At 62.5% G+C, this 56700-nt stretch carries 53 protein-coding genes and 1 pseudogene (2 of these 54 cut by a window edge); 26 read left to right on the top strand and 28 right to left on the bottom strand.

All coding sequences use genetic code 11. From position 1 onward, the window contains the following. On the bottom strand, nucleotides 1-458 hold the 5' portion of the coding sequence (locus tag HWV67_RS08585) for a sigma-70 family RNA polymerase sigma factor (protein ID WP_175651003.1). It extends 28 nt beyond the left edge of the window; only the first 458 of its 486 coding nucleotides appear in the window; it begins with the start codon at nucleotides 456-458; the stop codon falls past the left edge of the window. Nucleotides 459-670: 212 nt separating this feature from the next. Here HWV67_RS08585 and HWV67_RS08580 point away from each other — a divergent pair, with 212 nt between their 5' ends. The 5 genes from HWV67_RS08580 (at nucleotide 671) to HWV67_RS08560 (ending at nucleotide 7497) form a co-directional block, all read left to right on the top strand. Continuing rightward, complete coding sequence (locus HWV67_RS08580) at nucleotides 671-1177, top strand: RNA polymerase sigma factor (protein ID WP_225422444.1); 507 nt, start codon at nucleotides 671-673, stop codon at nucleotides 1175-1177. 5 nt (nucleotides 1178-1182) lie between these two features. After that, nucleotides 1183-2100: a FecR family protein gene (locus HWV67_RS08575; RefSeq protein ID WP_175650813.1), complete on the top strand. Its 918-nt coding sequence runs from the start codon at nucleotides 1183-1185 to the stop codon at nucleotides 2098-2100. Nucleotides 2101-2970: 870 nt separating this feature from the next. Continuing rightward, nucleotides 2971-5361 (top strand): TonB-dependent siderophore receptor, encoded by a 2391-nt coding sequence (locus HWV67_RS08570; protein WP_175650812.1) that lies wholly within the window; start codon nucleotides 2971-2973, stop codon nucleotides 5359-5361. A gap of 135 nt (nucleotides 5362-5496) precedes the next feature. Beyond that, nucleotides 5497-7260, top strand: coding sequence for a glycoside hydrolase family 15 protein (locus HWV67_RS08565; RefSeq protein ID WP_175651002.1), 1764 nt, complete (start codon nucleotides 5497-5499; stop codon nucleotides 7258-7260). Nucleotides 7261-7305: 45 nt separating this feature from the next. Continuing rightward, nucleotides 7306-7497 (top strand): DUF1737 domain-containing protein, encoded by a 192-nt coding sequence (locus tag HWV67_RS08560; RefSeq protein WP_175650811.1) that lies wholly within the window; start codon nucleotides 7306-7308, stop codon nucleotides 7495-7497. A 187-nt stretch (nucleotides 7498-7684) separates the two neighbouring features. Here HWV67_RS08560 and HWV67_RS08555 read toward each other — a convergent pair whose 3' ends face one another. Then, nucleotides 7685-8863, bottom strand: coding sequence for a hypothetical protein (locus HWV67_RS08555; protein ID WP_175650810.1), 1179 nt, complete (start codon nucleotides 8861-8863; stop codon nucleotides 7685-7687). Nucleotides 8864-9058: 195 nt separating this feature from the next. On the opposite strand from HWV67_RS08555, the gene HWV67_RS08550 reads away from it, so the two are divergent. The 9 genes from HWV67_RS08550 to HWV67_RS08510 all read left to right on the top strand — a co-directional run bounded on the left by HWV67_RS08550 (nucleotide 9059) and on the right by HWV67_RS08510 (nucleotide 18881). After that, nucleotides 9059-9991, top strand: coding sequence for a LysR substrate-binding domain-containing protein (locus tag HWV67_RS08550; RefSeq protein ID WP_175650809.1), 933 nt, complete (start codon nucleotides 9059-9061; stop codon nucleotides 9989-9991). A 183-nt stretch (nucleotides 9992-10174) separates the two neighbouring features. Further along, entirely contained in the window at nucleotides 10175-11599 is a 1425-nt protein-coding gene (gene aldA / locus HWV67_RS08545) for an aldehyde dehydrogenase (protein ID WP_175650808.1), read from the top strand. Nucleotides 11600-11725: 126 nt separating this feature from the next. Next, complete coding sequence (locus tag HWV67_RS08540) at nucleotides 11726-13045, top strand: MFS transporter (protein ID WP_175650807.1); 1320 nt, start codon at nucleotides 11726-11728, stop codon at nucleotides 13043-13045. Between the two features lies 1 nt (nucleotide 13046). Beyond that, the gene (locus tag HWV67_RS08535; RefSeq protein ID WP_175650806.1) at nucleotides 13047-14264 is read left to right on the top strand and encodes a mandelate racemase/muconate lactonizing enzyme family protein; all 1218 of its coding nucleotides are present in this window, start codon (nucleotides 13047-13049) and stop codon (nucleotides 14262-14264) included. Nucleotides 14265-14318: 54 nt separating this feature from the next. Continuing rightward, on the top strand, nucleotides 14319-15926 hold the full coding sequence (locus tag HWV67_RS08530) for a GMC family oxidoreductase (RefSeq protein ID WP_175650805.1): 1608 nt from the start codon (nucleotides 14319-14321) through the stop codon (nucleotides 15924-15926). A 164-nt stretch (nucleotides 15927-16090) separates the two neighbouring features. Then, a complete protein-coding gene (locus HWV67_RS08525; protein ID WP_175650804.1) occupies nucleotides 16091-16639 on the top strand; it encodes a chalcone isomerase family protein in 549 nt (182 codons plus the stop codon). Between the two features lies 1 nt (nucleotide 16640). Continuing rightward, complete coding sequence (locus tag HWV67_RS08520; protein WP_175650803.1) at nucleotides 16641-17183, top strand: DUF3833 domain-containing protein; 543 nt, start codon at nucleotides 16641-16643, stop codon at nucleotides 17181-17183. Beyond that, nucleotides 17176-18714: a cryptochrome/photolyase family protein gene (locus HWV67_RS08515; RefSeq protein WP_175650802.1), complete on the top strand. Its 1539-nt coding sequence runs from the start codon at nucleotides 17176-17178 to the stop codon at nucleotides 18712-18714. Before HWV67_RS08520 ends, HWV67_RS08515 begins: the two co-directional genes overlap by 8 nt. Beyond that, complete coding sequence (locus HWV67_RS08510; RefSeq protein ID WP_175650801.1) at nucleotides 18711-18881, top strand: DUF2256 domain-containing protein; 171 nt, start codon at nucleotides 18711-18713, stop codon at nucleotides 18879-18881. Before HWV67_RS08515 ends, HWV67_RS08510 begins: the two co-directional genes overlap by 4 nt. On the opposite strand, the gene HWV67_RS08505 is transcribed toward HWV67_RS08510, so the two are convergent. The 10 genes from HWV67_RS08505 to HWV67_RS08460 all read right to left on the bottom strand — a co-directional run bounded on the left by HWV67_RS08505 (nucleotide 18831) and on the right by HWV67_RS08460 (nucleotide 26268). After that, nucleotides 18831-19319, bottom strand: coding sequence for a DUF2878 domain-containing protein (locus HWV67_RS08505; RefSeq protein WP_175650800.1), 489 nt, complete (start codon nucleotides 19317-19319; stop codon nucleotides 18831-18833). The genes HWV67_RS08510 and HWV67_RS08505 overlap by 51 nt on opposite strands. A 1-nt stretch (nucleotide 19320) precedes the next feature. Then, the gene (locus HWV67_RS08500; RefSeq protein WP_175650799.1) at nucleotides 19321-20580 is read right to left on the bottom strand and encodes an SAM-dependent methyltransferase; all 1260 of its coding nucleotides are present in this window, start codon (nucleotides 20578-20580) and stop codon (nucleotides 19321-19323) included. Further along, nucleotides 20555-21367, bottom strand: a complete 813-nt coding sequence (locus HWV67_RS08495) for a DUF1365 domain-containing protein (protein ID WP_175650798.1) — start codon at nucleotides 21365-21367, stop codon at nucleotides 20555-20557. The genes HWV67_RS08500 and HWV67_RS08495 overlap by 26 nt, the downstream gene beginning before the upstream one ends. After that, nucleotides 21364-22611: an NAD(P)/FAD-dependent oxidoreductase gene (locus HWV67_RS08490; protein WP_175650797.1), complete on the bottom strand. Its 1248-nt coding sequence runs from the start codon at nucleotides 22609-22611 to the stop codon at nucleotides 21364-21366. The genes HWV67_RS08495 and HWV67_RS08490 overlap by 4 nt, the downstream gene beginning before the upstream one ends. A gap of 5 nt (nucleotides 22612-22616) precedes the next feature. After that, nucleotides 22617-23369 (bottom strand): SDR family NAD(P)-dependent oxidoreductase, encoded by a 753-nt coding sequence (locus HWV67_RS08485; RefSeq protein WP_175650796.1) that lies wholly within the window; start codon nucleotides 23367-23369, stop codon nucleotides 22617-22619. Further along, entirely contained in the window at nucleotides 23366-23788 is a 423-nt protein-coding gene (locus HWV67_RS08480; protein WP_175650795.1) for a nuclear transport factor 2 family protein, read from the bottom strand. The genes HWV67_RS08485 and HWV67_RS08480 overlap by 4 nt, the downstream gene beginning before the upstream one ends. A 113-nt stretch (nucleotides 23789-23901) precedes the next feature. Continuing rightward, on the bottom strand, nucleotides 23902-24369 hold the full coding sequence (locus HWV67_RS08475; RefSeq protein WP_175650794.1) for a DoxX family protein: 468 nt from the start codon (nucleotides 24367-24369) through the stop codon (nucleotides 23902-23904). Between the two features lie 9 nt (nucleotides 24370-24378). Continuing rightward, nucleotides 24379-25134, bottom strand: a complete 756-nt coding sequence (locus tag HWV67_RS08470) for an HvfC/BufC N-terminal domain-containing protein (protein ID WP_175650793.1) — start codon at nucleotides 25132-25134, stop codon at nucleotides 24379-24381. Continuing rightward, nucleotides 25131-25964, bottom strand: coding sequence for an MNIO family bufferin maturase (bufB, locus tag HWV67_RS08465; protein ID WP_371929277.1), 834 nt, complete (start codon nucleotides 25962-25964; stop codon nucleotides 25131-25133). Before bufB ends, HWV67_RS08470 begins: the two co-directional genes overlap by 4 nt. Nucleotides 25965-25980: 16 nt before the next feature. Beyond that, the gene (locus tag HWV67_RS08460; RefSeq protein WP_095155313.1) at nucleotides 25981-26268 is read right to left on the bottom strand and encodes a BufA1 family periplasmic bufferin-type metallophore; all 288 of its coding nucleotides are present in this window, start codon (nucleotides 26266-26268) and stop codon (nucleotides 25981-25983) included. 395 nt (nucleotides 26269-26663) lie between these two features. On the opposite strand from HWV67_RS08460, the gene HWV67_RS08455 reads away from it, so the two are divergent. Next, nucleotides 26664-27248, top strand: coding sequence for a sigma-70 family RNA polymerase sigma factor (locus HWV67_RS08455; protein ID WP_175650792.1), 585 nt, complete (start codon nucleotides 26664-26666; stop codon nucleotides 27246-27248). Then, nucleotides 27238-27879 carry a DUF1109 domain-containing protein gene (locus tag HWV67_RS08450; protein WP_175650791.1) on the top strand — a complete coding sequence of 214 codons (642 nt, stop codon included), beginning with the start codon at nucleotides 27238-27240 and terminating at the stop codon, nucleotides 27877-27879. Before HWV67_RS08455 ends, HWV67_RS08450 begins: the two co-directional genes overlap by 11 nt. A 24-nt stretch (nucleotides 27880-27903) precedes the next feature. Here the strand turns inward: HWV67_RS08450 and HWV67_RS08445 are convergent, their stop codons facing one another. From HWV67_RS08445 to HWV67_RS08435, 3 genes are all read right to left on the bottom strand, one after another. Beyond that, nucleotides 27904-29127 carry a hypothetical protein gene (locus HWV67_RS08445; RefSeq protein WP_175650790.1) on the bottom strand — a complete coding sequence of 408 codons (1224 nt, stop codon included), beginning with the start codon at nucleotides 29125-29127 and terminating at the stop codon, nucleotides 27904-27906. Between the two features lie 152 nt (nucleotides 29128-29279). Beyond that, the gene (locus HWV67_RS08440; RefSeq protein ID WP_175650789.1) at nucleotides 29280-30368 is read right to left on the bottom strand and encodes a polyamine ABC transporter substrate-binding protein; all 1089 of its coding nucleotides are present in this window, start codon (nucleotides 30366-30368) and stop codon (nucleotides 29280-29282) included. Nucleotides 30369-30426: 58 nt separating this feature from the next. Next, on the bottom strand, nucleotides 30427-31725 hold the full coding sequence (locus HWV67_RS08435; RefSeq protein WP_175651000.1) for an NAD(P)/FAD-dependent oxidoreductase: 1299 nt from the start codon (nucleotides 31723-31725) through the stop codon (nucleotides 30427-30429). A gap of 135 nt (nucleotides 31726-31860) precedes the next feature. On the opposite strand from HWV67_RS08435, the gene HWV67_RS08430 reads away from it, so the two are divergent. Next, a complete protein-coding gene (locus HWV67_RS08430; RefSeq protein WP_175650788.1) occupies nucleotides 31861-32778 on the top strand; it encodes a LysR substrate-binding domain-containing protein in 918 nt (305 codons plus the stop codon). Nucleotides 32779-32867: 89 nt separating this feature from the next. Continuing rightward, nucleotides 32868-35852: an autotransporter outer membrane beta-barrel domain-containing protein gene (locus tag HWV67_RS08425; RefSeq protein WP_175650787.1), complete on the top strand. Its 2985-nt coding sequence runs from the start codon at nucleotides 32868-32870 to the stop codon at nucleotides 35850-35852. A 59-nt stretch (nucleotides 35853-35911) separates the two neighbouring features. On the opposite strand, the gene glsB is transcribed toward HWV67_RS08425, so the two are convergent. From glsB to sseB, 6 genes are all read right to left on the bottom strand, one after another. Continuing rightward, the gene (gene glsB / locus HWV67_RS08420) at nucleotides 35912-36832 is read right to left on the bottom strand and encodes a glutaminase B (protein ID WP_175650786.1); all 921 of its coding nucleotides are present in this window, start codon (nucleotides 36830-36832) and stop codon (nucleotides 35912-35914) included. Nucleotides 36833-37084: 252 nt separating this feature from the next. Then, a complete protein-coding gene (locus HWV67_RS08415; RefSeq protein ID WP_175650785.1) occupies nucleotides 37085-39541 on the bottom strand; it encodes a TonB-dependent siderophore receptor in 2457 nt (818 codons plus the stop codon). Nucleotides 39542-39638: 97 nt separating this feature from the next. Then, nucleotides 39639-40586 carry a FecR domain-containing protein gene (locus tag HWV67_RS08410; protein WP_175650784.1) on the bottom strand — a complete coding sequence of 316 codons (948 nt, stop codon included), beginning with the start codon at nucleotides 40584-40586 and terminating at the stop codon, nucleotides 39639-39641. Then, nucleotides 40583-41119 carry a sigma-70 family RNA polymerase sigma factor gene (locus HWV67_RS08405; protein WP_175650783.1) on the bottom strand — a complete coding sequence of 179 codons (537 nt, stop codon included), beginning with the start codon at nucleotides 41117-41119 and terminating at the stop codon, nucleotides 40583-40585. Before HWV67_RS08405 ends, HWV67_RS08410 begins: the two co-directional genes overlap by 4 nt. Nucleotides 41120-41544: 425 nt before the next feature. Next, entirely contained in the window at nucleotides 41545-42135 is a 591-nt protein-coding gene (locus HWV67_RS08400) for a hypothetical protein (RefSeq protein ID WP_256680040.1), read from the bottom strand. 14 nt (nucleotides 42136-42149) lie between these two features. Further along, nucleotides 42150-42950, bottom strand: coding sequence for an enhanced serine sensitivity protein SseB (gene sseB, locus HWV67_RS08395; RefSeq protein ID WP_175650781.1), 801 nt, complete (start codon nucleotides 42948-42950; stop codon nucleotides 42150-42152). A gap of 119 nt (nucleotides 42951-43069) precedes the next feature. Here sseB and HWV67_RS31640 point away from each other — a divergent pair. The 3 genes and pseudogenes from HWV67_RS31640 to HWV67_RS08385 all read left to right on the top strand — a co-directional run bounded on the left by HWV67_RS31640 (nucleotide 43070) and on the right by HWV67_RS08385 (nucleotide 44383). Further along, nucleotides 43070-43287 (top strand): annotated as a pseudogene (locus HWV67_RS31640) (hypothetical protein). Between the two features lie 149 nt (nucleotides 43288-43436). Continuing rightward, nucleotides 43437-43886, top strand: a complete 450-nt coding sequence (locus HWV67_RS08390; RefSeq protein WP_175650780.1) for a hypothetical protein — start codon at nucleotides 43437-43439, stop codon at nucleotides 43884-43886. 188 nt (nucleotides 43887-44074) lie between these two features. Beyond that, on the top strand, nucleotides 44075-44383 hold the full coding sequence (locus HWV67_RS08385; protein WP_175650779.1) for a hypothetical protein: 309 nt from the start codon (nucleotides 44075-44077) through the stop codon (nucleotides 44381-44383). Nucleotides 44384-44703: 320 nt separating this feature from the next. Here the strand turns inward: HWV67_RS08385 and HWV67_RS08380 are convergent, their stop codons facing one another. The 3 genes from HWV67_RS08380 to HWV67_RS08370 all read right to left on the bottom strand — a co-directional run bounded on the left by HWV67_RS08380 (nucleotide 44704) and on the right by HWV67_RS08370 (nucleotide 48727). Next, complete coding sequence (locus HWV67_RS08380) at nucleotides 44704-47115, bottom strand: TonB-dependent siderophore receptor (RefSeq protein WP_175650778.1); 2412 nt, start codon at nucleotides 47113-47115, stop codon at nucleotides 44704-44706. A gap of 120 nt (nucleotides 47116-47235) precedes the next feature. Further along, nucleotides 47236-48225 carry a FecR domain-containing protein gene (locus HWV67_RS08375; RefSeq protein WP_175650777.1) on the bottom strand — a complete coding sequence of 330 codons (990 nt, stop codon included), beginning with the start codon at nucleotides 48223-48225 and terminating at the stop codon, nucleotides 47236-47238. Then, nucleotides 48212-48727 (bottom strand): sigma-70 family RNA polymerase sigma factor, encoded by a 516-nt coding sequence (locus HWV67_RS08370; protein WP_175650776.1) that lies wholly within the window; start codon nucleotides 48725-48727, stop codon nucleotides 48212-48214. Before HWV67_RS08370 ends, HWV67_RS08375 begins: the two co-directional genes overlap by 14 nt. Before the next feature lie 199 nt (nucleotides 48728-48926). Here HWV67_RS08370 and HWV67_RS08365 point away from each other — a divergent pair, with 199 nt between their 5' ends. The 3 genes from HWV67_RS08365 to HWV67_RS08355 all read left to right on the top strand — a co-directional run bounded on the left by HWV67_RS08365 (nucleotide 48927) and on the right by HWV67_RS08355 (nucleotide 52906). Beyond that, entirely contained in the window at nucleotides 48927-49463 is a 537-nt protein-coding gene (locus HWV67_RS08365; RefSeq protein WP_110968817.1) for a sigma-70 family RNA polymerase sigma factor, read from the top strand. Further along, a complete protein-coding gene (locus HWV67_RS08360) occupies nucleotides 49460-50407 on the top strand; it encodes a FecR domain-containing protein (RefSeq protein ID WP_175650775.1) in 948 nt (315 codons plus the stop codon). Before HWV67_RS08365 ends, HWV67_RS08360 begins: the two co-directional genes overlap by 4 nt. An 81-nt stretch (nucleotides 50408-50488) precedes the next feature. Continuing rightward, nucleotides 50489-52906 (top strand): TonB-dependent siderophore receptor, encoded by a 2418-nt coding sequence (locus HWV67_RS08355; RefSeq protein WP_175650774.1) that lies wholly within the window; start codon nucleotides 50489-50491, stop codon nucleotides 52904-52906. A gap of 55 nt (nucleotides 52907-52961) precedes the next feature. Here the strand turns inward: HWV67_RS08355 and HWV67_RS08350 are convergent, their stop codons facing one another. Further along, nucleotides 52962-53585 carry a glutathione S-transferase family protein gene (locus HWV67_RS08350; RefSeq protein ID WP_175650773.1) on the bottom strand — a complete coding sequence of 208 codons (624 nt, stop codon included), beginning with the start codon at nucleotides 53583-53585 and terminating at the stop codon, nucleotides 52962-52964. Nucleotides 53586-53657: 72 nt separating this feature from the next. Further along, nucleotides 53658-54062, bottom strand: a complete 405-nt coding sequence (locus tag HWV67_RS08345; protein ID WP_175650772.1) for a hypothetical protein — start codon at nucleotides 54060-54062, stop codon at nucleotides 53658-53660. Nucleotides 54063-54340: 278 nt separating this feature from the next. Here HWV67_RS08345 and HWV67_RS08340 point away from each other — a divergent pair, with 278 nt between their 5' ends. Further along, nucleotides 54341-54535 (top strand): hypothetical protein, encoded by a 195-nt coding sequence (locus HWV67_RS08340; RefSeq protein ID WP_175650771.1) that lies wholly within the window; start codon nucleotides 54341-54343, stop codon nucleotides 54533-54535. Nucleotides 54536-54616: 81 nt separating this feature from the next. Here HWV67_RS08340 and HWV67_RS08335 read toward each other — a convergent pair whose 3' ends face one another. Both HWV67_RS08335 and HWV67_RS08330 read right to left on the bottom strand, forming a co-directional pair. Next, a complete protein-coding gene (locus HWV67_RS08335; RefSeq protein ID WP_175650770.1) occupies nucleotides 54617-55054 on the bottom strand; it encodes an acetyltransferase in 438 nt (145 codons plus the stop codon). Nucleotides 55055-55243: 189 nt separating this feature from the next. Next, a complete protein-coding gene (locus HWV67_RS08330) occupies nucleotides 55244-55681 on the bottom strand; it encodes a hypothetical protein (protein WP_175650769.1) in 438 nt (145 codons plus the stop codon). Nucleotides 55682-55833: 152 nt separating this feature from the next. Here HWV67_RS08330 and HWV67_RS08325 point away from each other — a divergent pair, with 152 nt between their 5' ends. Continuing rightward, on the top strand, nucleotides 55834-56700 hold the 5' portion of the coding sequence (locus HWV67_RS08325; protein ID WP_175650768.1) for a LysR family transcriptional regulator. The gene runs 39 nt beyond the window's last position; 867 of the gene's 906 nt are visible here — the first part of the coding sequence; the start codon lies at nucleotides 55834-55836; the stop codon falls past the right edge of the window.

Below are 56700 nucleotides of genomic sequence, written 5' to 3'. Positions count from 1 at the left end.
AGGCATTGCTCGGTGGCCCTGGCGATGTACTTGGTCACCGAACTGAGCGAGACGCCCAGCCGCTCGGCGATTTGCACATACGGCAGGCCATCGAGCTGGGCGAGGAAAAACGCCATCCGCACCTTGGGGCCGAGGCCGTCGAGCATGGCATCGAGTTGCAGCAGGGTTTCCAGCATCAGCACGCGGTCTTCCGGCGAGACTTCCAGCAACTCCGGTTCCTGGGCCAGGGCGGCGAGATAGGCCTGCTCCAGGGTGCGCCGTCGCAGGTGATCGACCATCACCCGCTTGGCCACGGTGGCGAGGAAATTGCGCGGCTCACGCAGCGGATGCACCACCGTGCCGGTGATCAGGCGCAGGAACGTGTCCTGGGTCAGGTCGGCGGCCCGCTCACCATCACCCAGACGCCGACGCAGCCAGCCGCGCAACCAACTGCTGTGGTCGCGGTAGAGGCAGTGCATGTCATCGTGCGCTGAAGGCGGCGGCAAGGCTGTGGACACCCCGGAACTCCCTGATAATCCGATGCGGATAGGAACGGCTCGCAATACTAATGAGATCAAGTTGCAAATGGAACTGTGGAAGACGGCGATAAGCTGCGCCGACGAATAGATTGAATTTGCGAATGGTTCTCGATAGAGTCTGCGCCCTCGCACCGCAGTGACAATGGGCCGCCATGTCGAGCATGACCACCGAAGAACTGGAGCGGGCGTTCAAGGCGCATGCGCGTGAGTTGCGGGTGTTCCTCTATCGGCAACTGCAAAGCACCGAGACCGCCGCCGACCTCGCCCAGGAAACCTACCTGCGGATGCTCAGCCAGCGGCCGCGCAAGCCGGTGGACAACCTGCGCGCCTTTATCTTCCGTATCGGGCGCAATCTGGCCATCGACCACCTGCGCAGCCGGGTGTCCCGGGAGCGTCACGATCAGGGTATGGCCTATCTCTTCGAAGTCACCGGGGAAAGCCCCGAACTCATTGACACCGTCGCCGCCAGCCAGGAGCTGGAAGCGCTGAATGCGGCCTGGCAACGCATGGACGAGCCGGCCAAAAGCATTTTCCTGAAGTGCCGGTTGCAGGGTATGGCGCACAAGGATGTCGCCCGCGAGCTGGGTGTTTCCCTCAGCACGGTGGAGAAAAGCCTCGCCGGTGCGCTGGACTTTTTGCGCCGAAGTCTTCAGCGTTGACCGCCATGTCCGATACCCACGATCCCGACCGTCCATTGCACGCCACTGCCCATGCCTGGGTGGTGCGCCTGACGTCGGGCGACGCCAGCCCAGCCGACGTCGAGGCCGCACGCGCCTGGTGCCAGGAGCACCCGGACCACCAGCAGGCCTTTGTCGAAGCCCGGCGTTTGTGGCAGCTCGCGGGGCAGGTTGAACTGCCGGTGGAGCGAACCAGTACCCCGCGCATGTGGCGCTGGGCTGCGGCGGCGGTGCTGGTGATCGGCGTGAGCCTCGGTCTGGTCCGGCAGCAGGCCTGGGATGCCGACTACCGCACCGCCCGGGGTGAGCAGCAGCGCATCACCCTGGCCGACGGTTCGCGAATCCTCCTCGACGCCGATTCGGCGGTGGATGTCACCCTGCGCGATGACCGCCGCGATATCGTCCTGCGCAAGGGCGAGGCGCTGTTCGAAGTTGCTCACGATCCGCAGCGGCCGTTCCGGGTCGCGGCGGGTGACTTGAGTGCCACGGCGCTGGGCACGGTCTACGCGGTGCGTAAACAGGACAACGGCGTGCAAGTCACCGTCGCCCAAGGCCGGGTGGCGGTGCAGGGCGATGCCGCAGCCGTCACCCTGGCGGCCGGCGAACAGGTCACCTGGCTGGGCGGGGCGTTGCTGGCGAAGCAGCCGGTCGATACCGCCAAGGCCCTGGCCTGGCAGCATGGCCGGCTGGTGTTCGAGATGACACCGCTGGCGGACGTGCTCGCCGAGTTGCAGCGCTACCGTCCCGGCTACCTGCTGATCGGCGATGACAACCTGCGCGGGCTGCGGGTCAGCGGCACTTTCCGCCTCGACCGTCTCGACGACGCCCTGGCCACCCTGGAACAGGCGTTCCCCCTGACCATCAAGCGCTACACCGACTATGTGCTGGTGATGCAGCCACGCTAGAAGAGGTGCGTACTCTAAGGAAGGTCTGAAATAGCCGTGTATTGGTTGCCCTTCTTCGTCTGGTGCATCCTTTGCCAAATCAGGAAGTCTCTTTCAGAATTTCCATAGGATACTTTGAGGCTAATTTTTATTACGTTGTTTAGTACACATTATAGAAATACACGCCGCTATTGAAATACAGGAGCAAAGGACGGAAAGAATTCCGCTCACCGAACTTAGTACAAATCCGGCACTAACTATGGCAATAGCACAAGAGGTCAGAAGCATTGGCATGAAGCACAGCACTCGAGCTATCACTCGCATCACTCCAGGCGCAGACAGCTTCCTCCACGTCAATCGGCCAACGGCTGCAAAGACCAATGAAACAAACGACGGGACCCACAACGCCACAAAATAAATAACCACGGGAGGAAGGCCTCGAGTATCCAACGGATCGGCCGGATTCTCACTCACGCCGCGAGTAGCCACGCCCAGCGCTACTAAAGAAAAAGAAAAAAACAAGAAGATCCAGTTCCTGCTCAATAAAGCCATTGTCGACTCCGCGCCGAATTTCAAAATAGAGATAATGCCAACCTCTAAATGGTTGCGAGAATTTCAGGCGGGAGTCAACAATGGCCACACTTTCTACATCAAAACTTCACACAAAAATCACTGATCCAGAGTGACGGGGATAGCGCCACCCATAACTATTTCATAGTGGGTGAAGGGGATTTTCCCCAACCCTTCGCTCCGGTGATGGTCAACATCCTCAGAAGTTGGCTCAGCGCCGGGCCGAACGAGTCCTGAGCAAAAAATTTTTACGGGTCTGCCCGCGTCACCCGTCTTCCTTGGCGAAAACGATAATACGTTGCATTCGCTAGGGAGATTTACATGCGTCACGTCACCACCGGTATCCGTCCACTCGTCGTCGCCTTGCGCCGCGCCACGCTGCTGATGGGCCTGTTGCCCGCGCTGGCCTGGGCCGAGCCGGTTGCCTTCGATATTCCCGCGCAGTCGCTGGGTTCGGCGCTCAATCAACTGGCCGAGCAGAGCGGTTTGCAGGTGATTTACAGCGGCGAGCTGGTGCAGGGCCTGAGCAGCCCGGCCGTGCGCGGCAGCCAGGAACCGGAGGCGGCGTTGCAGCGGTTGCTGCAGGGCAGCGGGCTGGTCTGGCACACCACCGGCGCCGGCAGCGTCATGCTGGAAAAGGCCGCGGTGCAAGGGGATGCCGTGCAGTTGGGCGCCACGTCCGTGACCGGCGCGGTGGCGGGGAGCGTCACCGAGGGCAGCACGTCGTACGCGAGACGTGGCCCGACCACCACCGCCACGCGGCTGAACATGACCCAGCGTGAAACGCCGCAGTCGGTGACCGTGGTGACCCGCCAGCGCATGGACGACCAGAACATGAAGGACCTGGACGACGTGCTGCAGAACACCACCGGCGTGATCGTCATCAAGAACGGCGGCGAGCGCTCGCTGTACCAGTCCCGTGGCCAGTTGGTGGACAGCCTGCAGATCGACGGCGTGCCCACCAACATCGGCAACGCCTATTCGATGGACGCCATCTCCAAACCGGCCACCGATATCTACGACCGCGTCGAAGTGGTACGCGGCGCCACCGGCCTGACCGAAGGCGCGGGCACGCCATCGGCAGCGATCAACCTGGTGCGTAAGCGACCGACGGCCGAACCCCAGGCGCTGGTGGAAACCTCGGTGGGCTCGTGGGACAACTACCGCACCCTGGTCGATCTGTCGTCGGCGCTGAACGAGCAGGGCACGCTGCGCGGGCGCACGGTGATGAGCTACAACGACGCCAACAGCTACATGGACAACGTGAAAAAAGAAAACCAGTTGTTCTACGGCATCGTCGAAATGGACCTGTCGGCGAGCACCATGGCGACGTTGGGTTTTTCCTATCAGAAGGACCGCAACTCCGGTTATGACTGGTCGGCCCTGCCAACGGCCAAGGACGGCACGTTCTATCCGCTGTCGCGCTCGACCAACCTCACCGGCAAGTGGAACAAGCTGAACAAGAACAACACCACTTTCTTCGCCGACATCCAGCACAGCTTCGACAACGACTGGAAACTGATCGTGGCTGCCAACCACATGAAGGCCAAGTCGGACTTTCTCGGCAACTACACCTGGCGCGTCAGCGGCGACCGCTTCAGCCTCAATCCGCGGCACTTCTTCTACGACGACACCCAGACCAGCGTCGACGGCTATGCCACCGGCCCATTCGAAATGCTGGGCCGCCGCCATGAGCTGGTGCTGGGCGCCAACCTGCGCAAGGACGATTTCGACTACCACGGCGGCCGCGATGCCGGTTACGGCTATCAGTTCGACATGAACGACCTGTCCGGCTTCAACCCGCCCAAGCCGACCGGGCTCAACGCCAATCTGTGGAAGTACAACATCACCCAGGAGCAATCCGGGGCCTATGGCGCCGCGCGCTTCAGCCTGACCGACAGCACGAAGTTCATCGTCGGTAGCCGGGTCAGTTGGTTCAAGACCGAAAACATGACCAACACCACCGGCATCCCACGCAACACCGAATACGCGAAAAACCGCGAGATCACGCCCTACGCCGGCCTGGTGCAGGAACTGAGCGACAACCTGTCCGCCTACGCCAGCTACACCGAAATCTTCAAGCCGCAGGCGAACCTGGACTCCAGCGGCTCGATCCTCGAACCCATGACCGGCAGCAACTACGAGCTGGGCCTCAAGGGCGAGTTCTACGACAAGCGCCTTAACGCCAGCGTCGCACTGTTCCAGGCCGACCAGACCGGCCGCGCCGAATACCTGCTGCCGTGCAACTGCTACGAGCCTTCCGAGAAAGTCCGCAACCGCGGCGTGGAGCTGGAGGTGAACGGCGCGTTGACCGAGGAATGGAACCTGTCGGCGGGTTACACCTACGTTCAGTCCAAGTACATCGGCGGCGAACAGAAGGGCGAAGATTACTCGTCGCTGGCGCCGCGGCACCTGTTCAAGATCGCCACCGACTATCGCCTGCCGGGCGTGTTGAACAAGGCGCGGGTGGGCGGCAGCGTCTATGCCCAAAGCAAGATCACCAACCGCGAGGCCAACTACCAGATCCAGCAGCGCGGCTACGCCTTGACCAGCCTGCACGCGATCTACGAGCTGAACGAGCACCTTGAGGTGCAGTACAACCTGGATAACGTCTTCGACAAGAAGTACATCCAGACCATCGGCAACGACAACTATTGGAACTTCTACGGCGAGCCACGCAATTTCAACGTGGCGTTGCGGGCGAAGTTCTGAGGCGCGATCCAGCCGAACTTGCCGGCGTCTCCACCGGTCCGAAGGAAACACCCCCCACTTCGGAGCGACCCCGTGGAAGACCGCGTGATACAAGGCATCCAGCATGGCGAACCGCAACGCGATGCCGGTGGCTGGCTGCCCCTTGAAGGGTATGCGGCGCTCGGCGATGGGCGCTCGGTGGCGCTGGTGGGCTGGGACGGTTCGATCGACTGGTGGTGCGTGCCGCACATGGATTCGCCGCCGTTGTTCGACCGCCTGCTGGCGCCGCAGCACGGCGGCTATTTCGCGATCACGCCGAAGCAGGCGTACCGCGTCGAGCGCCGTTACCTGCCGGGCAGCAACGTGCTGGAAACCCTGTTCATCACCGACAGCGGTCGCGTGCGCCTGGTCGAGTCGCTCAACAGCGGCCCGGCCGGGCGTTTGCCTTGGGGTGAGCTGGGGCGGCGCTTGGAAGGCGTGGAAGGGCAGGTCGATTTCGCGGTGAACATCGACTTCGGCACCCAGGCCGACACCGTCTCGCCCTTTCTCGCCCCGACCGGCAACGGTTGCGTGTTTCACGCCGGCCATATCCTCGGCATGTTCATCTACAGCGAACAATTGCAGATCCAGCGCAAGGACGACCTTGGCGTGCGCGCCGAGGTGCGCGTGGCGGCCGGCGACAAGGTGGTCATGGCCATCGTTTGCGGGCGCGATGAACCGCTGGTGGTGCCGAGCCTGGAACTGATCGACGCGCGCATCGACGGTTCGCACCGCGAGTGGCTGCAATGGAGTGAATGCCTGAGCTATGACGGCCCGTACCAGACGCTGGTGGTGCGCAGCGCGCTGGCGTTGAAGCTGCTGCTGTCTTCGCCGACCGGGGCCATCATGGCCGCGGCCACCACCTCGCTGCCCGAGCGCATCGGCGGCACCAAGAACTACGACTACCGCTTCGCCTGGGTGCGGGACGCCGGCTACATCATCGAAGCCTTTCTCACCATGGGCGCCCAGCCCGAAGCCAAGGCGGCCCTGACCTGGCTGCTGCACCGCCTGAGCGAGCACGGCGTGCGGGTGTTCTACACGCTGCAAGGCGAGGTGGGCGAGGGCGCCCGTGCGTTGCCGTTGCCCGGCTACAAATACTCGCCGCCGGTGGTCGGCAACAATGCCACCGGGCAAATCCAGCACGGTATTTACGGCGATATCTTCGAGACGGTGCGCAGTTTCATCGCCTGCGGCAATGTCCTCGATGCGCGCAGCGCGAAGCTGCTGTGTAGCGTCGCCGACCAGTGCGCCGACACCTGGCGCCAGCCCGATTCGGGGATCTGGGAACTGCCGGAGATTCGCCATTACACCACCTCGAAAATCAGTTGCTGGCAGGCCCTCAATCACGCGGTGGAACTGGCCGACCACGGCCACCTGCCCACCACATGCCGCGACCGCTGGGACCGCGAGCGCCAGCGTATTCACGCCTGGGTCGAGGCCCATTGCTGGAGCGAGACGCTGCGGGGCTATCAGTTCTACCCGGACAGCGAACGGCTGGACGCCTCGATCGCCCTCGCGGTGCGCTTCGGCTACCCCGAGCGGGAGCGTTTGCGCAGCACTCTGGAGGCGGTGCAGCGGGCGTTGGGGCGGGGGGCTTTTCACTACCGTTACAGCCAGGTCGAACAGGAGGAAGGTTGCTTCCTTGCCTGCACGTTCTGGCTGATCGAGGCCTGGGCTTTGCTCGGCCAGCAGGCGCGGGCCGAGGACGCGTTCGACAAGGCAGTGGAGGGCTTGGGGCGCGGCGTGGGGATCTACGCCGAGATGGTCGATCCCGACAGCGGCCAGTACCTGGGCAACCTGCCACAAGGGCTGACGCATTTGTCGCTGATACGGGCGGCGCGGGCGATTGGCGGGGAGGGCGGTCACCGCGGTAATAGCTGAGTGCTATGATCGCGGGCCTGACCCTCTGGTTTACAAGGAAGCCCCATGAGCTCGACGCCACCCAATGACCTGCCGGTCTATCGCCTTATCACCGGCCGCGACGATTCCGCGTTCTGCCAGCGCATTTCCGAAGCGCTTGCGCTGGGTTATGAGTTGCATGGCTCGCCCAGCATCACCTTCGATGCGAGCAAGCATCATGTGATCGCGGCTCAGGCGGTGGTGTGGCCGGGGCGGTAGTTGGGGTTATGAGATCGGATGAGCACGGCATGTGTCTGTCTTAGTCGATCCGGCGCTTCGCGAGCAAGCTCGCTCCTACAGGTCACTGAACCCGCGAATGCCCCTGTAGGAGCGAGCTTGTCGGGCGCCGAACCGTCGCGATGCGCCAAAATAGAGCATGTGTTTGGCAGCTCCGCTCCAGCTGCTTCTAGAAGTAGTAACCGATATTCACGTAAACCTGGTTCTCCCACTGATCACTACCGCCAGCGCCCAGGCTCTGCGCATAGCTGCTGCCACCGATATAGGGATCGTTCTTGCCGATCAGCCATTCGGTGGCAATCCACAATTTGCTCAGTGAGAACGACGAACCAAGGATCAGCCGCTCGGAGGTGTCGAAGCCCGAGGCGGATTTGTCGAAGGCGCTGTAGTTGGCGTACAGCTTGATCCCGCTGAGCTGGTCGAACAGGTATTTGCCGTCGACGTCGTAGCTGAGGTCGGCAACGTAGAAGTTGCCGCGGCTGGCGACGTTGAACGTGCCGTCGTAGCCGCCGAAGGTGACCAGTTCATCGGTGCCTTCATTGCGCGGTGACATCTGTTGCCTCGCCGCCATCAACTGCACGCCCCACGGGCCGTTCTTGCCCAGGTAGTGCACCGCCACGGCATTGCGCCGGCCGTCGTCGCCGGTGTCGTTGTTCTTCAGCGTGGAGGTCATGCCCGACACGCCGACCTCGGATTTCCAGTCGCCTAGCTCCACGGCCTTGGCCAGGCGCAGCACCGCGGTGTTGCGCTCGCGGTTGTCGCTGCCGTCCTCGACGTAGCTGTCGGCCGAGGACACCACCGTGGGATAGGTGCGGCCATTGCTGGTGCCCTTGCCTTGCCAGGCCGGACGCAGGTAGTAGCCGGCCTGGATATTCCAGTCGCCAACCTGCTGGATGTACTTGGCGCCGATCTGCTCGACATCTTCCAGGCCGATGACGTTGCCCAGGGTTTCGAAGAAGGTGCTGCCGAAGTACGGCTGCAGGCCGAACGGAACCTGATTGAGGCCGACCTGGATCTGCTGGTCCGGGTTGAAGCGGTAGCCGACCCAGGCGGTTTCGGCGAACGCCACGTCGCCGACATTATTGGTGTACTTGTACGGGTATGCGCGCCCGTAGAAGCGGTACTTGGCGGCGCCGATCCAGGTGTCGGAGGTGTATTTGGCAGTGAGGAAGGCAGTGTCGAAGTTGAACTTCTGGATGTCGCGGTCCGGGTCGTAGTCCCAACGGGCGCGCACGGCACCACCGAGGTCGAGGTGGTCGGTGACCTGCACCGCCATCGCCGGGACGGCGAGGCTGGACAAGGCGGCAAGACAAACGGACTGCAAGCGCAGGGAAGCGGTGAAGGGCATGTGGCGGCTCTCGTTTATTGTTATGTGAGACGCGCGCAGTGTTGCCATCGAGCGTTTGCGGGACAAACGATTAAATCGAGAGACAAACCTGCGTTTAACGCAGGTTACTGCCTGAGAATTTTGTCGGCTTTGTAGGAAGAGTCCTTGCCGCGTGGAATACTGCAAACCTTGTCAGCCGTCTTCCGAGCGCCTTCCATGAAACGCAAAATGCCAGGTCTCAACGCACTCAAAGCCTTCGAGGTGGCCGGTAGCACCGGCAGCTTCACCCGCGCCGCCGAGTTGCTCAACGTCACCCAGAGCGCGGTCAGCCGCCAGGTGCGGCAACTGGAGGAGCAACTGGGCGAAAACCTGCTGCAACGCCGGCATCATCATCTTGAGCTGACCAATGCCGGGCGTGTGCTGCTGCGGGCGCTGCACCAGTCGTTCGACAAGATCGAAATGACCGTGCGCAGCATCCAGCAGAAAACCCATTCCAACCGCCTGCACCTCAATGCCCCGCCGACCTTTACCAGCCGCTGGCTGATGCCACGGCTGGGGCGCCTGCGCGAGCGCCACCCCGAGCTGGAACTGAGCATTACCACGCGGCTGCAGGACAGCCTCGCGGAAACCGCCACCCTCGATTGCGCGATCCGCTTCGGCAATGGCGAGTGGGATGGCCTGGACAGCTCGTTGCTGATTCAGGAGCGGCATATCGCCGTGTGTGCGCCGTCGTTGTATGCCCGGGAGGAAGACGAGCAGGGCATCGACCTGAACCGCATGACGTTGCTGCATGTGCTGGCCCGCGAAGACCAGCGCTACCTCACCTGGAAACACTGGCTGGACGCTGCCCGCATCAGCGGCGTGGATACCCAGGGCGGTTACGAGTTCGACCTGCTGGACCTGGCCATCCGCGCTGCGGTGGATGGCCTGGGCATCACCATCGCCGACTGGCACATGGTCGCCCCGGAGCTGGCCGGCGGACGGCTGACCCAGGTGCTCAACGTGCATGTGGACGGGCATCAGTCCTACTGGCTGGTGACCCGCCCGGAACAGCGCGATGCGCCGCAGTTGCAGTTGTTCAGCCAGTGGCTGCAGGAGGAAATCTGGCTGGCGCAGCGGCAGTTGGAGCCGTCTAGCCCGGCTGTTTGAGATGGCTTTCTGGGGCCTCATCGCTGGCGTATCGATGCGCTGGGCCGCAGCGATGAGGCCTTGGAAAATACCACTAACATGCTTTTTTCGAATGTTCCCCTGCGCTATTAATCGTTTGTCCATCCGCCCCCGAATCACAACACTGCCCGTCAATAACAACGTGACAACGATGGGCAACCCACGATGCGAATCGAGCGAAATTTTGTTGATGGCCACTTCATCGAGCCTGCCGGCGCGGCACTGATTGCGGTGCAGGACCCGGCCACGGAAAGCGTGGTCGGCCAGGTCGCGGCGGCCACCGTGGAAGAGGCCATCGCCGCCGTCGACGCCGCTGCCGTGGCGCAGAGAACCTGGGGCAAGCTGACCAGTATCGAGCGCGGCGAGCACCTGCGCGCCTTCGCCGACGCCCTCGACGCCCATGCCGTGCAGATCGGCGAGGCGCTGGCCGCCGAGTCCGGCAAGAGCCTGGAAGACGCCAGCAACGAGGCCCGCTACGCGGCGCAAATCACCCGCTACCACGCCGAGTGGGCGCGGCGCATCGAAGGCGAGATCATCCCCAGCGATACCCCCGACGAACGCCTGTTCCTGCACCGCGAGCCGATCGGCGTGGTGGCCTGCCTGATTCCGTTCAACTACCCGGTCTACACCCTGCTGCGCAAAGTTGCCCCGGCGCTGATCGCCGGCAATACCGTGGTAGTGCGGCCGAGCAACAACACGCCGCTGTCGGCCTTCGAAATCGCCCGCGCCGCGCAACAGGCCGGCCTGCCAGCGGGCGTGCTGAACATCCTGACCATGGACCATGCCACCGCCGCCAGCCTCTGCACCCACAAGGCGGTGGGCCTGATCACCCTGACCGGTAGCGTCAACGCCGGGCGCATCGTCCTCGATTACTGTAAGGAAAACATCGCCAAGCCGTCCCTGGAACTGGGCGGCAAGACCCCGGTGATCGTCGAAGCCGACGCTGACCTGGAAAAGGCCGCCAACGATATCGTCGGTTCCAAGACCACCCACTGCGGCCAGTTGTGCACGGCAGTGGAGCGGGTCTACGCCCACGAAAGCGTGCACGACCGCCTGCTGGCGCTGCTCAAGGAGAAATTCGCCGCAGTGCGTTTCGGCGACCGCGCCGAGGACCCGCAGCGGATGGGCCCGCTGGTCAACGCCGCCTCCCGGCGCAACATCCACGCCATGGTCGAGCGCGCGGTCGCGGTCGGCGCGGTGCTGGAAACCGGCGGTTTCATTCCGCAGGGCCCGGGCCATTTCTACCCGCCGACCCTGCTCAGCCACTGCCGCCAGGACATGGAAATCGTCCAGGAAGAAACCTTCGGCCCGGTGCTGGCGCTGCTGCGCTACCACAGCATCGACCAGGCGCTGGACATGGCCAACGACCACCAGTTCGGCCTGTCCTCGGTGCTCTACACCGAGAACTACCGCACCACCATGAAGGTGGCCGCCGCCATCGAGGCCGGCGAACTGTACGTCAATCGCACCCCGGCCGACCCGTACCAGGGCTTCCACGCCGGCTGGAAACGCTCGGGCCTGGGCGGCGATGACGGCAAGCACGGAATGCTCGAATTCACCCAGACCCGACTGGTGGTCATGAAGTACTGAAGCCGCAAGTTCCAAGCTTCAAGCGGCAAGTAAAAGCAGCACGCGCTGTGCCTTTATTTGTGGCTTGCAGCTTGAAGCTTGTAGCTGCGAACCCGCTATACCAATAAAAACAATGAGGCTCCAAGAATGTCCAAGCATGCTGCCAATGCTGCTGTCCAGGGTTCCGCCGTCCCCGTCGCGGGCGCAAGCGACAAGGGAAGTCGCTATTTCCAACTGATGCTGCTGGTGCTCGCTGCCGGCGCGATCTACCCGATCCTCTACCTGCGGCAGGTCTACCAGACCACCATGCTCGAGGTATTCCAGATCAACCACAGCGAGCTGGGTTACCTGTACTCCATGCTCGGCACCATCTTCCTGCTCAGCTACCTTCCCAGCGGCTGGCTGGCTGACCGCATCGCCCCGCGTTTCCTGATCTTCTTCTCACTGGTGGCCACCGGCGCGCTGGGCCTGTGGTATTCCACCGCGCCGTCGATGACCGGCCTGCTGATTATCTTCGGTTGCTGGGGCCTGACCACCGGCCTGACCTTCTGGGCCTCGGTGCTCAAGCGGGTCAAGATGATCGCCCGGCACTCCGAGCAGGGCCGTTTCTTCGGCATCCTCGACGGCGGTCGCGGCCTGGTCGAGGCGCTGCTGGCCACCGTGGCCCTGGCGCTGTTCGCCTTTGCCACCGAAACCCGCGGCGAATCGGTCGCCGAAGGCTTCAAGCACGTGGTCTACCTGTACTCCTTCACCTGTATCGCCATCGGCTGCGTGCTGGTGCTGCTCAAGGACCCCAAGTCCATGGAAAGCACCGAAGCGGTGGAGAAGGGCAAGTTCAACCTGCTGAGCGACCTCGCGACGCTGGTCAGGATCCCCGAGCTGTGGCTGGTGACCGCCATCGTGTTCTGCGGCTACCACATCTTCTGGGCCACCTACAGTTTCTCCGACTACCTGCAAGGCAGCGGCATGACCGCCGTCATGGCCGGCACCATCACCACCATCAAACTGTGGATGCGCCCCATCGGCGGCATCGGCGGCGGCTGGCTGGGTGACAAGTTCAGCAACGTCTCGGTGCTGATCGTTGCCATGCTCCTGGCCACCCTGGGCATCTTCGGCCTGATCGTCTTCCCGGCGCTGAACAGCCTCGGCCTGCTGATCGCCACGGTGATCTTCATCGGCCTGATGACCTACGCCATCCGCGGCCTGTACTGGGCAATCCTCGATACCTGCGCCATTCCGCTGCGCATCACCGGGCTGGCGATCGGCATCGTCTCGGTGGTCGGCTACCTGCCCGACACCTTCATTCCGCTGATCAACGGTTACCTCACCGAACACTACCCTGGCGCCCTGGGCTACAAGCTCTACTTCAGCTACATCGGCGCCGTGGGCCTGATCGGCACCCTGGCCGCGGTGGCACTGCGGGCCCGGGTCAAGCGCAACAACCGACTTCAGAACACAGGTGCCTGAGATGAAAATCGTCGCTCTCGAAACCCATATCGTCGCCGTACCGCCCCCGCACATCGGCGGCATGTACTGGCTGTTCGTCAAGCTGCGCAGCGCCTGCGGCATCGAAGGCGTCGGCGAGATCTACGCCGCCACCTTCGGCCCCAAGGCCATGCTGCCGATCATCGAGGACGTGTTCGAGCGCTACCTGCTCGACCAGGACCCGCACCACATCGAGCGTTTCTTCCGGCAGGCCTATTCGAGCGGCTTCACCCAGCGCCCGGACCTGACCATGATGGGCGTGGTCAGCGGCCTGGAAATGGCCTGCTGGGACATCATCGGCAAGGCGGCGAACAAGCCGGTCTACGAACTGCTCGGCGGCAAGGTGCACGAGCGCCTGCGTTCCTACACCTACTTGTACCCGGTCAACAGCCAGGGCGAGTACGACTACGACGACCCGGACCTGGCCGCCGAATGCGCGGTGCAGAACATGAACAAGGGCTTTACCGCGGTGAAGTTCGACCCGGCCGGCCCGTACACCGCCTATTCCGGGCACCAGATTTCCCTGGAAGTGCTGGAGCGCTGCGAAACCTTCTGCCGCAAGATCCGCGAGGCGGTGGGCGACAAGTGCGACCTGCTGTTCGGCACCCACGGGCAGATGGTGCCGTCCTCGGCGATCCGCCTGGCCAAGCGCCTGGAGAAGTACGACCCGTTGTGGTTCGAAGAGCCGATCCCGCCGGGCCAGGAAGACGCCATGGCCCAGGTGGCCAACAAGACCAGCATCCCCATCGCCACCGGCGAGCGGCTGACCACCAAGTACGAGTTCTTCAAGCTGCTGCAGGCCGGCGGTGCGTCGATCCTGCAGATGAACGTGGCGCGCTGCGGCGGCCTGCTGGAGGCGAAGAAGATCGCCAGCCTGGCCGAGGTGTACTACGCGCAGATCGCCCCGCACCTCTACAACGGTCCGATCGGCGCGGCGGCCAGCTTCCAGCTCGCGGCCTGCACGCCGAACTTCCTGATCCAGGAGAGCATCGAGACCTGGGGCGGCTTCCATGCCGAAGTGCTGACCAGGCCGCTGCAATGGGAAGACGGCTACATCATCCCGTCCAGCGAACCGGGCCTGGGTGTCGAGCTGAACATGGACGTGGTGCGCAAGCACACGCCCTACACCGGCCAGCGCCTGCACCTGCAAATGGCACCGACCCCGGCCGACGTGCGCGACACCTCGCCGGCCAAGGGCTGACCCGACGCTCGCCCGGCCACGGGCGGCGCTCACTCTGACTTACGCGGTAACTGCATGACTTACGACTACATCATCGCCGGCGCGGGTGCTGCCGGTTGCGTCCTCGCCAACCGGCTGTCGGCCTCGGGCAAGCACTCGGTGCTGCTGCTGGAAGCGGGCGGCAAGGACGACTCGTTCTGGTTCAAGATCCCGGTCGGTTTCGCCAAGATGTATTACAACCCGACTTTCAACTGGATGTACTACAGCCAGCCGCAGAAGCAACTTGCCAATCGCGCCATCTACGCCCCGCGCGGCAAGGTGCAGGGCGGTTCGGGTTCGATCAACGCGATGATCTACGTGCGTGGCCAGGCCCATGACTTCGACGACTGGGCGGCCAACGGCAACGACGGCTGGGGCTTCAAGGACGTGCTGCCGTACTTCCGCAAGCTGGAGAACCACCCGCTGGGCGACAGCGCCTACCACGGCGGCAGCGGGCCGATCAGCATCACCCCGATGAAGGGCCAGACCCACCCGATCTGCGACGTCTTCCTCAAGGGCTGCGAAGAGCTGGGCTATCCGCGCAGCGAAGACTTCAACGGGCCGAAATTCGAAGGCGCCGGTATCTACGACGTCAACACCCGCAACGGCCAGCGCTGCTCCAGCAGCTTCGCCCACCTGCACCCGGCGCTGAGCCGGGCGAACCTGACGATCGAACACCATGCGCTGGTCGACCGGGTGCTGTTCGACGGCGAGCGGGCCAGCGGCGTGCTGGTCAGCCAGAACGGCGTCAGCCGCAGCTTTATCGCGCGCAAGGAAGTCATCCTCTGTGCCGGCGCCGTGGACACGCCGAAGATCCTGCAACTGTCCGGGGTGGGCGACCGCGCCCTGCTGGACAAGCACGGCATCAAGCAGGTCAGGCAACTGCCGGCGGTGGGCCGCAACCTGCAGGACCACCTGTGCGTCAGCTACTACTACAAGGCCAATATCCCGACCCTCAACGACCAGCTCGGCTCGTTGCTCGGCCAGCTCAAGCTGGGCCTGCAATACCTGTTCACGCGCAAGGGCGCGCTGGCGATGAGCGTCAACCAGGCGGGTGGTTTCTTCCGTGGTCAGGAGGGCGAGCAGAACCCCAACCTGCAGTTGTATTTCAACCCGCTGTCGTACCAGATCCCGAAGAACAACAAGGCCAGCCTCAAGCCCGAGCCGTACTCCGGCTTCCTGCTGTGCTTCAACCCGTGCCGGCCGACCAGCCGTGGTCATGTCGAAATTGCCTCGGGCAACCCCCGCGATGCGGCGCTGATCGACCCTAATTACCTGAGCACCGAGAAAGACATCGACGAAGTGATCCAGGGCAGCCGGCTGATGCGCAAGATCATGCAGGCCCCGGCGCTCAAGGGCATTACCGTCGAAGAAGTGCTGCCGGGCCCGGCGGTCGACAGCGACGAGCAGATGCTGGCGTACTTCCGCGAGAACAGCGGCTCGATCTACCACCTGTGCGGCACCTGCGCCATGGGTGCCGACGAAGCCAGCTCGGTGGTGGACAAGCGCCTGAAAGTGCATGGCCTTGATGGGTTGCGGGTGATCGACGCGTCGATCTTCCCCAATGTGACGTCGGGCAACACCCATGCTGCGGTGTTGATGGTGGCGGAGAAGGGGGCTGATCTGGTGTTGGCGGATGCCTGATCATCCTCAGGACCGAGCACCGCCTATGCGGCGCTCGGTCCTGAGAACACCGACCATCTGGCAGCCTGCAAGAAAACCTCTACAGAAATGAACCCGTCCAGGCGCAAGTTGTACAAGAGAATATACTTGTACAATATTTCGCAGCGCTTTCGAGGTTCTTTCACATGGCGAGCACCAGCAATCGCAGGCGACGCACCCTGGTATCGCTCTGCCTGCTGCTGGCGCTGACCGCCAACGCCGCCGCCGACTGGCGGCCCGCATTGCCCGACGCCCGGCTGGTGGGCAGCGGCGAATTCACCTGGTTTGGCCTGCGCCTCTACAGCGCCCGCTTGTGGAGCCCCTTCACGCCCCCCGACTTGCAGCGGCCCTTCGCCCTGGAACTCATCTACCACCGCTCGCTATCCCGGGACACGCTGGTCGAAGCCAGCCTCGAAGAAATGCGCCGCCTCGGCGACAAGACCCTGGACGCCGCCACCCTGGACCGCTGGACCGAGGCCATGAACGGCGCCTTTGTCGATGTGCGGCCCGGCATGCGCATCACCGGCTTGTATCTGCCGGGACGCGGCTGCCGTTTCTATGTCGATGGCGAATTGCGCCGCGAGATTGACGACGCCGCCTTTGCCCGTGCGTTCTTCGCCATCTGGCTGGACCCGCGGGCCCGTGATCCACAACTGCGCCAGCGCCTGCTGGGGCAGGTCGATCGAGGAGAGTGACATGCGCAGAATCCTGATCCTGCTTGGCTGCCTGCTGCTGGGCAGTTGCGGCAACGTCGATGTGCAGACCTACGCCAAGGAACAACCCGGCCTGGACCTGCTGGCGTTCTTCTCCCGGCCGGTCCAGGCCTGGGGCATGGTGCAGAACCGCTCGGGGGAGGTGACCAAGCGTTTTCATGTGCGCGTCGATAGCCGCCGTGAAGGTGAACGGCTGATCTTCGATGAACGTTTCGTCTACAGCGACGGCACGCGCCAGCAGCGCACCTGGACGCTGACGCCGGACGGCCAGGGTCGCTGGCGCGGGCGCGCCGGCGATGTGATCGGCGAGGCCGTTGGTGAAGTGGCCGGCAACGCGCTGCACTGGCGCTATCGTCTGGACGTGCCGGTCGATGGTCGCCACTGGGAGCTGAATCTGGACGACTGGATGTACCTGATGGACGAAGACACCCTGATCAATCGCACCAGCATGCGCAAATTCGGCGTGGAAGTGGGGCAGGTGACACTGTTCTTCCGTCGCCTGCCGGAGGCTAACGCGGGTGACTGAAGCTGTCCGGCTCGGCCTGGTGCTGGGTGACCAACTGTCGTTCGACCTGGCGTCGCTGCGCGCCCTCGACCCCGCCCGGGACGTGCTGCTGATGGCCGAGGTGGAGGGTGAGGCACGCTACGTGCCCCACCATCCGCAGAAGATCGTGCTGATCTTCAGCGCCATGCGCCATTTCGCCGAGGCCCTGCGTGAGCAAGGCTGGCGGGTGCAGTACGTGCGCCTGGACGCTGCGGACAACAGCGGCAGCATCGCCGGCGAACTGCGCCGCTGGCGCGAGGTGTTCGGCGCGGACGAAGTGCACCTGACCGAATGCGGCGAGTGGCGATTGGAGCAGGCCCTGCGCGAAAGCGGGTTGCCGCTGGTGTGGCATGCGGACCGACGTTTTCTCTGTTCGCGTCAGGCGTTCGGCCGCTGGGCGGCGGGTCAGTCGCAGTTGCGCATGGAGCATTTCTACCGAGGCATGCGCAAACGCAGCGGCCTGCTGGTCGAGCCCGACGGCAGCCCGGCCGGTGGCGCCTGGAACTACGACAGCGACAACCGCAAGGAGCTACCCCGTGGGCTACGCGGCCCGTTTCCGGCGCATTTCGAGCGTGACGCGATCACCCAGGAGGTCATCGCCCTGGTGGGCGAGCGCTTCCGCGACCACTACGGCAGCGTCGAAGCCTTCGACTACCCGGTGACACACGATCAGGCCCAGGCCCTGTGGCAGCATTTTCTCGACTTCGGCCTGGCGGCCTTCGGCGACTTTCAGGACGCCATGGCCGAGGGCGAGCCGTTTCTGTTCCATGCGCGGATCAGCGCGGCGCTGAACATCGGTTTGCTGGACGTCCGCCAACTGTGCGCCGACGTCGACAACGCCTATCGCCACGGGCGGGTGCCGCTCAATGCCGCCGAGGGCTTCATCCGCCAGTTGATCGGCTGGCGCGAGTACGTGCACGGCATCTACTGGCTGCGCATGCCCGAGTACGCGCAGCTCAATGCTTTCGGTAACCAGCGAGCCTTGCCGGAGTTTTACTGGACCGGACAGACCGGAATGCGCTGCATGTCGCAAGTGATCGGCCAGACCCTGGAACTGGGTTACGCCCACCATATTCAGCGGCTGATGGTCACCGGCAACTTTGCGTTGCTGGCCGGCATCGTGCCGTCGGCGATCTGCGAGTGGTATCTGGCGGTCTATCTGGACGCCTTCGACTGGGTCGAACTGCCCAACACCCTGGGCATGGTCATGCATGCCGATGGCGGCTACCTCGGGTCCAAGCCTTATTGCGCCAGCGGGCGCTATATCCAGCGCATGTCCGACCACTGCAGTGCCTGTCACTACCGGGTCGAGCGGGCGGTGGAGGAGGACGCCTGTCCGTTCAACGCCCTGTACTGGCATTTCCTTATACGGCACCGCCAGCCGCTGGCCGACAACCCGCGCCTGACCATGATCTACCGGGGCCTGGACGCCATGGACAGCGCCCGCCGTGACGCGTTGTGGCAGCGCGGCGAGTCGCTGCTGGCGCGGCTGGATGCCGGGGATTCGCTATGAAAAAGGCGCTGCTGCCAAGCAAGCGCTGCGCGGTGTGCGGCCTACCGTTCACCTGGCGCAAACGCTGGGCCAGATGCTGGGATGAGGTGCGCTACTGCTCGGAGCGCTGTCGGCGCTCAGCGCCACGCGGCAAGGCGCAGGCACAACGGCAGCCAGAGCGCCCATAACGGCGCCAGCAGCAGTGCGGTGTTGAGGCTGCCCAGCGGCAGTTCGATACCGGCAAGGCGGGCGCCGGCGAGGTAGGCCAGTGGCGCGCCGAGCATCCCCAGCAAGGCGCCCCACCAGAGCGGACGTCCAGCCCACGCCAGGCTGTGGCGCATGCCGCTGGCCAGCACCAGCCAGAGCAGCGCCAGCCATAGCGGCAGCGGCGTCTGGTCGAAGGCGAAAACGCCAATCGCCCCCAGTCCGCTGTCCAGCAGGCAACCCGCCAGACCGACCCGCAGCAGCGCCGCCAACTCGGCTCTCGGGCTGGTGCAACAGCGCACGTGGATCAACAGGCCGATCAGCACCGGCAACAACAGCCAGGGCCGCTGCGCACCAAGCACGCAGCCCCACCAACCTGCCTGCAACCACAGGGCATTGCCGAGCAGCCAGGCGCGGGACACCTCAGGCGCCCGGCAGCGGCGCTCGCCGCGCAGTCGGACCGGCCCACAGCAACTGCGCGACGCCGATTGCTCGCTCTTCGAACCCGCCCTGGCAATAGCACAGGTAGAACTCCCACAGGCGCTGGAAGGTTTCGTCATATCCCAGTTCCAGCAGCGCGGACCGCGACTGGTTCAGGTTGTCGCGCCAGTGCCGCAGGGTGCGCGCGTAGTCCTGGCCGAAGTCTTCCATGTGGATCAGGTTCAGAGCGGTCTGCCGGCTGGCGGTATCCAGCAGCACGCTCAGCGAGGGCAGAGCGCCGCCGGGAAAGATGTAGCGCTGGATGAAATCGACCGAGCGCCGCGCCTGGGCGTAGCGCTGGTCGCGAATGGTGATGACCTGCAGCAGCATCAGGCCGTTTTCCTTCAGCCGCGCGGCGCATTGGCGGAAATAGGCGGGCAGGTAGCGATGGCCGACCGCTTCGATCATCTCGATCGACACCAGCTTGTCGAAGCTTCCGCGCAAGTCGCGGTAGTCCTCGCGCAGCACCGTGATGCGCTGCTCCAGGCCCAGCGCTCGCACGCGCTCCCGGGTGTGTTCGTATTGGGCGTCGGAGAGCGTAGTGGTGGTGACCCGGCAGCCATGGTGCGTGGCCGCGTGAATGGCCAGGCTGCCCCAGCCGGTGCCGATTTCCAGCAGGTGCTCATCGGCCTTGAGGTCGAGCTTGCGGCAGATGCCTTCGAGCTTGTTCAACTGCGCCTGTTCAAGGCTCTGTTCGGGGCTTTCGAACTGCGCCGCCGAGTACATCATGGTCGGGTCGAGCAGGCGTTCGAACAGCGCATTGCCGAGGTCGTAATGGGCGAGGATATTGCGTCGCGAACCGCTGCGGTTATTGCGGTTGAGCCGGTGCAGCAGGCGCAGCGCCGGGCGGCCGAGACGGGCCAGGCCGCTTTCCAGCGCATCGAGCACCTCCAGGTTGGCGACGAACAGGCGGGTCAGCGCCGCCAGATCAGGGCTGCGCCAGTAGCCGTGAATGTACGCCTCGCCGGCGCCGATCGAACCGTTGCTGGCGACCAGGCTCCAGGCCGCCTCGTCGGTGATTTCGACCTCGGCCTGCAATGGACTGTCGGCGTCGCCGAAGGTCCATTGGCGGTCATTGCAGATCAGGCGCAGGTGACCCTGGCGCAAGCGCCGCAGTTGCGCGAGCACTGCGGTTCTGGCCAGGCTGCCGAGCAGCGGGCTCAGCCCGGTGGACTTGCTAACGGTCAGGGTGGGAATGGACATGCTCGGACTCCTCACGGGTGGGTCGGCCAAGTCCCAGGCTGTCCTGGCTGGCGTGGTGGTCATGCAGTGGGGTGCGTTTGAACAGCAGGCGCAGGGCCTGCCAGTAGATCGAGGTCACCGTGCGCAGGCTCATCCACGGAAACGCCAGGATATGGCGGCGCAGGGATGTGGCCGTGAGTGCCTGGCGGCCGAGGGCGAGGTCGGCCTGGAACACCTTGTGGCCTTCGCGCCAGTTCTCCATGTGGATGCGAATGTGCTGCGCATCGAGGAAAAAGCGCAGGCGGTAGTCCATGTCCAGCGGCATGAACGGCGAGACATGAAAGGCCTTGGTCACCGCGAACTGCCGGGGTCGCCCGGCCTGCACCGGCAGTACGTAGTGGAAGCGCTCGCGCCATGGCGTGTTGCGCACTTCGAGCAGGATCGCCGCCAGGCGCCCGTCGCGGTCATGGCAGAAATAGAAGCTCACCGGGTTGAACGACAGCCCCCAACTGCGCGGCTGGGTCAGCAGGTGCACGGCGCCTTCGGGCGTTTCGCCGGTGGCCTGGCCGACCAGGGTGCGCGCAGCATCGGCCAGCGACTGGCCTTGCCGGGTCAGGGCGGGCAGGAAGTCGCGCTCGCGCCAGCTTAACGGCGCCAGCAGCGAGGTGCCGAGCCAGCGTGACAGGCCGAGCAGTTGCGGTTGTTCGTCCAGATCGACGTAGAGCATGCCGATCCGGTAGCGAAAGGCGTGGACCCGCGGCGTCAGGCGCCGGTGGCTGACCCAGCCGTGACACAGGCTGCTGTTCACAGGTGTTCTCCGAAGTGTTCGGCGACCCGCAGTGCGCTGGTGACGCCGTCCTCATGGAAGCCGTTGGCCCAGTAGGCGCCGCAGTAATAGCTGTGTTGACTGCCCTGCAATTCGGCGTGACGCGCTTGCGCCGCCACGGCCGCGAGGCTGTATTGCGGGTGGGCGTAGTCGAAGCGCGCGAGTATCTGCGCCGGGTCTATTTGCGCGGTCTGGTTGAGGCTCACGCAGAAGGTCACCGGTGCGTCGATGCCCTGCAGGATGTTCATGTCGTAGGTCAGCGCGGCCGGCGCTTGTTGCGTGCCGCCGAGGCGATAGTTCCAGCTGGCCCAGGCCTTGCGCCGTTGTGGCAGCAGGCGCGTGTCGGTGTGCAGGACGACCTCGTTGCTGGCGTAGCGCAGGGCGCCGAGCACTTCGCGTTCGTCGCGGCTGGGCGTATCGAGCAGCGCCAGCGCCTGGTCGCTGTGGCAGGCGAACACTACGCTGTCGAAACGCTCGGGCCCGGTGGCGCAGACGAGGGTGACGCCGCCGTCGTCACGGCTGACCCTCGTCACCGCGCAGTTCAGCCGGATCCGGCCGACGAACGCGCGGCATAGCGGCTCGATATCCCCCCGCGAGCCGCCCTCGATCACCCGCCACTGCGGGCGATTGCTCACCGACAGCAGGCCGTGGTTGCGGCAGAAGCGCACGAAGAATTGCAGAGGGAAACCGAGCATGTCGGCGCGCGACATCGACCAGATCGCCGAGCCCATGGGCACGACATAGTGGTCGATGAAGCGCTGGCCGTAGCGCTGCGCCCGCAGGTAGTCGCCGAGGGTGGTGGCGGCGTCGATGCGTCCGCTGTCGAGGTCGGCCAGCACCTGACGGTTGAAGCGCAGGATGTCGCGCAGCATGCCCCAGAACCCTGGCGACAGCAGGTTGCTCCGCTGGGCGAACAGGCTGTCGAGGTCGTGGCCGTTGTATTCGAGGCCGGTTTGCGGGTCGTGCACCGAGAAACTCATTTCGGTCGGCCGCGAAGCCACACCGAGGTGATCGAGCAGGCGAATGAAGTTGGGGTAGGTCCAGTCGTTGAACACGATAAAACCGGTGTCCACCGCGTAGTGCTGGCCCTGCCATTGCACATCGACGGTGTGGGTGTGGCCGCCGATCCAGTCGGCGGCCTCGAACACCGTAATTTCGTGGCGTCGGGACAGCAAGTGGGCACATGTCAGGCCGGCGATGCCGCTGCCGATGATGGCGATACGCATGGGTTCTAGTCCTGTTCGTTGCGCGCCAGGCGCTGGCCCAGCTTCAGGCGCCAGCGGGCCGGCAGTGCGCCGAGCAGACGCAGCACCAGGGTGAAAAGGGTCGGGAAATTGATTTCCAGCGGGCGCCGCGGCAAGCGTTCGGCGATATGCCGCGCGGCACGTTCGGCGCTCCAGATCTGTGGCATGGGGAAGTCATTGCGCTGGGTCAGCGGGGTGTCGACAAAGCCCGGATTGACCAGGGTGACGTCGATGCCTTCGGCGATCAGCTCGATGCGCAACGACTCGATCAGGTAGCGCAGCGCTGCCTTGGACGCGCCATACGCGCCAGCCCGCGGCAAGGCCAGCCAGGTCACCGAGCTGCCGGTTACCACCAGATGCGGCTGTTGCCCGCGTCGCAGCAGCGGCAGCGCGGCCTGCACGCAATGGCTGACGCCCAGCAGGTTGGTGCGCAGTACCCGCTCCACCAGTGCGGCATCGAAATGGCCGGGTTCGAGGTATTCGCAGGTGCCGGCGTTGAGAATCACCTGGTCGAGTGCCCCCCAGGCTTGTTCGATCTCGGCAACGATGGCCGCGACCTGCTTTGGGTCGCTGACATCGCCGGTAGCTAACAGAACCTGGCCGGGGAAGCGCAAAGCGAGCGGCTCCAGCGTCTCGGCGTTGCGACCGCCGAGCGCCACCTGATGGCCTTGCTCCAGCAGGCGCAGCGCCAACGCGGCGCCGATGCCGCTGCTGGCACCGGTCAGCCAGCAGCGGCTCATGCCAGCCGGCCCTTGAGCCAGCCGATCAGGCTGCCCATCACTGGAAGGTGCTCGTAGAGCAGGGCGCCGGCGTCGAAGTAGTCGCGGTGAAAGTGAACCCGGTCGGTCCAGCGCAGGTGGCTGCAACCGTCCAGGCTGATCAGCTTGCCGCCCTCCAGGCGCGGGTGGCGAAAGTGCAAGGTCCAGCGCAGGTAGCCGCGGCCGGGGCCGACTTCGTCCAGATCGTGGAAGTCGTAGCGGATGTCCTGCGCATTGGCGTAGAGCTGGTCGAAATAGGCCCGCAGTGCTGGCAGGCCGTTGATTTCGTGCAGGGGATCGCGAAACACGATGGTGTCGCTGTACAACTCATCCAGCCGCGAGAGGCTGCCCGCATCCAGCGTGGCAAAGCGGTTGGCAAAGGATTGCAGGTAGCTGGACATTCGCATCTCCGAGGCAATCTTGTACAAAATACAAATCTTGTACAGGTATACCTAGAGCGTATGACTAAAACTGTACAAGTCAAATTCCCTGTACAGTTTTTCTCGCGCGCTGCTCAGCGCAAGCGCAACAGCCGATCCAGCGAAATCGCACCGGCGCCGCGGGCGACCAGCAGCAGGAGCAATCCCGCCCAGGACAAATGCACCGGCCAGGCATCGGGATACACGAAAATTTCGATCACCAGGGTCATGCCCAGCAGCGCCAATGCCGACAGACGGGTGAACAGACCGAGCACCAGCAGCAGCGGGAACAGGTGTTCCGCGTAGGTCGCCAGATGCGCCGCCAGCCACGGCGAGACCAACGGCAGGGTGTATTCGCTCTGGAACAGTTCGTAGGTGCTGGGGGTGATGCTCAGGAACCCTTCGACCTTGGTTCGGCCGGAGAGGAAGAAGATCGAGGCGATGCCCAGTCGTGCCACCAGGCACAACACGCTATCGCCCAGCAGGTGCTGCAGGTAGTCGGCGATACGGTTCCAGCGCTGGCGCAGCGAGCGGTTGGTGGCGGCGGGGTGGGTGATGTCCATGGCGAAACCTCAGGCGAGTGAGAGGGGCAGGAAGACCCTGGCCTGGAGCAGCCGGCCAAGCAGGTCGTTGAAGTCCAGGTCGGGTTGGGTTTGTTCCGCGAGCAACGCGGCTTGTTCGAGGGCATGGCCGGCAGCGCAGGCATCGAGAAAGGCGCAGCCGCCGGCGTCCAGCGGGTGGTGACTTACGCCGTCGGCGTCGCCCGTCAGTAACGCGCCTTCGGCGATCCACGGTTGTGCGGGCGGCCAGTCCAGACCCTCTCTGTTGTGGCGCCAGAGGCTGAACACCGGGTGCAGCGGGAACCAGCGCCAGCGCACACCGCGGCGGGGGCGCAGATGGCAGCGGGCAAGGTCGGCGGCGCTCATGCCGGCCAGTTCGGTGAGGTCGAGGCTGGGGTCGACGGGCGCGCTGAAGGCCAGCGCCCAGTCGAAGTCCAGGCGCGCAACGTCCGCCAGCCAGGGCGTACCCTGAGCGCCGGTCTGCTCATCGAGAAACTCCGGAAAGCCGGCACCGTAGCGGATCAGCCGTGGATCGCCCGGCGGCGAGAGTTGCGCATAGGCGGCTGCGGCGCCGTGCATCCAGTCGTGGCCAACCAGCCGCTCGACACTGGGAAAGTTGGCGCACAGCGCGTCGACGGCGCCGGCCAGCACGGTATTGCGGTACATCGCGAAGGCCGGCTGGTCGGTGAGTGCCGCCAACTCCTCTGCGGGGTTGCCATAGAGCGAGGCGACGAAGGCATCCTGGAACTGGCCGAGGGGCAGGTTCATGGTGTGGCTCCGTTTTGGTCGAGGATCGCCTGGGCGATATCGCGTTCGCCGAGCAGCTCGCTGAACGCCGGGATGTTGCCGTCGCGTTCGATCAGCGTGGGACGCGGCCCGATGCGCTGGATCAACTGCCGGTACAGGGCCCAGACCGGCTCGGCGATGGCGGCGTCATGGGAGTCGATCAACAGGGCGCCCTGGTCGTCTTCGCTGTGTCCGGCCAGGTGCAGTTCGCTGATAGCCTGGGCGGGAAAGCGTGCGAGGTAGTCGGCCGCGCTGAAACCAAGATTGTGCGCGCTGACGTGGACGTTGTTGACGTCCAGCAGCAAGGTGCAGTCGGTGCGCCGTACCAGTTCGCCGAGAAAGTCGATTTCGTCCCGGTCGTGGCCGTCGAGGCGCAGGTAATGGCTGGGGTTTTCAATGGCGATGCAGCGCCCCAGGGCGTCCTGGGTGCGCAGAATATTGTCGGTGATGCGTTGCAGTGCTTCGTCGCTGCGCGGAAACGGCAGCAGGTCCGGGTGGTACTGGCCGCGCCAGGTCGACCAGGCCAGGTGCTCCGACACCAGCGCCGGCCTGACCCTGTCGATCAGCACCCGCAGGCGGCGCAGGTGCGCCGCATCCGGTTCGGCGTCGGCTGCCAGCGACAGCGCAACACCGTGCAGCGAGAGCCGATGCCGTTCGGCGATCCGCTCCAGCCACGCCAGGCGTGGGCCACCGACCATGTAGTTTTCCGGATGGACCTCGAACCACAGACCCTCAGCCTCGCACGCCAGGGCTTGCGCGTAGTGTTCGGCCTTGAGCCCGAGTCCGGCGCCCATTGCGTTGATCCCGTTCATGGTCGGTGGCCTGCGCTTAGTGCTGAGTGGGTGTCAGCGAGCCCATGCCGGTGGGCGTCTTGATCGAGGTGCAGGTGCCGGCCGGGACGTTTTTCCAGCTCATGCCGTCGTAGTCTTTCTTCGAACTGCCGGCGCAGGTGGTGCCGGCACCGGCCTTGCAATCGTTCTTGCCGGCCATCGCGACGCCGTAGCACTTCTCCATGGCGGCGCCACTGGCGGCTTTGCTGGTGGTGTCATCGGCCATGGCAGCACCGGCCAGCGAAGCGAGGGCGAGGGCGGCGGTAAGGCGAGTGAAGTTGTTCATGGTGTTTCTCCAGGGGATGGACCGTGGTGATCTACCAGCGGCTCATGGAGTAATTCGCCGCGCTGGCCGATCGGGTTACAGCACCCTGAAAATATTTTTTGAGGTTTGTCTGGCAGCCCCCTAGGGTGATGAAGTCGTTCCTCGCGCTTGCATCGCAGGTGGCAGCGATGCTTCGATGAAAAAAGAAACCCACTGGTTAATGCCGGTCAGTCAAACCGATTGGGGCTGCTTTGCAGCCCTTCGCGAGCAAGCTCGCTCCCACGGTAAAGTGCTGATTCAAGGCTTTGCGGGAGCCCTGTGGGAGCGAGCTTGCTCGCGAAGGGCCGCAAAGCGGCCCCAAGATGTTGAAACGCTAAACGACAAGAATTAATCCACTGGTGTAACCCTGGCGGCCGATGCAACGAACTAACTCACAGGATGTGCTGGACGAGCGCGAGTCCCAACTGCAGAAATTGCTGCTGAACGGGCTGGCTGGCGACGCCGTGGCGTATCGCGAATTCCTCGCGGCACTGGCGGTGCATGTGCGTGGCTTTTTGCGGCGGCGCCTGGCGCAGCGCCCGACGGAGGTCGAAGACCTGTTGCAGGAGGTGCTGCTGGCGGTGCACAACGCCCGTCACACCTACCAGGCGCAACAGCCGCTGACCGTCTGGGTCCAGGCGATCGCCCGCTACAAGCTGGCCGATCACTTTCGCAGTTACGCGCGGCGTGATTCGCTGCACGACGTGCTGGAAGACGACAGCGACCTGTTCGCCGCCAGCGATGAAGCGCCGGCCGAGGCCAGCCGCGACCTGGGCAAGCTGCTCGGGCAACTGCCGGACCGCCAGCGCCTGCCCATCGTCCACGTCAAGCTGGAGGGCCTGTCGGTCGAGGAAACCGCGCGTCTGACCGGGCTTTCCGGTCCCGCGGTCAAGGTGGGCATACACCGAGGGCTGAAGGCTCTCGCCAGGCTGATTCGAGGTAAAGGCGATCATGAAGACTGATGAACTGATTTCCCTGTTGGCCGCCGGCGAAGGACCGGTGGAGCGCCATGCGCTGGCAAAGCGCCTGGGCGTTGCGCTGCTCGGCGGTGTGGCCTGCGCGCTGCTGCTGATCGTCGCCATTTACGGCGTGCGCAGCGATCTGGCCGAGGTCGTGCGTATGCCGCTGTTCTGGGCCAAGGTCGCCTTGCCTTGCAGCCTGGCGCTGCTCGGCATCGGCTTGACCCAGCGCCTGGCCCGTCCGGGCGTCAAGGGGGGCGCGCTCTGGCTGTTGCTCGGCCTGCCGCTGGTGCTGGTCTGGGTGGGCGCGGCGATCAGCCTTGCCGGCGCGCCGGTCGAGGCCCGCGCCGACCTGATCTTCGGCCGCACCTGGCGTACCTGCCCGCTGCATATCGCCTTGCTCTCGGCACCCAGTTTCATCGCGGTGTTCTGGGCCCTGCGCGGCCTGGCGCCGACCCGCCTGCGCCAGGCCGGTGCCGCCGGCGGCCTGCTGGCCGGCGCCACGGCAACGCTGGTCTATTGCCTGCATTGCCCGGAAATGGGCGTGCCGTTCTGGGGGCTCTGGTATCTGTTGGGGATGTTGCTGCCGACGGTACTCGGCGCGCTGCTCGGGCCACGCCTGCTGCGCTGGTGACCCGCGCAGCAAGGAGCGCTGAACTCAGTTGAGCGGCGTCAACCGGCTCAGTTGCTCTGGCGTTGCAAACCCGAGGGTGCGGTAGCGCGGCGGGTAGACGTCCATCGGCTCCAGCCATTCGCCCAGATGGGTTTCCAGATCGTCCCATTCCACCACCCGGCCATCGGCCGTGCCGTCTTCACGCAACTGCACCAGCGCGACGCGGTCGGTACGCGGCAGCAGGGTGTCGACGGTTTCTGTCCAGCTGCACGCCGAGAAGGTCCGCACGTCGTCTTCGGACTGGCGGAAAAGCTGGTAGGTCGCGACGAACAGGTCCTGCTGGTGCGCTTCATGGATCTTGTCCAGCAACTCCTTCTGCATGTGATAAGCACCTTGCAGCAACACGCGCTCCAGGCTTGCACGGCGTATTTCCAGGGCTTCGTTGCCGGGCGGGAAGGGCACGATGCGCTGATCGTCGTAGGTGTAGACCTGGCTGGACAGCGTGCGGCCGTTTTCCATGGTTTTCTGGCTGACTTCGACCATGTGCAGGATCGCCTCCTCGTCCTTGTCGCCCGCCACCAGCAAGACATCCGTGGTGGGGATCATGAACACCGGTCGGCCCTTGATCGGTGCCCGCTGCAACACGTCCGGCAGCAGCACCCGGCTGGTGTCGTAGCCGTCACCCCAGCGCCCGACATACAGCCCCGGCGCGACCTCGTCGAAAGCATCCGCGGTGGTTTCCCGCAGGTTGTCCATGGCAATCGCCATGGCCTGTTCCATGCTCACGCCCCAGTGTTCCTCGGGACCCTTGGTCAGGGTGGACGTGGCTTCGGGAGAGTCGACCGCCAGCAGCGCCACACAGTCCTTGCCCACCGGCAGTTTGGCCACGCTGTACGGCGCATCCAGGCCTTCGGTACGCACGATGTGCAGGCGGACCTCTTCAAGCATGCCGAGGTTACGAACGACTGGGCGCAACAACGACCTGACCTCCTCGAACGAACGCGGCCCGGTATCGCGGCCTCTGAGCAAGGTCGCTATGTAGCCGTCAAGCGCCGCAGCCCGCTGCGGGCGCTCAGCTTTCTGATAGTCACGGAAGGCGTTGTGCAGGTTGAAGTAGGCGCCATCGCTGTGTGCGATCCGAAAGTCGTCCTGCTCATAGGTGAGGGGGCCACTGAAGCCGGCGTCGCGAGCGGCCTTGATGAACGTTTGGGCGAACCCTTCCTGGGTGAGGGGACGGTTGAAGACTTTGTCGAGCAGGGCGCCGAGCATACGCAAGATCCTCCATGGGTGCGGGCGGTCGATCATGCTTAGAGGGCGAGTGCCGGTAAAGTTTCATTACCGATTATGTGAAGGGTCCTACAGATGCGGGTAATGAAGAGCGCTTTCAGCCGCCACACGGGCGGCTGAAAGCGCTGGATGACTCACTTGCCGCTGGTGACCCGCGTCCACAACCGTGTGCTCAGGCGCATGCCCGAGGGCGTCAGGGTCTGGATCGGGAACAGGCTGTCGAGCACCGCTTGCGGCGGGTAGGCGGCCGGGTTGTCGCGCAACGCCGGGTCCAGATACGGCAGCGAGGCCGCGTTGCCATTGGGGTATTGCACCGCGTTACTGATGCTGGCCATCACCTTCGGGTCGAGCAGGTAGTTCAGGTAGGCGTAGGCGGCGTCCAGGTGCGGCGCGGCTTTCGGGATGGCCACCATGTCCACGGCAATGGTCGAGCCTTCGCGGGGGATGCTGTAGTTCAGGTGCACGCCGTTGTTGGCATGTTGCGCGCTGCCCATCGCCTGCAGCACGTCGCCGCTGAAGCCGATGGCCACGCAGATATTGCCGTTGGCCAGGTCGCTGACGTACTTGGACTGATGGAAATAGCTGATCGAAGGGCGCACCGCGAGCAGCGCGGCCTCGGCTTTTTTCAGGTCGGCGGGGCTTTCGCTGTGCGGGTCGAGCCCCAGCGTGCGCAGGGTGATCGGCAGGATCTGCGTCGGGTTGTCGAGGAAGGCCACGCCGCACTGGCTGAGCTTGCGGATGTTTTCCGGGTCGAACAGCAGTTGCCAGGACTGGGTGACGTCGGTGTTGCCGAAGATCGCCTTGATCTTGTCTTCGTTGTAGCCGATGCCCACCGTGACCCACATGTACGGGATCGCATAGCGGTTGCCCGGGTCGCTGCTCTCCAGCAGCTTCATCAGCTTGGGATCGAGGTTGTTCCAGTTGGGCAGCTTGCTGCGGTCCAGTTCCTGAATGGCGCCGGCCTTGATCAGCCGGGGCAGGAAGTGGTTGGACGGGCTGACCAGATCGTAGCCGCTGCCGCCGGTCATCAGTTTGGCTTCGGTGGTTTCGTTGCTGTCGATCAGGTCGTAGGTGGTCTGGATGCCGGTGCGCCGGGTGAACTCGGTGAGGGTGTCATCGGCGACGTAGCCGCTCCAGTTGGCGATATTGACGCTGTCGGCGGCGTGGGCCGCGAGGCTGAGCAGCGCCGCCGAGGCGGCGAGCAGGCAGGTACGTGTGATCATCTTGCTCTCTCTTTTGTTGTTGCAAGTGTTGTGGCAAGGGGCGCGAACGCCGGGTTCGTCAACGTTCCAGCCGGGCACGGCGCACTTCCCAGGCCATGCGCGCAACCGCGCCGACGTCGAAGAAGGGCCGTGGCGGCAGGTAGCCGGGGTTGGCCTGGCCGAGGACATCGCTGAGCAGTGGCGAGCTGGAGCCGATCGCCATGTCCGCGAGCAAGCGGCCCCACAGTGTTCCGCGGGCCACGCCCGAGCCGTTGCAGCCAGACACGGCGTAGAAGTCCTGGTCGACCCGGGCGAAGTACGGCTCGCCGGAGCGCGTGCCGCTCAGGTGGCCGGTCCAGGTGTATTCGAGGTCCCTGGCGTCGAGGCCGGGGAAGCGCTTTTGCAAACCCTTCACGTGTTCATGCTGGCGACGCTGCAAGCCGGCGCGGTCGAGGTCGGCCTGACGGTATTCCACCGTGTTGCGGATCAGCAGGCGCCGACCCGGCAGCAGGCGCACCGTGGCGCCACCCGGCAAGGTCGACAGCACACCCCAGGTGCGCTCGGCAAACAGGCTCTGCCAGCGCGCCTCGCTCAGCGGCCGTGTGATGCTGGCGCTCAGTTCGAGCGGGAAGGTGCCGCTGCGCCGCACGCCGACCCGGTTCACGAATGCACCCACACAGCCCAGCACCCGGGTCGCCCGGACTTCACCGGCTTCAAGGCGTGCGTGCCAGTGGCCGCCACTGCGTTGCAGGTCGAGCACCGCGCTGTTCTCGAACACCTTCACGCTGGGCGGCAGGCTGTCGGCCAGGCCGCGCACATAGCGCGCCGGTTGCAGCAACGCATTGCCGCCGGCGCAATGGATGGCGCGGGCGTAGAACTCGCTGCCCAGGCGACTGCGCAAGGCGTCGCCTTCCAGGTAGCGGGCGTCGGCGCCGACGGCGGCGAGGGTTTCGATGGCCGCTTCGGCGTGGCGCAGGTGCTCCGGTTTGTGCACCGCGAAGTGATAGCCGCCGTCATCGAATTCGCAGTCGATGGCCAGTTCGTCGATGCGCCGGCGCAGCTCCTGGCCGGCCGCCACGCCAATTCGCGAGGCGACCTGATAGCCGTTGAAGCCGGGCGTGCCGAGCAGTTCGCTCGCCGTCGGCAATTCGTGGCTGACGGCAAAGCCCGAGTTGCGCGCAGAGGCGCCTTGCGCCACGCGCTGGCGGTCGAGCAGGACGATGCGTTGGTCGGGGAACTGCGCCGCCAGGCTGTGCGCCGCCGACAAGCCGGTGATCCCGCCGCCGATAATCAGCCAGTCGGCCTGAAGGTTGCGCTCGAGGCGCGGCCGGGGCGGTGATTCGCCGGCCAGCGCGATCCATCCACAGCGGTTGTCAATTGACATCGGGCTCTCCACAATCAATGCGCCTGGCTTATTGGAATTTATATCGCCAGACACTGAACAAGCCCTAATTTACGAGCGTTGGCGGCAGTCTTCTAACGTTAAAAATTCATTCAAGCATTCTGAAAACGCATGGATAACTTCTTTCGAACACCGTCGCTCCAGGCCCTGCAGGCGCTGGTCCACGTCGCCGACAGCAGCAGCTTTACCGAAGCCGCTCGCCAGTTGCACCTGACCCAGAGCGCCGTCAGCCGGCAGATCCAGCAACTGGAAGAGCATTACCGGGTGGCGCTGTTCGACCGCACCAGCCGCAAGGTCGCGCTGACCGACGCGGGGCGCGAGGTGTATGGGCTGTCCTGCGCGATCCTCAAGGACCTGCGCGCCCTCGGCGAACGGCTGGCGCCGCCGTCGTCGGAGCGGCCGTTCCGCATTCGAATCTTCGTCTCGCTGGCGGTGCGCTGGCTGTTGCCGCGGCTGAGTTCGTTCTACGCGGCCAACCCGGAACTGTGCCTGTCCATCGAGACGGTCAGCGGCGAAGTGGTGGACACCAGCGGCGACTGTGACGCCTATGTGCTGTACCTGCGCGAAGGCCTCGATGGCCGGCCGCTGACGCCGTTGTTCGACGAGTACCTGATTCCGGTCTGCGCGCCCGTGCTGGGCGACGGTCAGTTGCCGCCGCGCTCGCTCGATGATCTGGCCGGCCATGCGCTGATCCACGGCTCGACCGCGCGCCACGAATGGACCCAATGGCTGCAAGCGCAGGCGGATCCTCATCCGCGCAGTTACAAACACCTGCAATTCAACCTCGATGACCTGGCCCTCGATGCGGCGGCCCGTGGCCTCGGCGTGGCCATGACTGACCGCATGCTGGCCCACGACGCGCTGGCCCGCGGCGACCTGATCGTGCCGTTCGGCGAGCCGCTCAAGACCGAGGGCGTCTACGCACTATGGCTCAGGGACAGTGGCGCGGCGCACCCCGGCTGTCAGGCGGTGCTGCGCTGGTTCGAGGAACAACTGGAGCAGACCGGCTCGCGGGACGCGGTCAACTGATCGGCTCCGCTCGATAGAGCCGATCAATCAAACCGTCATATCCCATTGCCATATTGAGCGCCTTTCAATAAGGATAACGGTCGCTCACCATGCTCTTCACGCCGCATCGCCTTGCCCTCTGCGTCGCACTCGCCAGTGCCTCTTTCGTCCCGACCGGTTTCGCCAAGGACTACCTGATCAGCAGCGCCACCCGCGACACGCTGGAACTGAAGAAGGGCGACACCCTCAAGGTCACCGCCCAGGGCAGCATCGTTGCCGGCAGCGATGACGGCGTGATCCTGCCCAAGCAAACCAGCGGCACCACGGTCAGCGTGGACAACGCCGGGATCATCCGCTCCACCGTCGCCCGTGGCATCGACACCAAAAGCGATGGCGAGGACGAAAGCCACTTCGTCATCAATAACCGCGCGGGCGCGCTGATCCAGGGCACCAACGACGGCCTGCGGATCCAGACCAACCCGGTTGCTGGCGGCAGCCTGAAGATCGTCAACGCCGGCACCATCGAGTCCACCGTGGATGGCCAGGCAATCGACCTGGAAACCCTGAACAATCCGAAGTTCACCACCACCCTGACCAACGAAGCCACTGGCGTGATCCACTCGGTGGGCAACGACGCGATCAAGACCGGCTCCAACGCGGTGATCACCAACTACGGGCTGATCCGCACCGACACCGCACCACAGGACAAGGACGGCAAGGACCAGAAGTACGACGGCATCAAGATTGGTGAGTCCACCGGCGTTACTGTCTACAACTACGGCACCGTGAGCGCCGACCGCCACGGCATCGACCTGAAGACCGACGCCACCCTGTACAACTACGGCACTGTCACCGGGCGCAACGGCTCGGGCTTCGGCTCCGACGGTTCCGGCACCGTGTTCAACTACGCCGGCGGGGTGATCACCGGCGCCATTGCCGACGGCAAGATCAACGGCGACGGTGACGGCGTGGACATCGACCTGATCGGCCACATCTACAACGAAGGCACCATTCAGGGCCTCGGCGCCAAGGGCGTCGACAGCGGCGGCCGGCCCAACGGCAGCGAAGGCATCGCCATGGGCGGCGGCAGCATCGTCAACACCGCCACGGGCGTGATCCGCAGCGTCGACAACGGCATCCTGGTGGATGACGGCGCGGAAGGCGCCGGCGTCGCCGCGACCACCATCACCAACTACGGCAGGATCGAAGGCGAGCGCGGTTTCGCCATCAAGCTGATTGGCGACTACGATGACACCGTCACCAACGGCGGCATCCTCAGTGGTGGCAATGGCCTGGCGCTGAGCATGGGCGGCGGCAACGACCACCTGATCGTCACCACCGGCGGCATCTTCAACGGCCTGGTGGACGGCGGGGCGGGGATCGACACCCTGACCCTCGACGGCAGCGGCAGCTTTGGCAACAGCGCCAACTTCGAGAAGCTGGTGGTCAGCGGCGGTCGCTGGACCCTCAGCAGCCAGAACGATTTCAGCCAGGGCGGCAGCGTTACCGCAGGCGCGACCCTGGTCAACCAGGGCAGCATCCTCGGCGCGCTGGTGGTGGATGCCGGTGGCGTTTATACCGGTGGCGGCTCGGTCGGCGGCCTGACGGTCAATGGCAGCCTGCTGACCAACAAGGGGCTGGGCGTGGCCACGGTCAAGGGCGACCTCAACTTCGGCAGCGGCGCGAGCCTGGTGTATGGCGTCAACGCCGACGGCAGCAGCGCGCCGATCGCCGTCAGCGGCACCGCCCGCCTCAACGGCGCGACCCTGCACGTGCAGCCGTCGGCAGGCGAGTACCCGTGGAAGAGCCACTACACCGTGCTCAACGCCGGTGCGGTGCAAGGCACCTTCGGCAAGGTCGAAAGCGACTACGCCTTCCTCACCCCGAGCCTCAGCTATAGCGGCACCTCGGTGGGCCTGGATTACACCCGCAACGACGTGTCGTTCGCCCAGTACACCCAGAACGCCAACAGCGGCGCGGCCGCCCGTGCCCTGGGCAGCCTCGGCAGCGACAGCGCGCTGTACAACGCGCTGCTCAATACCTCCACCGCCACCGCGGGCAACGCCATCGAACAACTGAGCGGCAGCAGCACCGCCAACCTCGCCGGCGCGACGTTGGCCGGCAGCGCCCAGGTCGGCGGCAGCATGCTCAGCGCGATGCAATCGATGGGCAGCACGGCGGGCCTGCTGGTCGGCCTCGATGAACGGGATACCCCGGTCCTCGCAGCCACCGGTCTGCCACAAGGCGTGCGCGACTTGAACGACCCGAACGCTCGCGGCCGGTTGTGGACCCAGGCCCTCGGCAGCTACGGCAAAGTTGACGGCAGCCACGGCGGCAGCGCCCTGAAACAACGCACCGGCGGCCTGGTACTGGGCCTCGACTGGGCGGTGGGCAGCGACTGGCGCCTCGGCGTGCTGGGCGGTTACTCGCGTACTCGCTTGGATGCCACCGCCCTGGACGGCAAGGTCAATAGCTGGCACGCCGGCGTCTACGCCCTGCGCCAGAGCGGCCCGTTGGCCCTGCGTCTGGGCGCCGCCTACAGCGCCCACGACGGCGACAGCAAACGCAGCCTGGACTTCAGCGGTTTCAACGAACGGATCAAGGGCGACTACGACGCCGACAGCCAGCAAGCCTTCGCCGAACTGGGCTACGCCCTGGGCAGCGGACGCTTCAGCGCCGAGCCGTTCGCCAACCTCGGCTACCAGCGCTACCACCGCGACGGCTACCGCGAAAAGGGCGGCGACGCCGCGCTGGCAGTGGATGCCGATACCCAGGACAACCTCAGCAGCACCTTCGGTGTGCGCCTCGCGCATCTCGGTCAACTGGACAACGGCATGAGCCTGACCCCACGCGCCAGCCTCGGCTGGCGCCACACCTACGGCAGCCTCGACACCCGCACCCGCCAGGCCTTCCTCGCTGGCGGCGATGCGTTCAGCGTCGAAGGCAGTGCGCTGGATCGCGACAGCCTGGTGGTTGAAGCCGGGGTGACCCTTGGCGTCAGCGCGCGGCAGTCGGTCGGGCTGGGTTATAGCGGCGAACTGGGCAGCAACAGCCGCAATCATGCGCTGATGGGGCAGTGGGAGATGAAGTTCTAAACAGGCGAACGTGCCGCGCGGGCCAGCCCCGCGGCACTCTCGTTTGATGCCTCAACCACTCACGGCACCGCCGAAAACACCGATCCGGTGATGCGCTCGCTCAGCAATTCCAGCGCGCGCAATCCCGCCAGCGAGTTGCCCGAGGCGTTCAGCGCGGGCGACCACACACAGATGCTGTAGCGTCCCGGTACCACCGCGACGATGCCGCCGCCCACGCCACTCTTGCCCGGCAACCCGACGCGGTATGCGAAATTGCCGGCCTCGTCGTACAGCCCGCTGGTGGCCATGATCGCGTTGACCTGTTGTGCCTGGCGCGGGCTGAGCACCTGTTCGCCACTGTGTGGGCAATAACCGCTGTTGGCTAGAAAGGCAAACGCGCGGGCTACATCCACGCAGTTCATCGACAGCGCGCAGTGGTGGAAGTAGCTGCGCAGCACCGCATCGACATCGTTATGGAAATTGCCGAACGCCTGCATCAGATACGCCATGGCGGCGTTGCGCGCGCGGTGCTGGTATTCGGACTCGGCCACCAGCGCGTCGCTGACAATGCGCGGATTGCCCGCCAGACGGCGGACGAAGTCGCGCATCGACAGCGTTGGCGTGGCGTAGCGGGACTGGTTGATATCGCAGATCACCAGCGCCCCGGCGTTGATGAAGGGATTGCGCGGTTTGCCTTTTTCCGCTTCCAGTTGCACCAGCGAATTGAACGCCTGCCCGGACGGCTCGTAGCCCAACCGCGACCAGATCGCCTCGCCGCTGTGGCCGATCGCCTGGACCAGGCTGAACACCTTGGAAATGCTCTGGATCGAGAACGGCGTCTGCGCATCGCCCGCGCAATGCACCTGACCGTCCAGGCCGTGCACGGCGATGCCCAACTGGTTGGGATCTACCTGCGCGAGGGCCGGGATGTATTGCGCCACCTGGCCGTGGCTGAGCAGCGGGCGGACCTGGTCGAGGATGTCTTGCAGCAGTGCTTGCATCGGGAAATGCCTGGAGTGCGGGGGTGTGGGTTCAGACGATGGTGGGTGAGGGTGGAGCACATCGGGATGTCAGGGTATCGAACTGGAGGTCGACGGTGCGCTCGCCAAGAACTGGCAGGTCGGCGCCGGCTATACCTTCACCAGCTGAAGCCGGGCACGACCTATCGGCTGTCGGGGGACAGTGTTGAACTGTCCCCCCCGTCGCGGAATCCATTTCGCTGACAACTTCATGCCTCTGGCATCGTCGTCACTTTAGAAGTCGTATTTCAGCCCCAGCGTCGCGTTCCGTGGTTCGCCGTAGTAGCCGTAGGCCAAGGTCTGAATGGCCGTGTAGTACTTCTTGTCGAAGATATTGCTGACATTCAAGGTTGCCGAGAGGTGATCGTTGAAGCGATAACGGGCCATGGCGTCGGCGACGAAATAGTCGTCCTGCGTAGCCTTGCCTTTGAGTGCGGTGTAGGCGACCGCCATCTTCGAGTTCCAACGCAGGCCCGCGCCAATGGTCAGGTCGCGTAGCTCGCCCTCAAAGCGGTAGGTGTTCCAGAGCCGGACGGTGTCTAACGGGTAGTAGGTCAGTTGACGGACACCGTCAGCATTTTCGCTTCGGGAGTGGCTGTAGCTGCCACTGACGTTCCATCCCGGCAACACCTCACCAGAGAGCTCCAGATCATAGCCGTTGGTTTCCGTACCGCTGATGGCACGGTAGTAACTGACCCCGGAAACACTACCGGCACGTTCTGTGGCGTTGTCGCGCTTGACTTGATAAACCGCCGCATTGGCGTTCAAGCGCCCGTCGTAGAACTCACCTTTCCAACCCATCTCATAGTTGGATCCCACTTGTGGGTCGATCACTTTGCCATTGATATCCGAAACGCTGTTGGGCTGGAAAATATCGGTGTAGCTGGCGTAGAGCGACTGTTCCGGGGTGAGGTCATACACGACACCCGCATAAGGAGTGACCTCGCCGTGCGTGCCGTAGGTCGATGTGACCGAGTAGGTGGAGGTTGGAATGGCTGTCAGGTTATAAAACGTGTAATCGGAAACGCGGGCGCCAAGGATCACATGGAAATCGTCCAGCGGATTCAGGCGTGTTGCTGCGTAATAGCCGCGCTCGATAGTGTAGGTGTCGAAAATCAGCACGTGATTGTCGTTGGCGGTCGGTTGTACCTGATCCCAGGCGAAGATATTGACTGTCGGGTAGCTGGAGCCGTAGGCGTCGTGATTGTTCTTGTAGCGCTGAAAGTTGTAGCCGACGATGGCCTGGTGTTCTCTGCCGAATAGTGTGAACGGGCCTTGGACATTCACCTCCAGCGATTTCTGAGTCTGGTCGACCTGGACGTTGTTCAGGATTTCTGCAGTGACATTGCCCGTGGCCTTGTCGACGCCAGACGTCGGGGTGGGGTACACGGAGGCACCTGAAATGTGCCGGTTAACATCCATGTAATTTCCACCGACACTCAGTTTCCAGTCCCCTGCCAGTTGCTGGTCGACATTGAAGAAATAGTTTGTGGTATCGAACTCCGTAGTGCTCCAGGGCGCGCCGGCACTGGTGGAGCGCGAGAAGTGGGTTTGAGATCCATCGCTATACATCAAGGGCACGCCAGAAACGCCATGCACTTTGTACTTCTCATAGTCGATGCCGAAGCGGGCGGTGGTGGTGTCCGTTAGATCGGCTTCGAACACCCCATAGAGGACGTCCTTGGCCTGGCTGTAGTCATCGGTAAAGGTGTCATTGTCTTGCTTGGCGGCCACCAGGCGGGCACGCAGTTTGCCGCTGTCGAGTAATGGCCCCGAAACATCGACCTGGCTGCGCTTGTAATCCCAGCGGCCAACACTGCCTTCCACACTGGCCTGGAAAGTCTCGGTGGGCCTCTTGCGAACCATGTTGACCACGCCGCCAGGAACGCCCGCACCCGTCATCAGGCCCGTAGCGCCACGGACGATCTCTATCTTGTCGTAGATCGCCATGTCTGCCAGGTTCTGGGTCATGGTCTGGGTCTGGTTCTGCAGACTGGTCGTCACGCCGTCGTACTGGTATTTGGTGATTTCGCTACCACGTGAATAAATGTTGAATCGCTCGGAGGAGTCGCGCGAAATCGTGACGCCTGGTGTCTGCTCCAGGACATCAGTGATGCTCTGTAGCGCTTGGTCATCCATGCGCTGGTGTGTGACAACGCTGATCGACTGCGGGGTTTCCTTGATCGACAGGTTCATCCTGGTCGCGGTGCTGGTTGTGCCAGTGGTATAGGATCCCGTCCCTTCGGTAACGCTACCTGTTTCCTGTCCCTTGATACTCAAAGGGCTAAGTTCCATCGCGTTTGTCTGTGGAGCAGTGGATACCCAATAGGTCGTTTCATCCACTTTCTGCGCGTGCAAACCGCTACCACTCAGCAGAATTGCGAAGCCCTGTTCGGTGCTGTACGCCCCATTCAACCCTGCTGTGGTGAGCCCCGCTGTCAGGTTGGCGCCGAACGAAACCACCACACCGGCATCGCCGGAAAAACGGGTCAGCGCCGCTCCCAATGGACCGGCCGCTATGGTGAAGACTTTCTGCTGCGTAATGGCTTGAGCCGGGGCGGCGCTGGCGTCGTTTGGGGTCAGGGCCAGACAGTGCAGCGCCAGACTTGCCGAAAGTATGGCCTTGGTCAGTGGCGATTTTCGCGGCAGAAATTGGCGTTCACCGACGACCTTGGTTTGCTGGGAGTACATGCATTCTCCTGATATGTCTTGCAGGGTTTATAAATTCAGGAGTAGGTCGAACGGCGGAGGGCATTTCTACAGAACGTCGGCATTTATTTTTTGCGGGTCAGACTTTTTTGATCACCCGGGTCCAGAAACGTGTGCGTTGCACGACCGTAACCGGAAGCGCACGAGCGACAGCGGCGAGCGCCGCGGCGATGTCGTCCAGCGGGAAAGCGCCCGACACCAATAACCTGGCAACATCATCCGAGTAGCCAAGGTAGCCTGAATGATATCGGCTCAGTTCATTCAGCAAGCGATACAGGGGCCAGGAATCAATCAACAAGCGACCCTCCACCCACTCTTCGCTGCCCGCTTCAGACGCTTGTATCGGTCCGAAATTGCGGCGGCTGATATTGATCGCTTGTCCGGCCTCGATCAATTGTGTCTGGCCATCGTCAAGGCGAATCTGCACAGCATGTTCGGCCACGCTTACAGCAGTACTGGCGTTATTTTGGCGGACATTGAAACGGGTACCCAACGCCTGTATATCGCCCTCGGCGCTGCGCACGATGAAGGGCCGCGAGTCTTTACCTGTGGTTATCTGGATCTCTCCGGCGCGCAGCCTGATCAGCCGCAACTGGCTACTGAAGTCGATATCCACGGCCGTCGAGGTGTTGAGTACGAGTCGGGTGCCGTCGGCCAATTGCAGGCCGCGTCGCTCTCCAACCCTGGTTCGCTGGTCGGCCAGCCACAGCGGCGCCTGCCGGTAGCTAGACCAGCCAAGGCCACCGACCCCGCCGATCAAGATCAAGCTTTTAACCACTGAGCGTCGGCTCAGTTGTGGGATTGTCACCGGCGCATGGTCGAGCGACTGATAAGCCACTGCTCCAGGTAAATTGCCTAACTGGGCCTGGAGGTTTTCAACGCGCTGCCATGCCCATCGGTTGGTCGGGCTGTCCGTGTGCCACTTCTGCCAGGCGAGTTGCAACTCGGTGTCATCCGGTGCTCCTGTCCGCTGAGCCAGCCATTGCGCAGCGGCCCGCAGGGCAAGGCGTTTGTCATCTGCGGTCACAGTTCGTATTCCAGTGTGAACAACAGACAGTGCTCGGTTGCCTTGGCTACGTATTGCGTAACTGAACTGACAGAAACACCGAGCCTTGTTGCGATTTCCTTGTAGCCAATGCCTTGCAACTGTGAGAGCAGAAATGCCTGTTTCACCTTGCGACCCAAGCCGTCGAGCATTGCATCTACAGCATGGAGGGCCTCGATCATCAGCAGTTTTTCTTCCGGTGATACGACGTGGGCTTCCGGTTGCAGTGCCAGTGCTTGCAGGTAAGCCTGTTCGAGGGCCTTGCGCCGAAAGCTGTCGATCATCACCCGTCGTGCAACGGTCGCCAGGTAGGAGCGGGGCTTGAGCAACGGCGCTGTATAGGGTCCGTTACGTTCGCTGAGCAGCAATCGGACGAAGGTATCCTGCGCCAGATCGTCGGCTTGATGTGAGCATCCCAGGCGCAATCGTAACCATCCAAGTAACCAACCATGATGGTCACCGTACAGCGTGGCAATGGACTGATGTGTGGCGTGGGAAGGGATGTCGGACGACATGGTCAAAATACATGCAGTTGAGAATTAATCGCAATTTATCGTAAGGGCCATTTGATAGCAATTCGTGAGTTGAAATCCAGAAAAGAGGGTGTGGGGTCAGACGATGGTGGGTGGGGCGGAGCACATTGTTGGTTGTGCTGACGCAAATCGACCCCCTGAAGGGCTTCGGTTAATTCCACGACCACACTCTTCATGAAAGGACAGAAAACATGAACGACATGGAACTCCTGGCGCGTCTGAAAGCGCACGAGCCCTTTGGCATCTCGATGGTTCAGCGGATTGCGTTGTTTGGTTATCAGCGGGCGGTAGAGACGCTTGAGCGGTTTGAAGCGCAAGGGGTGATTGAGCGGGATGAAGTTACTTCGTTGTGGAGGTTGGTGGGCAGGGGATCAACCGTTCAGTGCCAGCAGCGCCCTGGCGTCGGCTCAGCACAACCTCTGTTGAACAGCCTTCAACACCGCTTCGATGTACCAGGTTTCGACGCCGATGGCGACGGCCTCACCGGGATCAAACACTAGTTCGATTTGTGTGGTTATGTCTTGTTTGAGTAGCAGTTGCTGCGCGTCTTCCAGATACCTGCGTTTACCGGTGAGCCAAAGTCGTTGTTTGCCCGTCAGCAATGCAAGGGTTTGCGGGTAGGTGCACTGCAGTTTTCGACGCAAATTGATCAGCGCCGGTTTGTCGCCCCGGTCAATTGCCGGGGTCAGTACATACTGGTTGCCAGACGCTGCTTTCAGGTCGTATTTGTCTTGCAGGTATTCATCGACACTCATGCAACTGACGACCGTCTCACGTTCGCCCGTGATGACGTTGATCAGATGCGCGTTAAGACCGACGTAGCAGAACTCCGTCATGCCATGGACGACGTAATCCTCGCTGTTACTGCGAATAACCCAGTAATCACCGTTGGCGGAAAGCTCACATGACTGAATGACAAAACGCTCAGGCTTGCCATCTCTCATGGCACCGTCATAAAGGCCAAGCACGATTTTGCAGGCTTGTTCTGCGGTTAACACTGCATTGTGCTCCGTCACGCTTTGCCAAAGCCAAACAATGAACGCAGCCAGCCGGTCGGCTTGCGTTCATAGAAGGGGGCGGTTTCATGCAGGAAGTAGTCGCTAAGACCTGATTCACCGTGGTGAACGCGGTACAGGTCAACGACCTCGCCATCCGGGACCGTGTCCCCTGCAACGTTACCGGCTTCGCGCATGGCCAGTTCAACATCGCCGTCCGCTTCGATACCAATGACCAGATGGGGTTTTTCATCAGACGATGCGTTATGCATCAATGCCAGAAACGCACGCTTTACGTTGCGATGCCTGGCAAGTAAGTGGGTGAGCGAGCTGACCATCTTCGACGGATATTGCGACGGCTGTCCGAGCAGCACCCGAGTGTCTTTTTCGACCGTGCGCTGCGTCGATTCGTGGCCGATCCCATCGGAGAGAATGTGGCGCACTTCATCCGGGAAAAACTCTTTCCCATAGGGAGACTTTGGATTAAGGAAAAGAGGTGCACCCTGTGTGATTTCAAATAGAGATCTGGCCGGGATCTCTATGTAGGACTCTTCGCTATCTATGGATCGTTGCAGCGTTTGCAACGAGGAAAAAAACGGTATGACAGCGGATCCGTCGGGCTTTTGCCAATGCGCGATAGTGATGCTGCTGCCTGCCTCAAGATTGGCTTGACCTTCATCGGTACCGGTCGTGCCGAGGACGTAAACAGTGGAGTTCAACAGTGTCTTGAAAAAATCAGGGCGGTTGGCCGGCTCATCTGCGGCCAGCCTGAGTGACTTTTCAAGGGCGTTTTCTTGTTTGGTATCCATGGTGTCCATCGGCAGTTCCATCAAAATGAACAAAAAGTGATTGGCAAAGAGCGGCTGCTTCTGGCTCCTTGCGCTGGTCAAGTGGGCTGCATACGCTCTGGTAGTGCCAATCGGTATAGGAAGGTCATATGGAGAGTCGCACAGCGCTGGAAATTGAGAGGGTTGCTTACGATGAGTTCCTTATTCAGTGGAGCCAAGGGGGCTTTGCGCAACAGAGGCTCGGTCAAGCGTTCTACAATTTTTTTACCTTCACAAACTCGCGGATCAGGCCGTTCTGCGTAACCTCTATGAGGCTGATGGTAAAAAAGCTATCGCCCTGATCGCACAATACTTTGAAATCAGGTAGCAGTCGCCTCCGACCAGCAGAGGAGGTGTATTGGCTAATTCGCAAAGCGCTACTCAGCGGCTGGGACAAAGGCAAGAGTTGTGGCGCCCTACCGTTCCTTTAGGCTTTCCGTCACGATATCGACCAAAATGCTGATCGATGGAGCCGCCATGCGTATCGTCCAAGATTCTCGCTCAGATGAAATCCTCAGGCTTGAGCATCTACTGGAGGGCTTCAACTACACCGTCTGGGTAAATACCTACGGGCCTTTTGACCTGAGTAGAACACTTGAGGAGCAACTGTTCAATTCCATTGGCAAGGATGTAGTTATTGGTGGTCGGTCGTATGTGGCTGCAAGCGAAGCCCGCAGGGATATCACAGAGCAATTGCTGCATCTGGGAGATGGGGGCTATGGTCCAAAAGATTTAGAAGCAAAGCGTTCAGAAATTCTGATGCTTCTAGAGGTTCTGTTAATGCGTGTAAACCTCGATCAAGCCAGCGTTGTTGGTTCATTCTGGCTCTCTAAAGGCCACCCGGCTTACCCAGTGTTCTGGGAATTCTCTTTCGATATCCACGCCAATGGGAAACGGTGGATTCTGATGGGTAGCAGCAGCGATTAATAAAATGGGACGAAAAGGTGAGGGAAAGGACGTGCAAGGGGAAAAGGGGGCAAATTTATTTTTCGAGGCTGATGAGTTAGCGAAAATAAATTTATCCTCTTTTATTTACCTTTTACTCAGTTACTTCTGCTCTTTCGGGATTTATCAAGATTCTAGTTTCAGAAATTGACATAAATTGAGGTGTGCGTGTGAATAGATACTCAGGGCGTCCTTTTTTAAAGCTTTTAGAGAACTATGTTCTAGATGTTCTAGGTTTTTTGGGGGAGGGAGATAGCAGGTTGTTAGTCCAGATGCAGCCAAAACTTGCTGAGGTGTACTCGATGGAGGGGACTTGGCAAGAAATTGTTAGTGTGCAGATGGATTTTCCTGATTCTTTTCCTGAGAAGATTAAATTGATGTGGGATAGCTACCTGAGACAAGCTTTGGTTCATGGGGTTACGGGTAGCCCTCAAGAATTTGCGGTTATTTTTGTTGACCAAAACTTCCCAGATATTTGACGGTGGAGCGGAGGAAAAGCGGAGAAAAGGTACAGATTTATTCATCGAGGTTGATGAGGTGACGGAAATAAGTCTGTCCCCTTTTTTCTTTTTTCTCTCGCCGATTCTTGGCCAGGTCGGCAGTGCCCACTGCACTGCGGACGCCACTCCCTATGTGAAAAATGGCTTACCCACCGGTTAATGTCAGTCAGTTAAACCTGTTGAGGCTCTTCGCGAGCAAGCTCGCTCCTACAGGAGCGAGCTTGTCGGGGCGCCGAGTTGTCGCGAAGGGCTGCAAAGCAGCCCTAATCGGGTTAACAGATTGGCATTAACCCACCGCCCTACCAGCTGTAACTCACCTTAGCCGTAACCTCTCGCCCCGGGTTATAGAAGTTCGCCGTACCGGAACCCACCACATGCTGCTCATCCAGCAAGTTGCTGACATTCACCGCAAGCTCGGTGCCCTTGGCAATCTGGTAGTTGAAAGCAGCGTCAAACAACGTGGTGCCGTCGCTTTTTCTAGTGTTGGCCGCATTCAGGTAATAGGCGCCGACGTAGCGCGCGCCGAGGCCGACGCTGACGTCCGTGCCGGGCACGCTGTAGTAACTCCACAGCGAAGCGGAATGCTTCGGTGCGGTGGTGAACTCATTACCCTTGAGAGAGCTGCCGTCGTACAAAGAACCACGCAGAACTTCGGACTTCATGTACGAGTAGCCGCCGACCAGGCTGACGTTCTGCGTCACTTGCGCCTTGGCTTCCAGGTCGAGGCCGCGCATCCGCGATTCGCCCACTGTCTGCTGCTCGATGATGCCGCTCGGCAGGACCACAGCGATGGTGACGTTTTCCTGGGTCAGGTCGTAAATGGCGGCCGAGAACAGCGCGTCCATCCCCATCGGCGAATACTTCACGCCCACTTCGTACTGTTTGCCGGTCTGCGGTGTAACGCCCACCTGGGGCGGCGAGACGGACTCGACCATGCTCACGTAAGTGGAAACCTCATCGTTGACGATGTAGGTCAGCGCACCGCGGTAAGAAGTCTCGGAGAAGGTGTCGTTATCATCAAATTGCACTGGGCTGGAGTACAGGTTGTAGCCCTTGCTGGAGAGTTTCATCGAGTCGTTGCGCACGCCGGCGGTGACGATGAAACGCTCGTAGAACGACAGGTTCTGCTGGAGGAATACCGCTTTGGTGGTGGCGCCGTTCTTTTTCGCGGTATAGGGCGTAAGTGCGCTTGAAACGCCGGTGAACACCGGGTTGGCGATGTCGATCGAGGACACCAGGTCGTAAACGGAACGCTCCTTGGTCGACGAGTCGAGATACTCAACGCCCACCAGGGTGCTGCTGTCGATGTTCTCGAAGCGGGCATCGTATTGCAGCATCAGGTTGCCGTTGAACTGGTTGGCATCGCTGTCCGCCGCCAGCAGATAGCGGGGAACGGTGGTGCCGACGCGCGAGGCGTTATCGCTCAGGTAGACGTAGCCATAATCGTCGGTCAACTGGCTGTAACGCAGGTTGCTGCGCAGCACGAAGCCGTTGTCGAAGTCGTGGGTGACGTTGCCGCTGAGGCTGGTGCGCTCGACATTGTGGTAGTTGAAGCCGGGCTCACCATAGAAGTCGCTGCGGTCGTATTCCTTGTCCAGCGGGTAGCCGCCACTGTTTGGCGAGCTATCGGTTTTCAGGTAGTCCAGCACCATGGTCGCCGAGGTGTAATCGGTGGGCGCCCAGGTCAGGCCACCCATCAGCAGGCGGTTGTCGTCCTGCGAGTGGTCGTACTCGCGGTCGCTGTTTTGCACTTTGGCGGTAAAGCGGCCGGCCACGGTTTTGTCATCGTTGAGCGCATCGCCCACATCGACGCCGGTCTCGATATGGTCAAAGGAGCCGTAGGTCACATAGCCCTGGCCAAACTGCTCGAAGCGCGGCTGTTTGCTCACGAAGTTCACCGAGCCACCGGGGTCCGCCGGGCCAAACAGGGTGGAGTTGGCGCCGCGCAGAATCTCGATGCGCTCATAGGCGAAAGGATCTTCGCGCACGCCGCGCATCGAACTCAAGGTCAGGCCGTCACGGTAGGTGGTGGCCTGGAAACCGCGGATCTGGAAATAGTCGTTGCGGTCGTCCGACCCATAAAAGTCGCTGATCACGCCCGGGGTGTATTGCAGCGCTTCTTCCGTGGTGCTGACGCTGCGTTGCTCCATTTCCTTGCGGGTAACCACCGACACGGAGGCGGGGGTGTTGAGAATGCTGGTCGCCACCTTGCCGCCGACCCAGAGTTCCTTGGCGACCACCGAGTTGGTGTCGTCGTCGGCATTCACCTTGACCTTGGCATTGACGATCAGGGGCGCGAGGCGGAAGTCCTCGACGTCGGTGGCGCCGAGTTCGAGCGGGCCGGCAGCCTTTGGTTGAGGGATCAGCAGATAGGCGTTCGGGCCTTGCTGCTCAATCTGCAACTCGCTTCCTTGCAACAGCGATGACAGGGCTGCCGCGGTGTCGAGAGTGCCGTTTACGCCCGCAGTGGTGCGGTTCGCTACGCTCGCCGCATCGAAGGAAAGGCTGATGCCCGCCTCGCGGGCAAAGCGGTCAAGCGCCGGGGCCAGTGGGCCGGCCGCGATGTTCCAGTGCTGGACCTGATTGCGCGGCTCAGCGCTTGAAGACTGCGCCAGCGACGGCAGGGCGTAGCTGCTGACGACCAAACCCAGGATCGCACTGCGTAGGGCAATGTTTAAGGGATGGCGCTGTGGAACCGGGGACGGACTCATTTTCTCGCTCCATGGAAGGGGATTGGCAGACTGGCCTGTGTTTCGGCCTTCCTTACAGGTCGAGCGAGAATGAAAAATCCCCTCATTTATTTTTCAGCCAAGAGAGAGGAGCAGTTGGACTCAGCCGGCAGCGCTCAATGTCACCCAATAACGGGTCCGATAATCAACGCGCAGACGCAGTGACTGCGCGACCAATGCCAGGACCTGATCGTTGTCGGCGAGCTGAAAGGTGCCGGAGACGCGACGATCAGCCACCGCCTCGGCGCAGCGCAAAACGCCTGGGCGGTAGCGCGACAACTCCTCGATAAAATCACCGAGGCGCATATCGCGCGCGCTGATCACCCCGTCGCTCCAGCTCCATACATCGAGGCCGTTATCCCTGAACTCACGGGCGCCATTGGCGGTGAACAGCAGTTGATGTCCGGCCTGGACGCTGTTGCTGTCGCTGCCGGCAAGGGTGTGACTGGAACCAGGAAACACCGTGACCGCGCCGCCCTGAACCGCGAGCAGGGTGCCGTCGTCACGCTCGCGCGCCAGGAAGCGGGTGCTCTGGGCGCGGATGATTCCGTCGCGTGTTTGCAGCCAGAAGGGTCGCGCTTGCGCCGAGTGTTCGTCGGCGCCGACATTCACGATGATTTCGCCCCGGCGCAGGATGATCAGGCGACGCTGTGCGTCGTAATCGCTGTCGACCGCGCTGTCGCTATTGAGCTGGATAAGGCTCCCATCATCCAGTTGGAAGTGTCGTTGCTCGCCGGTGTTGCTGTGCTGCTGTGCAAGCATGGCCGGCAGTGGTGTGTAATCCCGGCCGAGCCAGGCCGCGCCGCCAACAGTGGCCAACAGGCCCAGGAGTTTCAGGCTTTGCCGTCGGCGCATTCCCCGGTGGCTGCCATTGAGGGTCTGTCGGGCCAGTTGCGCCGGAATGCCGGCGAATTCATCTCCCAGCGTTTCCACACGCTGCCACGCCAACAGATGCTCCGGGCGCTGCAGCAGCCATTGTTCAAATGTGCGTTGTGTTTGCTCATCGGCCTGATTGAAGCGCAGGCACCCCAGCCAGTGGATCGCCTGGTCGACAACAGCCTGATCCAGCGCCTGCGGCTCACGCATCGACATAACGCAAGCGATAGCAATGTTGCAGGGCCTTGGCCAGGTCGCGTTCCACGGTCGCGCGGGAAACGTCCAGCTTTGCGGCGATTTGCGTACAGCTCAAACCGTCAAGCTGGGCAAGTAGAAAGGCTTGGCGAACCCTTGGTTTAAGCATGTCGAGCATGCGGTCTATCCGCTCGAGGGCATCAAGAATCAGCAGCCGGCTTTCTGCCGAGGGCACCTCTTGTTGAGGCAGCAACGCGACGCTTTCCAGATAGGCGCGTTCGAGTTCGCGACGGCGATACTGATCGATCATCAGCCCACGGGCGATGCTGCTCAGATAAGCGCGGGGTTCGCGCAAGGGGCTTGATTGACGGGATTTGAGCAGCCGCACGAACGTGTCCTGCGCCAGGTCCGCTGCGTGTTCGCGGCATCCCGTGCGTTGGCTCAGCCAGCCGTGTAACCACGAGTGGTGGGTGCGATAGAGCAGCCCCAGATCTGCAGTACCTAGCGTATCGTCGCTGCGCATCGGCATCCCGAAAAGTACATGATTGATAATTACTCGCATTCTACTCACGCCAACAGGCGTCACGCAAATGCCCGGGTGCCCAGCGTTTGCGCAGGTCAGCCCGGCCTGCTCACCGGCCGTTGTCAGTGCACCGGCACGTTGCTAACATTTGCGACTCATTACCGTCTGCATTTGCATCTAAATATCAGGAAGTCTTCCAATGGATGGCGCATCGTCGCGCGAGTCGGTATTGCATCGCGATTTCACGGTTCTCTATGTCGATCACCATTCCTGGCTGCAGAACTGGTTGTATCGGCGTATTCGCTGCCGCAGCGATGCCGCCGATCTGGCGCAGGACACCTTCCTGCGCCTGTTTCGCACGTCAGCCACGCCGCTGGCGCCGGACCTGCGTCAGCCCCGAGCCTATCTGGCGACGGTGGCCAGGCGGCTCATGCTCAACCTGCACCGGCGGCGTTCTGTCGAAGAGGCCTGGTTGCAGACGCTGGCTGAATACACCGAGCAAACCGGGCTGTCGGTCGAGGAGCAATGGCTGATCCGGGAAGCGCTGCAGGCGGTTGACACACTGCTGCATGGCCTGCCGCCGGCGGTGCGGCGGGCGTTCCTGTTGTCGCAACTCGATGGTCATACCTATGCCGAAATCGCCCAGATGCTGAATGTCACGGTGCGGACCGTGCAGCGTTATCTGACTCAGGCGATGGAGCAGTGCATGGTGCTGGCGATGACCGAGGCGTTATGAGCGAGGCACCGCTGGAGCAAAGCGTGGTTCGCGAGGCGGCGCGCTGGTTCATTCGCCTGCACGAGGCCGGGCCTGATGCCGCGCAGCGAACGCGCTTCGAGCAGTGGCGCAGCCAGCACCCCGATCATGAACGTGCCTGGCAGCTTGCCCAGCGGGTCAGCCAGCAGTGGAAGGGAATTCCGGAAGGTGTCGGGGTGCGCACGCTCGATCGCGCCGACCGACTGAGCCGCCGCGCCGGACTCAAGGCGCTGATACTGCTGATGACTGCGGGGCCTGCCGCGCTGATGGTCTGGCGCCATGGCGCCTGGTCGGCGGACGAGCGAACCCTGGTCGGCGAGCAGCGACAGATCGACCTTCCCGATGGCACCCGTCTGAACCTGAACACCGGCAGCGCCGTCGATATCGTCTTCGATGCCCAGCAGCGGCTGATCCGCCTGCGCTCGGGAGAAGTGCTGGTCACCACCGGGCAGGATCAGCTCAACCGGCCGCTGCGGGTACAGACCGAGCAGGGCAACGTGTACCCGGTCGGGACACGCTTCAGTGTTCGCCTTGAAGACGACGACAGCCTGGTCTGCGTGTTTGGCGGCGCGGTCGACATCTGCCCGAACAGCCGCGCCGAGGCCACCCGCGTGAGCGCCGGCAACCAGGTCCGTTTCGACAGCCAGGAGGTGATGGCCGCGCAGCCCCTCGTGCCCGGCAGTGATGGCTGGAGCATGGGCGTGCTGCGGGTCGAGCGCATGCCGCTTGCGGCGTTCACCCGGGAACTGAACCGTTACCGGCCCGGTTGGGTGCGCTGTGATCCGCAGATTGCCGACCTGCTTATCAGCGGCGCCTTTCAATTGAGTGATACCGATCTGGTGCTCAGCGCCGTGGCCCGGGCCTTGCCGGTCAGTGTGGTGTACCGGACGCGCTATTGGGTCACGCTGCAGCCCCGGTCGGTCTGAAAAAAGTTTCGTATCGCCTGTCCTGTTTTTCAACGCTGGCGTGTCCTTTCAGCAAACAGGTCTTATCGATACGGAGCGTTCATGGGTTTTTCATCTGGTTATTCTTCCCTTGCCTGCGCGGTGCGCGGTGCCACCCTGGCGCTGAGTGTGCTCGCGAGCCCGGCGTTGATGGCGGCGTCTTCTCAGCATTTCTCCATCCCGGCGGGCCCGCTTGGGCAAGCACTTTCGAGCTTCGCGGCGACGGCGGGGATCAACCTCGCCATTGATCCTGCGCTGGTGCAGGGTCGGCAGAGCCAGGGACTGGAAGGCGACGTTGCGCTTGCCACCGGTTTCGCCCGGCTGTTGTCGGGCAGCGGGCTGCGCGCGGTGTCTCAGGGTGATGGCGTGTATGTGCTGGAGCCCTTGCCGCGCAGCGACGCCTCGATCGAGATCGAGCCGGTCGAGATCGACGCAAGCCGCCAGGCCCAGGAAAACGGCACGGGGCCGGTGGCCGGTTACGTGGCCAAACGCACGACGATCGGCACCAAGACCGATACCCCGATCAATGAAATTCCGCAGAGCATTTCGGTGATCACCCGCGACGAAATGGACCAGCGCGGCGTGCAGGACTTCAACTCCGCCGTGGCCTACACGCCGGGCATCCGGGTGCTCGACTACGCAGGCGGTCAGGGTGCGCCGGACATCTTCATGCGCGGTTTTCGCGCGTTCAACCTGTTCGGTATCTATCAGGACGGGCTGCGTTCAGGCTTCAACCAGTACGACACCAATTTCGAGACCTTCGGCCTTGAGCGCCTCGATGTGATCAAGGGGCCGGCCTCGGTGCTGTTCGGGCAGATGGCGCCGGGCGGGGTCGTCAACATGACCAGCAAGCGGCCACAGGAAACGCCGATCCGCCATGTGGAAGTGCAAGGGGGCAGCTTCGAGCGTCGCCAGTTCGGGCTGGATATCGGTGACCAACTGGACAGCGCTGGCACCCTGTTCGGGCGTGTGGTGATGCTGCAGCGCGACAGTGGCACCCAGGTCGATCATTCACCAGACGATCGCACCTACATTGCGCCGTCGCTGACCTGGAAACCCGACGACGCCAACACCCTGACCCTGCTCACCAGTTACAACAAGACCAAAACCGGCGGTTCGGAACAGAGTTTTCCGGCAATCGGTACGGTGCTCAAGAGCCCCTACGGTCACATCGATTCGGACATTAACCTGGGCTGGAAGGGCAGCTATTACCACGTCGAAACCACCTCGGTCGGCTCAATCTACGAGCACCTGTTCGACAACGGCTGGAAGTTCCAGCAGAACCTGCGCTACATGCATTCCCGGGTCGGCTACCTTTCCAGTGGCCCGGATGCGGTGCTCAACGACGACGGCCGTACGCAGGATGTGGGGCTGCAGTACCGCCCGAAAAACAGTGACACGTTCATGGTCGACAACAATATCCAGGGCAGCTTCAACACCGGACCGATACAGCACACGCTGATCGCCGGACTCGACTATTCCCATTACAAGGCCGCAGAAACCCGCCGCAACGGTGACCCGGACCCCGACTTCGAAATGATCGACCTGTACCGCCCCGTTTATGGCGGCGGGGCGATCTGGTACGACCCTTTGCAGCGCGATGAGCGCAGCAAGATGCAGCAGGTCGGCCTGTACCTGCAGGACCAGATCAAGCTGGGTCAATGGGCGTTGACCATTGGCGGTCGTGAAGACTGGGCCGAGGGCCATGAACAGGGCCTGTACTTCGGCCCCGAGAAGACCGACAACCGCCAGCGCGACCATAAATTCACCGGGCGTATTGGCCTGGCGTACCTGTTCGACAACGGCATCACGCCCTATGCCAGTTACAGCACCTCGTTCCAGCCCAACCCGAATGCCGATATTTCCGGCACGCTGTTCAAACCCACCGAAGGCAAGCAATACGAAGTCGGAATCAAATACCAGCCGCCCGGCTACAACAGTTCGGTCACGGTATCGGCGTTCGACCTGACCCAGAAAAACGTCACCACCGCAGATCCGCTCAATTCGGGCTATTCGGTGCAGAGTGGTGAAGTGCGTTCTCGCGGCATTGAGGTCGAAGGCAAGGCGAGCCTGACAAGCAACCTGAATGTGCTCGCGTCATACGCCTACACCGATGCCCGGATCACTGAAGACACCAGCTACAAAGGCAACACCCCGCGGGCCATTCCTCGCCACACGGCTGGCGTCTGGCTTGATTACACGATCGATGCGGGCGTGTTCGACGGTGTCGGTGCGGGGATTGGTCAGCGGTACATGGGGTCTTCGCAGAATATCCAGAACACCCTGAAAGTCGCGCATTACACCCTGACCGATGCCACGCTGCGCTACGACCTGGGCAAGGTCGGGCTCACCGGCAGCAAGATTTCGATCACCGGCACCAACCTGTTCGACAAGCGTTATTTCGAGCCCGGCTTCTATGAGGATTCGGTGCTGTACGGAAATCGCCGTAACGTGATCGCGACGTTGAGTCACGACTGGTAAGGAGAGCCATGTGCGCTCACCGCAGTGTGGTGGGCGCACAGGGTGTTGATTGAGCCTAAGGTGTTCCGTTCCGTCCATACAGGCGGAAACCGGCGCGTTCGCTCAGCCGCTCGTAATAGTCGCTCACCGCTGGCAAGTGCGGATGATCGAAGGGCGTTTCAAACCAGCGATTGACCGAGAGGCCGATGGCAATGTCCGCCAGCGAAAAGTGCTCGCCGGCCACATACGCGCCGGTTTTCGCGAGTTGCCGATCCAGTATCCCCATGTATCGTGCCCACTCCGCGAGCCCGGCGGCGAGCGCTTCAGGGTTCTGGTGCGAAGGCGAGTGCCTGACCAGCGACATGAACGCATAACTCCAGGACCTGTTCAGGTCTGATGCTTGCCAGTCGATCCACTGATCGACGCCTGCCCGCGCTCGCGCCTCGGCCGGATACAGCGCGGCCTCGCCATAGCGCGTCGCCAGATAGCGAATGATGGTGTTGGACTCCCACAGCGTGAAGTCGCCGTCCTGAATGACCGGCACCATGGCGTTGGGGTTCAGGGCGAGGAACTCCGGCGTGTCGACCTGCTTGAAACCGTTGCCCCAGTCCTCCCGCTCGAATGGGAGGCCGATTTCGGCACAGGTCCACAGCACCTTGCGCACGTTGATGGAAGACGCTCTGCCTAATATCCGCACCATGTTCTCGTCCTTGTTTCGGGGGAGCGGTAATCCTCTATGGCGGGATTAAGGCGGTCAAGGATGGCGTGTCGTTTATGTGCCGGCTGAGCGAGCGGGGCTGGAGTTTGCGACTGTGCGATTCCAGGCAATGGGTGCCAGCACCAACACCGCGACAAGAAACGCGACCTGGGAAATATAGAAAGGCTCGAGCCACTGGTGATGCGAGGCCACGTAAAACGAGTTATGAATGATATCGACCACGATGATCGCTGCGGTCAGTGCAATGCCGGTGTTTGGTCTGATGAACAACAGCGCCACGGCTATCGGATCGAGAAGTGTGAGCCCGCCCCAAAAAAGGCGGCTTGGCAGGCCGGTAGTTGCTCCGTAGCCGTAGTCCCAGAGCCAGCCGTGTTCGATGACGGCATGTAGGTGGTTGGCTGTTGCGACGAGGAGGCAGAGGGCGAACAGTGATCTGATGGTGAGGGAGGGTTTTGGCATGGCTTGTCTGTGGGGCGGGTGGGATTGGGATGATATCGGAGCGCGCGCCAAGTCACATCGCGTAATCTGCCCAGGCCTGCTCGCCCACGGAAACAGTGGCAAGAGCACGGACCCCGCAGCCTACGGGCAGCTAAGCCAAACGGCGAGTGTCGTGGCTCTGATGGATCAGTTGGAAGTGGGACAGCACCGTACGTCAGTGATTGGGTCAAACCTGAGGACGAGCCGTCACTGCGAAGAGCGTTCGACGCGCTAAAGGACAGTCAGAGCATGAGTCAGTTTTGCCTGCGTTGTCGGTGCCGGTTCTATTGTGGGCCGGTCGAGAGGATATCGATTACCCCAGCATGAAGTCGTACTCGGAAGACACCGGGTTCGAGCTTCTGACATCCGACGGCGATCATGTATCGACGATGCTGGAAATGGATGACGGCACGAAAAAACGACTGTCGCAGTTTCTGGGCGGCAACGCGGGATAGTCGTTTGCGCGATGGATGCCGGCTCGATGGATATTGGATCGCTCCGAAGCAAACGCTCAGGAGCGATAAACGATTAAAACCCTAGACGGGCAAGCTCAGGTGTAGCAAGGGGAAAGGGCGGCCTTCGCCATCCAGCGGAGAACGACCTGTCTGAACAAACCCGTAATGTAAATAAAACCCTACCGCTTCGGGGTTCTGTTCATTCACGTCAACACTCATCTGATTGCGCGAACTGCGGGCATGATCCAACAGCGCGCGGCCAGTGCCTTTTCCTCGCAGATCCGGCTCGATGAAGAGCATCTCTACGTGGCTTTCATTGAGTCCGATAAAGCCTAGCGGGCAGTTCTCGTTATCTACCGCAACCCACAACTCAACAGCGGGCAGGTAGATATCGCGGAGTTGAGGAAGCAATGCCGCAATATCGGACTCTTGCAAGAAGTGATGCGTGGCGCGAACGGAGCGCAGCCAAGTGTTGAGCAGTTGCGGATGGTCGGCGTTAGCAGCCTGACGAATGATCATGGAATCATCCTTTACACGTGACATCGGAAATGAGGCGCGCCAGTAGATAGCGGCCATTCAAGTGTCGGCAACCTGTATGAACGCTTCGCGAGTCAACGCCTGGGCGGTTCACGGCAGCGGTAGCCGGAAAGGAGGGAGAACGGACGATACTGAGAGGTGTTCGGGGGATCAACAAAAAAACACACCCACCTAGATTAGATCCTTCCCATCCACCAAATAAGACCGAGCCAGCTCCAACGCCTCCACCTCCGTTGCAGCAACCACCTGCAGCACACCAAAAGCCTTACTAGCCCCAGCCAACTGCCCCTGCATCGCCTCGCGCTTTTGCGCAACAGGCTCAACGCTGACCAGCACCCGACACAGCGCCGCCAATTCGTTGCGGTTTTGCTTTAGCCAAAGCCCCCGCACCTTACGATCCTCATGGCCTTCCTGCTGCGAGCCTTCCGGGTAGACCACCGCGAAGGGCACCCCGGCGGCAAGCAGTTTGCCCATGTCCTCCAGCCATTGGGCTGCGTAGCCAGGCACGGCCGTCTGCGGAAGGAAACGAATGACGGGGTAGGTATCGGTGGCATGGACCGACAAGGTGAAGTTCGACACGATCAGCTCCAGAACGGAAAGGTGCGACATAGGTGAGGAGCCATCCTCATCGCGCTCTCCTGAGCGGTAAATGCTTTCCCACGCACTTCACCCATGCGCACACCGCACTGGTATTTGCATGCCACTTGGTGCATTGGTGTTGCCCTGACATTCCGTTTAACGCAACTGAGATGAGACCCTCGATGGAGCACCCCGACCTGAACCTGCTGCTCGCCCTGGACATTCTGCTGGAGGAGGGCAGTGTGGTCGGTGCGGCTCGGCGGATGAACCTGAGTCCGCCGGCGATGAGCCGTACCCTCAGTCGTATCCGCGAGACCCTGGGTGATCCGGTGTTCGTGCAGGCGGGGCGCAAGCTGGTGCCGACGCCGCGGGCGCTAGCATTGCGCGAGCAGGTGCGCGCGGCGCTCGAGCAGGCGACCCAGGTGTTCAAGCCCACCGCCGATGTTGATCTGAAAACGCTGGATCGGCGTTTCAACGTGCGTGCCAACGACGCGTTTGTCGGCCTCCATTCGGGCCGGCTGCTGGAGGCGATAGCAACCGAGATGCCGCGCGCGATGCTGCGTTTTTCACCCGAGGAAGATGACGTGGACGACGAGGCGCTGCGCAGTGGCCGCATCGATCTGTTCATCAGTGCCTCGCGCAAGCTCGGGCCGGAAATCCGTGTGCAGTCGCTGTTCACCACGACCGTTGTCGGAATTGCCCGCGAGAATCATCCGATTTTCGATGACGACATCACGGCTGAACGGCTCACCCATTGGGATCACATCGGCGTCTCGCGGCGCGGTAAAACCGTTGGCCCGATCGACACTGCGCTGGAGGCTGAAGGGTTGCGGCGGCATGTCGCTCTGGTGGTCTCCACGCCGTTTACCGCGCTGTTCGCCCTGCAGGATTCGGACTTGCTGCTGCCATTGCCCGAGCACCTGGCGCGCAGTGCGCTGGCGGCCGGGTTGCGCATCCGTCTGTTTGATTTGCCCATGTCGCTGGAAACCGTGCTGTTCACCCAGGCGTGGCACCCGCGTTTCCAGAACGACCCCGCGCACCAGTGGCTG

The organism is Pseudomonas sp. Marseille-P9899 (genome assembly GCF_903166565.1).
GTDB lineage: Bacteria > Pseudomonadota > Gammaproteobacteria > Pseudomonadales > Pseudomonadaceae > Aquipseudomonas > Aquipseudomonas huaxiensis.
Note: the sequence above shows the minus strand (reverse complement) of the source record. Positions and strands in the feature narration are given on the sequence as shown.

Coding starts and splice junctions, on each gene's coding strand:
- HWV67_RS08580 (WP_225422444.1), top strand. CDS start 671: ATGTCGAGCATGACCACCGAAGAACTGGAGCGGGCGTTCAAGGCGCAT.
- HWV67_RS08575 (WP_175650813.1), top strand. CDS start 1,183: ATGTCCGATACCCACGATCCCGACCGTCCATTGCACGCCACTGCCCAT.
- HWV67_RS08570 (WP_175650812.1), top strand. CDS start 2,971: ATGCGTCACGTCACCACCGGTATCCGTCCACTCGTCGTCGCCTTGCGC.
- HWV67_RS08560 (WP_175650811.1), top strand. CDS start 7,306: ATGAGCTCGACGCCACCCAATGACCTGCCGGTCTATCGCCTTATCACC.
- HWV67_RS08555 (WP_175650810.1), bottom strand. CDS start 8,863: ATGCCCTTCACCGCTTCCCTGCGCTTGCAGTCCGTTTGTCTTGCCGCC.
- HWV67_RS08550 (WP_175650809.1), top strand. CDS start 9,059: ATGAAACGCAAAATGCCAGGTCTCAACGCACTCAAAGCCTTCGAGGTG.
- aldA (WP_175650808.1), top strand. CDS start 10,175: ATGCGAATCGAGCGAAATTTTGTTGATGGCCACTTCATCGAGCCTGCC.
- HWV67_RS08540 (WP_175650807.1), top strand. CDS start 11,726: ATGTCCAAGCATGCTGCCAATGCTGCTGTCCAGGGTTCCGCCGTCCCC.
- HWV67_RS08535 (WP_175650806.1), top strand. CDS start 13,047: ATGAAAATCGTCGCTCTCGAAACCCATATCGTCGCCGTACCGCCCCCG.
- HWV67_RS08530 (WP_175650805.1), top strand. CDS start 14,319: ATGACTTACGACTACATCATCGCCGGCGCGGGTGCTGCCGGTTGCGTC.
- HWV67_RS08525 (WP_175650804.1), top strand. CDS start 16,091: ATGGCGAGCACCAGCAATCGCAGGCGACGCACCCTGGTATCGCTCTGC.
- HWV67_RS08520 (WP_175650803.1), top strand. CDS start 16,641: ATGCGCAGAATCCTGATCCTGCTTGGCTGCCTGCTGCTGGGCAGTTGC.
- HWV67_RS08510 (WP_175650801.1), top strand. CDS start 18,711: ATGAAAAAGGCGCTGCTGCCAAGCAAGCGCTGCGCGGTGTGCGGCCTA.
- HWV67_RS08500 (WP_175650799.1), bottom strand. CDS start 20,580: ATGTCCATTCCCACCCTGACCGTTAGCAAGTCCACCGGGCTGAGCCCG.
- HWV67_RS08490 (WP_175650797.1), bottom strand. CDS start 22,611: ATGCGTATCGCCATCATCGGCAGCGGCATCGCCGGCCTGACATGTGCC.
- HWV67_RS08485 (WP_175650796.1), bottom strand. CDS start 23,369: ATGAGCCGCTGCTGGCTGACCGGTGCCAGCAGCGGCATCGGCGCCGCG.
- HWV67_RS08480 (WP_175650795.1), bottom strand. CDS start 23,788: ATGTCCAGCTACCTGCAATCCTTTGCCAACCGCTTTGCCACGCTGGAT.
- HWV67_RS08475 (WP_175650794.1), bottom strand. CDS start 24,369: ATGGACATCACCCACCCCGCCGCCACCAACCGCTCGCTGCGCCAGCGC.
- HWV67_RS08470 (WP_175650793.1), bottom strand. CDS start 25,134: ATGAACCTGCCCCTCGGCCAGTTCCAGGATGCCTTCGTCGCCTCGCTC.
- bufB (WP_371929277.1), bottom strand. CDS start 25,964: ATGAACGGGATCAACGCAATGGGCGCCGGACTCGGGCTCAAGGCCGAA.
- HWV67_RS08460 (WP_095155313.1), bottom strand. CDS start 26,268: ATGAACAACTTCACTCGCCTTACCGCCGCCCTCGCCCTCGCTTCGCTG.
- HWV67_RS08455 (WP_175650792.1), top strand. CDS start 26,664: ATGCAACGAACTAACTCACAGGATGTGCTGGACGAGCGCGAGTCCCAA.
- HWV67_RS08450 (WP_175650791.1), top strand. CDS start 27,238: ATGAAGACTGATGAACTGATTTCCCTGTTGGCCGCCGGCGAAGGACCG.
- HWV67_RS08445 (WP_175650790.1), bottom strand. CDS start 29,127: ATGCTCGGCGCCCTGCTCGACAAAGTCTTCAACCGTCCCCTCACCCAG.
- HWV67_RS08440 (WP_175650789.1), bottom strand. CDS start 30,368: ATGATCACACGTACCTGCCTGCTCGCCGCCTCGGCGGCGCTGCTCAGC.
- HWV67_RS08430 (WP_175650788.1), top strand. CDS start 31,861: ATGGATAACTTCTTTCGAACACCGTCGCTCCAGGCCCTGCAGGCGCTG.
- HWV67_RS08425 (WP_175650787.1), top strand. CDS start 32,868: ATGCTCTTCACGCCGCATCGCCTTGCCCTCTGCGTCGCACTCGCCAGT.
- glsB (WP_175650786.1), bottom strand. CDS start 36,832: ATGCAAGCACTGCTGCAAGACATCCTCGACCAGGTCCGCCCGCTGCTC.
- HWV67_RS08415 (WP_175650785.1), bottom strand. CDS start 39,541: ATGTACTCCCAGCAAACCAAGGTCGTCGGTGAACGCCAATTTCTGCCG.
- HWV67_RS08405 (WP_175650783.1), bottom strand. CDS start 41,119: ATGTCGTCCGACATCCCTTCCCACGCCACACATCAGTCCATTGCCACG.
- sseB (WP_175650781.1), bottom strand. CDS start 42,950: ATGGACACCATGGATACCAAACAAGAAAACGCCCTTGAAAAGTCACTC.
- HWV67_RS08390 (WP_175650780.1), top strand. CDS start 43,437: ATGCGTATCGTCCAAGATTCTCGCTCAGATGAAATCCTCAGGCTTGAG.
- HWV67_RS08380 (WP_175650778.1), bottom strand. CDS start 47,115: ATGAGTCCGTCCCCGGTTCCACAGCGCCATCCCTTAAACATTGCCCTA.
- HWV67_RS08375 (WP_175650777.1), bottom strand. CDS start 48,225: ATGTCGATGCGTGAGCCGCAGGCGCTGGATCAGGCTGTTGTCGACCAG.
- HWV67_RS08370 (WP_175650776.1), bottom strand. CDS start 48,727: ATGCGCAGCGACGATACGCTAGGTACTGCAGATCTGGGGCTGCTCTAT.
- HWV67_RS08365 (WP_110968817.1), top strand. CDS start 48,927: ATGGATGGCGCATCGTCGCGCGAGTCGGTATTGCATCGCGATTTCACG.
- HWV67_RS08360 (WP_175650775.1), top strand. CDS start 49,460: ATGAGCGAGGCACCGCTGGAGCAAAGCGTGGTTCGCGAGGCGGCGCGC.
- HWV67_RS08355 (WP_175650774.1), top strand. CDS start 50,489: ATGGGTTTTTCATCTGGTTATTCTTCCCTTGCCTGCGCGGTGCGCGGT.
- HWV67_RS08350 (WP_175650773.1), bottom strand. CDS start 53,585: ATGGTGCGGATATTAGGCAGAGCGTCTTCCATCAACGTGCGCAAGGTG.
- HWV67_RS08345 (WP_175650772.1), bottom strand. CDS start 54,062: ATGCCAAAACCCTCCCTCACCATCAGATCACTGTTCGCCCTCTGCCTC.
- HWV67_RS08335 (WP_175650770.1), bottom strand. CDS start 55,054: ATGATCATTCGTCAGGCTGCTAACGCCGACCATCCGCAACTGCTCAAC.
- HWV67_RS08330 (WP_175650769.1), bottom strand. CDS start 55,681: ATGTCGCACCTTTCCGTTCTGGAGCTGATCGTGTCGAACTTCACCTTG.